Origin of the sequence: Campylobacter sp. CFSAN093260, assembly GCF_012890095.1 — a bacterium.
GTDB lineage: Bacteria > Campylobacterota > Campylobacteria > Campylobacterales > Campylobacteraceae > Campylobacter_D > Campylobacter_D jejuni.
Map to the genome: position 1 here is coordinate 287,633 of NZ_CP040618.1, position 57,039 is coordinate 344,671.

Sequence of the window (57,039 nt, forward strand, 5' to 3'; positions counted from 1 at the left end):
ATAAAACCAAGCGTTTTGTTGTAGTAGATGGAGCGATGAATGATCTTATACGCCCAAGTTTATACGAGGCTTATCATGAAATAATCTTACCTTATACTCAAGCCCAAGAGAGTTTATGTGATGTTGTAGGTGGAATTTGTGAGAGTGGAGACTTTTTTGCTAAAGCAAGGTCTTTACCTAGCACTCAAAGTGGTGATATAATGGTTATTAAAAATACTGGAGCTTATGGTTTTAGCATGAGTAGTAACTACAATACTCGTAATAAAGTTTGCGAATTAGCCCTTGAAGAAGGACAGGTAAGATTGATCCGTCAAAGAGAAAATTTTGAAAATCAAATCGCTTTAGAAGAGAAATTTTTAAAGGCTTAAAATGTTTTTTTTAGATGTTCAAGGGACTTTAATTTCTGATCATGATAAGAGTTTAATCCATGGCGCTAAAGAATTGATCGATTTTTTAAATGCAAAAAATCTTCCTTATGTTATCATTACTAACAATACAAAAAAACTTGATTTTTTAGAAAAATTACAGCAAAAAGGATTGGCTATAAAAGAAAATGCTTATATTGATCCTTTTAGCGTTTTAAAACACCTTTTAAAACCTTGTAAAGTTGCGGCTTTTGGTGCAGATGAGTTTGTAAAAAGTCTTGAAAATCTTGGTTTTGAACTCGATTTTGTAAATCCTAGTGCTGTGCTTGTAGCTAGTTATGATGATTTTAAATTTAAAGATTTTGCTAGTATGATAGAATTTGCTAGAAGAGAAGTTAGGTTTATAGCTATGCACGAAACTAGCATTTATAAAAAAGATGGTAGGCCTTATCCTGGTGTAGGTAGCATTATGGCTATGCTTAAAAATGCTATTGATTTTGAATACGAGGTTGTGGGTAAGCCTAGCATTGCTTTTTATAAAGAAGCTTTAAATTTGATAAGAAAACAAAATTCAAAAATCGATTTTGAAGATATTAAAATCATTAGTGATGATTTTAGAGGAGACTTGCTTAAGGCAAAAGAACTTGGCATGAAAACCTTGCTGGTTTTAAGCGGAAAGATAAGCGACACAAAAGGGCTTGATACGGATTTGCTTGATGGAGTTTATCCTAGTGTTTTTGAGTTTTTAAAGGAGCTAAAATGCCAAATTTAGAAGAATTTAGAAATAAAATCGATGCGGTTGATGATAAAATTTTAGAACTTTTAAATGAAAGAATGACTTATGTTAAAAGTATAGGCGAGCTTAAACAAAGCAGTGGGGGAGCTATTTATCGTCCTGAGCGTGAAAGAGCCATTATCAATCGTTTAAAAAATGCAAATTTAGGACTTTTAGATCAAAATGCCATAGAGGCAATTTATCAAGAAATTTTTGCAGTTTCAAGAAATTTAGAAATGCCTCAAACTATAGCTTATTTAGGGCCTGAGGGAACTTATACTCATCAAGCAGCAAGAAGTCGTTTTGGTGCGATGAGTCGTTATATAGCCTTGGCTAATATCGAAGATGTTTTTAAAGAGTTAAGCAACAAAGAAGCAAAATACGGTGTTGTGCCTATAGAAAATAATACCGAAGGTGCAGTAGGTATTACTTTAGATTGTCTAGGTAAGTATAATGAGCTTAAAATTTTTGGTGAAATTTATATGGATATTCATCATTCTTTTGTGGGAATTAATGAAAATTTAAAAGAAATCAAACGCATTTATTCGCATCCGCAAGGTTATAATCAATGTCGTAAATTTTTAGAAAGTCATGAACTTAGCGCTATAGAATTTATTCCTTCAAAATCTACGGCTAATGCGGCTTATTTAGCTTCGCAAGATAAATATGCGGCAGCAATTTGCTCTAAAATAGCGGCTAAGCTTTATAATGTGCCTGTGCTTTTTGATAAAATAGAAGATAATGCAGCCAATAAAACAAGATTTTTAATTTTAAGCGATATTAAAAATCCTAAAATGCCAAATTGTAAAACTTCTATTTTAGCACACACAGCACATAAACCTGGTGGGCTTAGCTTTTTATTAGAGCAGTTTAAAAAAGAAAATATCAATCTTACTAAGCTTGAATCTCGTCCTGTAAAATCAAAAGAATTTTTACACAGTTTTTACATAGATTTTGAAGGGCATATTGATGATGAAAATGTAAAAAAAGCTTTAAAAGATATACAAGAGATTGTTTGGCTTGGATCTTATTTATCAGGAGAAAAAGATGAAATTTAATGAATTTTTAAATCATTTAAGCAATTATGAACCCGGAAAAGATATAGAAGTTATTGCCAAAGAATATGGCGTTAAAGAAGTGATAAAATTAGCAAGTAATGAAAATCCTTTTGGTACGCCACCAAAAGCCATAGAATGCTTAAGACAAAATGCAAACAAAGCTCATCTTTACCCTGATGATAGTATGATAGAACTTAAAAGCACATTGGCTCAAAAATACAAAGTTCAAAATGAAAATATCATCATCGGTGCAGGTAGTGATCAAGTGATTGAATTTGCTATACATGCTAAGTTAAATTCTAAAAATGCTTTTTTACAAGCTGGAGTTACCTTTGCTATGTATGAAATTTATGCCAAACAATGCGGTGCAAAGTGTTATAAAACTCAAAGCATTACTCATGATTTAAATGAGTTTAAAAAGCTTTATGAAGCACACAAAGATGAAATTAAACTCATTTTCTTATGCTTGCCAAATAATCCTTTAGGCGAGTGTTTGGATGCAAGTGAAGTGACCAAGTTTATTAAAGGTGTGGATGAGGATTGTTTAGTTGTGATTGATGCAGCTTATAATGAATTTGCAAGTTTTAAAGATAGCAAAAAACATTTAGAACCTTGTGAATTGATTAAAGAATTTGACAATGTACTTTATTTGGGAACTTTTTCTAAACTTTATGGATTAGGAGGCTTACGCATTGGTTATGGTATAGCTAATGCTAATATTATTAGTGCATTTTACAAGCTTCGTGCTCCTTTTAATGTGAGCAATCTTGCTTTAAAAGCAGCAGTTGCAGCAATAAATGATGATGAATTTGCTAAAAAAACTTTAGAGAATAATTTTTCTCAAATGGAGCTTTATAAAGAATTTGCTAAAAAACATAATATCAAAATCATTGATAGTTATACAAATTTCATCACTTATTTTTTTAATGAAAAAAATAGTACAGATTTGTCTGAAAAATTGCTTAAAAAGGGTATAATAATAAGAAATTTAAAAAGCTATGGTTTAAATGCTATACGCATTACTATAGGAACATCTTATGAAAATGAAAAATTTTTTACAGAATTTGATAAGATTTTAAGATAGATAAATCAAATAAAAATATGTAAAATTCGCTAAACTAAGGGATGAGAATTAATGGATTTTAAAAATATGCTTCATCAAATTGGGCAACTTTATCAAAATTTAACTCGCAAGCAGCGTATAGTGATTGCTGCATCTATTGTAGTAGTGGTTGGGTTTTTGGTTTTTTTAGCTTTATTTCGTGGAAGTGGTAGTAATGCAAATAATGGATATGCAGTTTTAGTTGAAAATGTAAGCCCAAGTTCTTCTGCTGCAATTGTAGCTAAACTTGAACAAAATAATATTCCCTATAAATTAGAAAGTGAAAATAAAATTTTAGTTCCACAAGATCAGGTTTATCGTCAAAGAATGTTTATTGCAAGCGAAGGTCTTATAAAAGATAGTCGCGTGGGTTTTGAAGCTTTTGATACTCAGGCTTTTGGAGCTACAAATGAAGAGCAAAAGGTAAAATACCAAAGAGCCATAGAAGGTGAACTTGCAAGAACTATTGAGACTTTAGAACCTATTCGTAGTGCTGTTGTACATATAGCATTTCCTAAAGATAGTGTTTTTACTGAAAGGCAAATTCCGCCTACAGCTTCAGTTGTTGTTAATGTTCGCGAAGGCTTAAAGCTTACTAGAAAACAAATTGATGGTATAAAAAATATTGTTTCAGCGGCAGTTCCAAAACTTACTAAAGAAAATGTTAAGATTAGTGATCAAAGTGGCGTGCCTTTAGATGAGCAAGAAGCATATGAAGATGACTTGGTTCGTGCGCAAATTAAATTTAAAAGTGATCAAGAAAAAGCTTTAGAAGATAAGATTATAGAAAATTTAGCTCCTTTTGCAGGTGGTATGGATAAAGTAAAAGTGAGTGTAAATATAGATTTTGATTTTTCCAAGCAAGAATCTCAAAGTGAAATTTATGATCCAAATCCTATAGTGCGTAGTGAGCAAACTTTAAACGAGGAAAGAACAGGTAGAAAAGATCCAGAAATTCAGGGTGTTCCAGGTGCTGTTTCTAATATAGGTCCTGTTGAAGGACTTGACAATAAAGGTCAAATTGACACTTATAAAAAAAATCAAGTTACTACAAACAATGAACTTTCTAAAACTATCACAAATACAAAAAAACAATTTGCAACAGTTTTACGCACTTCAGCAGCTGTCACTATAGATGGAAAATATCAAGATGTGGTTGATGAAAATGGGGATGTGAAAAGCGAATATGTTCCATTGACTAAAGAAGAGCTTGCAAGTGTTGAGAGTATAGTTAAAAATACTATTAATTTTAGCGCTACTAGAGGTGATAGTGTTGTAGTGCAAAATTTACCATTTCATCGTGAGTCGATTAGAGTTGAGAGTAAAGTTAAAACTTTTTACAATCGTTTTGTTGAGCCATTTATTCCACCAGTTAAGTATTTTATTGCAGCGATTTTACTTTTTATTTTTTACAAAAAAGTCATTGCTCCATTTACTCAAAAAATGCTTGAAGATGTCGCAGCGCAAGAAGAAATGCAGCAAGGTCCAAATGCTGTTTTAGATGATGCTGAAGATGCTTTGGAGAAATTTAATGCAGCAAGGAAAAAAGTTGAAGAACAACTTGGTTTTGGGGATAATTTTAATGAAGATTCTATTCAATATGAGGTTTTACTTGAAAAATTGCGTGGTTTAGTAAGTGATAAAGGCGAGGAAATTGCAGCACTTTTACAAAACTTAATTCAAAATGATAGTGAATTTGGCGAAAAGGATATGTGATGATAAAGCTAAGCGAAGAACAAAAAATGGTCTATGATGATTTATCGATGCCTGAGAAGGTAGCGATATTTCTTATACAACTTGGCGAAGATGCAACAACTTCTGTGTTTTCACATATGGAAATTGATGTAATTACAGAAATTTCACGTTATATTGCTATGGCTAAAAATGTTGATAGATCCGTAGCTACTGCGGTTTTAGAAGAATTTTACACTCTGCTTCAATCAAATCAATATATTAAAAGTGGTGGTTTGGAATATGCTAAAGAAATACTTTTTCGTACTTTTGGGCCAGAGATTGCAAATAAAATTCTTGAAAAACTCACTAAAAGTATGGAGAATAATCAAAATTTTGCTTATTTGGCGCAAATTAAACCACAGCAACTTGCAGACTTTATTACCAAAGAGCACCCACAAACCATCGCTCTTATTTTGGCACACATGGATTCTATTCATGCGGCAGAAACTTTAGAGTATTTTAGCGATGAATTAAGGGCTGAGGTGGTTATAAGAATGGCAAATCTTGGCGATATTTCTCCAAGTATTATTAAAAGAGTTTCTGCAGTGCTAGAAAGCAAGCTTGAAAGTCTTACCTCTTATAAGGTTGAAGTGGGCGGCCCAAGAGCAGTAGCAGAAGTGCTTAATCGTTTGGGTCAAAAAGCAAGCAAATCAACCATTACTTATATTGAACAAAGTGATGAACGCTTAGCAGAGACTATTAAAGAGCTTATGTTTACTTTCGATGATATACAAAAACTTAGCACTCAGGCTATAAGAGAAATTTTAAAAGTAGCCGATAAGCGTGATTTAATGATAGGTTTAAAAGGTGCAAGTGAAGAGTTAAAGCAAAAATTCTTAGCCAATATGTCTACGCGTGCAAGCGAAGCTTTTCTTGAAGAAATGGGTTTTTTGGGTGCTGTGCGTGTTAAAGATGTTGAAGATGCACAAAGAAAAGTTGTTGAAGTGGTGCAAAAACTTGCAGAACAAGGTCTTGTTCAAACAGGCGATGCGGATGAAATGATAGAGTAGGTGAGAGATGGTTAATCGTAGCAATGTAATTTCTGGTGGGGCTTCTGATCAGCATGTTGTTGAAGGATATCGTTTTAAAGTTATTTCAGAATTTGATAATCATACAGGTGAAAAAAAACATACTCAAACTCCAGATGAAGAAAATACTAATATATCTTTAAATGACGAAAAACCAGTCGAAGAAAATCAAGTCATTGCCTCTACACAAGCTGTTATGGAAACTCAAATTCCAACATTTCAACCAAGCTTTGTTGAAGATTTACTTAAAAAAACAGATGAAATGTCAAGCAATATTATTAAACTTCAAATGCAAATAGAAAGCCAAGAGAATGAATTTAATAACCGCTTAAATTCAGAACTTGAAAATGCTAAAGAAAAATTTACCAAAGAGGGTTATGAGAAAGCAAAAGAAGAATTTCAAAAGGAATTGAGTGATTTTAAAGATAAGTATTTAAAAAGTATAGCCAAACTTGATAATGCTTGCGAAAATCTTGAAAATTTCATAGAAAAAAATGAGAAAGAATTAGCAGATACTGCTATAGATATCGCTAAAGAAGTAATCTTAAAAGAACTTGAACTAAATTCAAGTAAGATAGCTTATGCTTTGGCTAAAGATTTAATCGGCGAGCTTAAGGGTGCTAGTGCAATTGAGCTTAAGGTTAATGCAGAGGATTATGAGTATTTAAAAGAGCAATTTGATCAGAATGCTCATATTAAAATAAGTCTTGATGATGCAATTAGCAAAGGAAGTGTTGTTATTATAAGTGACGCAGGCAATATAGAATCCAATCTTAACTCTCGTCTAACTAAAATTAAAAAAATGGTGAATAATGAGTAAAAAATTTGCCCATACTCAAGAAGAGTTAGAAAAGCTAAGTTTAAAAGAATTAGAAAATTTAGCAGCATCTATGCGTGAAAAAATCATACAAGTTGTGAGTAAAAATGGTGGGCATTTAAGTTCAAATTTGGGTGCTGTAGAACTTAGTATAGCAATGCATTTGGTTTTTGATGCAAAAAAAGATCCTTTTATTTTTGATGTGTCGCATCAGTCTTATACACACAAGCTTTTAAGCGGAAAAGAAGAAATATTTGATACTTTAAGACAAATCAATGGTTTAAGTGGTTATACAAAACCTAGCGAGGGAGATTATTTTGTAGCAGGGCATTCTAGCACCTCTATTTCTTTGGCAGTAGGTGCTTGTAAGGCCATTGCTTTAAAAGGTGAAAAGCGTATTCCTGTTGCTTTGATTGGAGATGGTGCTTTAAGTGCGGGTATGGCCTATGAGGCTTTAAATGAATTGGGTGATTCTAAATTTCCTTGCGTAATACTTTTAAATGATAATGAAATGAGTATTTCAAAACCAATTGGAGCAATTTCAAAGTATCTTTCTCAGGCTATGGCAACGCAGTTTTATCAAAGTTTTAAAAAGCGTATTGCTAAAATGTTGGATATATTGCCTGATAGTGCTACTTATATGGCCAAGCGTTTTGAAGAGAGTTTTAAACTTATTACTCCTGGGCTTTTGTTTGAAGAATTAGGGCTTGAATATATAGGGCCTATTGATGGACATAATTTAGGTGAAATTATTTCTGCATTAAAACAAGCAAAAGCTATGCAAAAGCCTTGTGTGATACATACTCAAACCATAAAGGGTAAAGGCTATGCTTTAGCCGAAGGAAAACATGCTAAATGGCACGGGGTGGGAGCTTTTGATATAGATAGTGGAGAGAGTGTTAAAAAAAGTGATACTAAAAAATCTGCTACTGAAATTTTTTCTAAGAATTTGCTTGATTTAGCCTCAAAATATGAAAATATTGTTGGGGTTACGGCGGCTATGCCAAGTGGAACAGGTCTTGATAAGCTTATAGAAAAATATCCAAACCGTTTTTGGGATGTGGCTATTGCAGAACAGCATGCAGTAACTTCTATGGCCGCTATGGCAAAAGAAGGATTTAAACCTTTTATTGCAATATATAGCACTTTTTTGCAGCGTGCTTATGATCAAGTGATCCATGATTGTGCGATTATGAATTTAAATGTGGTTTTTGCTATGGATAGGGCAGGGATAGTAGGCGAAGATGGGGAAACGCATCAAGGTGTTTTTGATCTTAGTTTTTTAGCTCCTTTGCCAAATTTCACTCTTTTAGCTCCAAGAGATGAACAAATGATGCAAAATATAATGGAGTATGCTTATTTACATCAAGGACCTATTGCTTTTCGTTATCCTAGAGGGAGTTTTATTTTGGATAAAGAATTTAATCCTTGTGAGATAAAACTTGGTAAGGCGCAATGGCTTGTAAAAAATAGTAGTGAAATTGCTTTTTTAGGTTATGGACAAGGTGTGGCAAAAGCGTGGCAAGTCTTAAGAGCCTTGCAAGAAATGAATAATAATGCTAATTTGATTGATTTAATTTTTGCTAAACCTTTAGATGAAGAGCTTTTGTGTGAGCTTGCTAAAAAAAGTAAAATTTGGTTTATTTTTAGTGAAAATGTTAAAATTGGCGGTATAGAAAGTTTAATTAATAATTTTTTACAAAAATATGATTTGCATGTAAAAGTTGTTAGCTTTGAATATGAAGACAAATTTATTGAACATGGAAAAACAAGTGAGGTGGAAAAAAATCTAGAAAAAGATGTCAATAGTTTGTTGACGAAAGTTTTAAAATTTTATCATTAAATAATAAAAAATATTATTTAATATAAACTTCTTTTAATAAAAATTTTATTATTATTTTTACTTAAAAAAGTAAGGAATAAATAAAATGGAATTACTACAAATGCTTAAAAAACATGAGTTAAAAGCTACTCCGCAAAGACTATGTGTTTTAAAAATTTTAAAAAGACATGAGCATCCTAATATTGATGAATTATATACAGAAATTAAAAAAGAATACCCTTCAATCTCTTTAGCGACGGTTTATAAAAATCTTAATACTTTACAAGAACAAGGTTTAGTTGTTGAAATCAATGTTTTAAATCAAAAAACTTGTTACGATATCTATGAAGAAGAACATATTCATGTTGTTTGCGCCAAATGTGGTGGTATAGAGGATTTAAGTTTTAAAGATGCTAAGCTTTATGAATATCAAGAGCATTTAGAAAAAAAGATAGGCAATCTCGTCAATCATCTGTCTGTTTGTGCTTATGTTGATAGTTGCAAAAAGTGTCATTAAGCAAAATAAGGTTAAAATAACCCATATATTTTAAGGGTTATTTTAATGGTTTATGAAATTCAAAAAAACTTTTTACTATCTGATTGCACTCTTTTAGGGAATTTAAAAAAAGATAATATACCTTTTCGAAATTCTAAATTTGAAACTTTTTATACTCAAATAACTTCAAATCATAGTGTTAAATTTCAAAGTTTTTGCAATGAATTTTATAAAATTACAAAATTTAATAATTCAATTTTAGAACAGAATCAAGAAGAGAAAATTTCTAAAAAAAAATTTGAAAAAGCTCGAAAAAAGATTATAGGAAAGAGTATTAAAAAAGAACGCTTCGAATTTAAATTTTGCTCTTTAAAAAGTTATATTGATATGTATGAAGAGCCTAAAATTTGTATTTTAAAAATATTTTTTCCAACTTTGGATAGTTCCAATGAATTTAAAATTCCTAAAGATTTTAAAATTCAAAAAGAATTACATCATGATTTAAATTCTAAACATATCGTTTTATATGGTTTTGAATATCAAAATTTTGATATAGAGAAATATTTTAAAATTATAGAAAAAAATCAGAATTTTAGCTTGGATTTTCCAAATTATATTAATGCTTATGATGGATTTAGAATTTTTTTATTTTATTTATTTAAAAAATTAAAATTTTATTGGACTTTATCTTTAGAGAGAAAAGATAAGCAAAGTTTATGCGAATTTTTATTTTATTCAAGAAGCTTGTATATAGTTTTATCAAGTATGAATACTATTTTAGATAAAAATTTGAGTAATATTTTGGCTTTAAAGTTTAAAGATATAACGAAAAAAACTCAAGATATTTTAGCAAGTGAAAATTCAAATCAAGATTTATTGCTATTTTTAAGCGATGAAAAAATCCAAGATTTGTTTAATGATTTTGATTTTTTCATAAAGGAAAATTCTTTTTATGAAGGTGATTGCAAAGATAGGTTTTTTAAACAACTTGTTGCGTTAGAACTTAGAAAAAAAATTATTTTATTTAGAAAAAATATACTAAAAAATTTTGATTTAGAGCTTTTTGAAAATAGTTTTTTTGAATTGGCAATATTTTTAGAATATTTTTAGAATATTTTTATCGTTTTTTAGAGATAAAAAATTTAAACAAACTTTATGAAAAATATTGCAAAGATAGGGATAAAAATATTTTTTCGAAAATAATCAATAATAAAAATAAATTTTGCAAATTGCTTAAAAAATCAAGTAAAAATTTGAAAATTTACAAAGGATAAAAATGCAAAAACAAGAAAAAATTATAGAAATGTTTAATCAAATTGCACCTACTTATGATAAGGCGAATAGAATTTTAAGCTTTGGAGCTGATGTAGCGTGGCGCAAAAAAGCTTGTCAAAGAGTGATGAGTTTGTATTTAAAAAAAGATTTAAAAATCGCTGATATTGCCTGTGGCACAGGGGATATGATAGAGATTTGGCAAGAGAGTGCTTTAAAAATGGAAAAAAATATTCTAAATATTAAAGGTATTGATCCAAGTAGTGGCATGCTAAATGTTGCAAAAGAAAAATTTCCAAATGTCGAATTTATAGAAGCAGGGGCGCAAAATTTACCTTTAGAAAGTCAAAGTTTAGATATTTTAAGCATTAGTTATGGCATTCGCAATGTTGTAGAAAGACAAAAAGCCTTAAGTGAATTTGCTAGAGTACTTCAAAAAGATGGTATTTTGGTAGTTTTGGAATTTACAAAAAGAGAAAAGGGTGGATTTATAGCAGCTTGTAGAGATTTTTATCTTAAAAATATTTTACCAAGTATAGGTGGGATAATCAGTAAAAATAAAAGTGCTTATGAGTATTTGCCAAACTCTATTGAAGGATTTTTAAGTAAGGAAGAGTTCATCTTAGAACTTAAAAATGCTGGTTTTGAAATACTTGATTATAAAAGTTTTAGCTTTGGCGTGAGTTCAATGTTTATAGCAAAAAAACTATGACACCAACAGAATTAAATCTTAAAGCAAAGGCTTTATTAGAAACACATTTTGATGATATAGTTTTAAGTGGAGAAATTTCAAAAATTACTTTGCATGGTTCAGGACATTGGTATTTTGATTTAAAAGATGAAAGATCAAGCATTGCTTGTGCTATGTTTAAAGGAGCTAATTTAAAAGTCGGATTTAAACCAGCTGTGGGGAATTTTTTAGAGCTTTGTGGAAGTGTAAGTTTATATCCTGAAAGTGGTCGTTATCAATTTATCGCTACTAGTATGAAAAAAGCAGGTTTTGGGGATTTGGAAGCACAGTTTTTGGCTTTAAAAGAGCGTTTGCAAAAAGAAGGACTTTTTGATCCACGCTTTAAAAAATCTTTGCCAAAATTTCCTAAAAAAGTAGGCATTATCACTTCAAAAACTTCTGCTGCTTTGCAAGATATGTTAAAACTTATTCACCAAAAAGAATATTTTTTGGCAAAAATTTATATTTTTGATGCTTTAACTCAAGGAAATAATGCTCCTTTTTCTCTTATACAAGCTTTAAAAAAAGCCGATGATATGGATTTAGATGTTCTTATTATAGCACGTGGTGGAGGAAGCAGAGAAGATCTTTTTTGTTTTAATGATGAAAATTTAGCAAGAGAGATTTTTAAAGCAAAAACTCCTATTATTTCAGCCATAGGACATGAGATTGATTATGTTATTAGTGATTTTGTTGCAGATTTTAGAGCTCCAACGCCTTCAGCTGCTATAGATACTTTGTTTTATTCTAAGTTGGATATAGAGCAAAGTTTGGATTTAATGGAAGAAAAATTAATGCAACTTTGGAATTATAAAATACAAAATTATGAAAATTTGCTTTTAAATTTAAGCAAATTTTTCAAATTTAATTCTTTGCCAAAAATAATAGATGAAAAAATAAAACAAAGCCATAATATAGAAAAGCAATTAAATCATCTATTGGCAAATCAAATGCGTTATAATGAATTAAAATTAGATAAATTGCAAAATGCTTATTTGCAACATGAGAATTTTTTTAATAAAAGCAAAAAGTTTATTTGTATCAGAAAAAATGGTAAAATAGCAAATTTAGAAGATCTTAAGAGTGATGATATCGTTATTTTAAGTTCTCAAACTTCTCAAAAAGAAGCAAAAATTTTATAAGGATAGATTATGAGAAAAATCAATTTCAGTGCAGGGCCATCGACTTTACCTTTAGAAATTTTAGAGCAAGCTCAAAAAGAACTCTGTGATTATCAGGGTAGGGGTTATTCTATAATGGAAATTTCTCACCGCACAAAAGTATTTGAAGAAGTGCATTTTGGAGCACAAGAGAAAGCTAAAAAACTTTACGGGTTAAATGATGATTATGAAGTATTATTTTTACAAGGTGGAGCAAGTTTACAATTTGCTATGATTCCTATGAATTTGGCTTTAAATGGGGTTTGTGAATATGCAAATACAGGAGTTTGGACAAAAAAAGCAATTAAAGAAGCACAAATTTTAGGTGTCAATGTTAAAACCGTAGCAAGTAGCGAGGAAAGTAATTTTAATCATATTCCTAGAGTGGAATTTAGAGATAATGCTGATTATGCTTATATTTGTTCTAACAATACTATTTACGGCACTCAATATCAAAATTATCCTAAAACTAAAACTCCTTTGATTGTGGATGCATCGAGTGATTTTTTTTCTAGAAAAGTAGATTTTTCAAATATTGCTCTTTTTTATGGCGGAGTGCAAAAAAATGCTGGAATTTCGGGTTTAAGTTGTATTTTTATCCGTAAAGATATGTTAGAAAGATCTAAAAATAAACAAATTCCTAGTATGTTAAATTATTTGACTCATGCTGAGAATCAGTCCTTGTTTAATACGCCTCCAACCTTTGCCATTTATATGTTTAATCTTGAAATGGATTGGCTTTTAAATCAAGGCGGACTTGATAAAGTACATGAGAAAAATTCTCAAAAAGCTGCTATGCTTTATGAGTGTATTGATTTAAGTAATGGATTTTATAAAGGACATGCAGATAAAAAGGACAGATCTTTAATGAATGTGAGTTTTAATATTGCTAAAAATAAAGATTTAGAGCCTCTTTTTGTAAAGGAAGCCGAAGAAGCTGGAATGATAGGACTTAAAGGACATAGAATTTTAGGAGGAATTCGTGCAAGTATTTATAATGCGCTTAATTTGGATCAGATAAAAACCTTGTGTGAATTTATGAAAGAATTTCAAGGAAAATATGCATGATAAAGCGTTTTGATGAGTGCGATAGAATGTCGCAAATTATTGTTTTTGATAAATATTTTAAGACTGCAGGACAAGTGGCTTTTGAACCTAGCGGAGATATTAAAAAACAAACCAAAGAAGCACTTGCAGAACTTGATGCTTTGTTTGAAAAAATAGGCGCAAGCAAAGGAGATTTGATTCAAATTCAAATCTGGTTAGCTAATATGCAAGATTTTGATGCAATGAATGAAATTTATGATGCTTGGATTAAAAATTATCCTAAACCTGTTAGAGCTTGTGTAGGAAGTGCTTTAGCAGAGGGTTATTTGGTAGAAATTCAAGCTTTTGGAAAGCTAAGAGAGAATTAAAAATTCTCTCCTCCAAATTTTAAAAGCGCAGATCCCCAAGTAAAACCACCGCCAAAAGCATCTAGTAAGATCAGATTTCCTTTTTTAAGTCGACCTTCTTCATAGGCATCATTCATTGCCATAGGTATAGAAGCAGCTGAAGTATTGCCATATTTTTGTACAGTGATCACACATTTTTCATCGCTTAGATTGAGTTTTTCTTGGACGGCTTTAATGATGCGTAGATTAGCTTGATGAGGAATAAAAAGATCAATTTCTTGTGCTAAAATGTTATTTTTAGCTAAAATTTCTACAACATCATTACTAAGCGTGTTTACTGCTATTTTAAAAACTTCATTGCCTTTCATTTGCATAGAAAGTGTTTGACATAGGCTTGATTTTTGCGATCTTTGAGTCATTAAAAGATCTCCATAATTACCATTGCTTGCAGTATGTACATCAAGGATATGATTTTCATTATCCAAACTTACAACTCCAGCACCTGCACCGTCTCCAAAGAGTATGCAAATACTTCTGTCATTGTAATCCATAATTGAACTTGTTTTTTCAGCTCCTATGATTAAAACATTTTTTTTCAAACCACTTTCTACTAAGGCTTTAGCTTGTTCAAGCAAATAGATAAAACCAGAACAAGCTGCTGAAATATCAAAAGCGCTAATATTTACAAGTCCTAAATTTGAAGCAATTTTACAAGCCGTTGAAGGCATAGTAAAATAATCAGGACTTAAAGTAGCTACAAGAATCGCATCAATATCTTCAGGTTTTAAATTTGCTCTTTCTATGGCTTTTAATGCAGCTTTTGTGCCCAAATCGCTAGTATTTTCATTTTCACTAGCAATGCGCCTTTCTTTAATACCTGTGCGTCTAGTGATCCATTCATCGGTGGTATCTACCATTTTTTCAAGATCAGCATTGCTTAAAATTTTTTCTGGAATATAAGAAGCTATACTTTTAAGACTGGCTTTAAGCATTGTATTTCCCAAGTTCATTTTCTATAAGTTTATTGATATGAGATTGGCTAAAATTTATAGCTTGAAAAATTGCATTTTTAATAGCTCTAGAATCGCTTTTTCCATGACTTATGATCACGCAGCCATTAACTCCAAGAAGGGGTGCTCCGCCATATTCTTGCCAATCTGTGTGTTTTTTTAATTTTTTAAAAGATGGCTTCATAAGTAAAGCACCTATTTTAGAAATAAAAGATTGCTTTACTTCGTTTTTTAGAAGTTGAAAAATAGCTGTTGCCACACCTTCACAAGCCTTTAAGATAACATTTCCATCAAAACCATCGCAGACTAAAACATCTATTTCACCATTGAAAATATCTCTACCTTCAGCATTGCCTATAAAATTTGGAATTTTTTTCATAAGCTGATGACTTTCTTTGGTAAGTTCATTACCTTTGCATTCTTCTTCACCATTAGAAAGTAAAGCAAGGCGTGGTTTTTGAATTTGCATGATTTCTCTAGCATAAACTTCACCCATTATGGCAAATTGAAATAAATTTTCAGCTTTGCAATCTGTATTAGCTCCAACATCCAAAAGTAAAGTTTTGTTAACGATATTTGGCATTAAAGTGGTAATAGCAGGTCTTGAAATACCTTTAAGTCTTCCAAGCCTTAAGGTAGCCAAAGACATACTTGCTCCACTATGACCCGCTGAAACTACAGCATCTACTTTTTTTTCTTTTAATAAATTAATAGCTTTGTATATGGTTGTTTCTTTATTTTTTAAAGCATCTGTGGCATTTTCATTCATCGAAAAAATTTCACTAGCTTCTTCGTATTGTATATATTGTTCTAATTTTTTTGGTATTAAAGGTTTTAGAATTTTAGAATTTCCCACTAAGATAGCGTTAAAAGGTTTTGCTTCTAGTGCCTTTAAAACGCCTTCTATAATGGGTTTTTCTCCAAAATCACCACCCATTGCATCAATGGCAATGTTAATCATTGATTTTAATATTCCTTAGTTGTTGGATTCGCACGGTGAGGCATTTTGTAGCTTCCATCTTTGTCTTTTATAGGCATAGGAAGACTAACTTTATAGTGAGTTCTGCGTTTAGCTGCACGAGTTTTGCTCACTCTTCTCTTTGGTACTGCCATTTTTTCTCCTTTATAAAATTTAATTAATTATTGCAATTTATGCAATAAAAATAATCACTCAAATAAACTTCAAGCTCGCTAATAGCAACTTCTATTAAATCAATATGTCCATCGAAAAATTCTATAGTATTGCTCAATTCGTTTGCTTCATCTTTAAAAATACCATCACTTGCAAAAAGTTCTAAATTTTCTTTAATTTCAAGTTCTAACTCAGTTCCACAACTATCACAAGGTCTATAGATAAAACCTTGCATAATAGCATTTATTTTAACAAGCTTAGGATTTATTTTTACTAAATTTCCCTCAAAAATCATATTTTCAAGATTAAGTTTAAAAGGATATTCCTTTGTATTAATCTTAGAAAAAGGGATTTTCATTTAGCAAATTTCATTTGGTTTAAAGAAAAATTCAATTTCTATTTTTGCATTTTCCAAGCTGTCACTTCCATGAACAGCATTAGCATCAATACTCTCAGCAAAATCGGCTCTAATTGTTCCTGCTTTAGCTTCTTTAGGATTTGTCGCTCCCATTAAATCTCTATTTTTTAATACAGCACCTTCTCCTTCTAGTACAGAAACAACAACAGGACCGCTAATCATAAATTCAACCAAGTCTTTAAAAAAAGGTCTTTCTTTATGAACAGCATAAAAATTTTCAGCTTGTTCTTTACTAAGTTGAACTTTTTTCATTGCAGCGATTCTTAATCCATTGCTTTCAAAACGATCTAAAATTTTTCCTATAACACCTTTTTTAACAGCATCAGGTTTAATTATAGATAAAGTTTTTTCCATCTTTGTAATAACTCCTTATTTTAATAAAGCTTAAAATTATACTTGAATTTGTTTAAAGAAAGTTAAATTAAAAGAAAAAGCTAGGAATCTCTAGCTTTTTAATTTTTTAAAATTATGCAAAAACTGGAGTGTCCCCACTTCTCATATCAGCGCCAATATTATCACGACTTGGTTGTCCTGATTCTACAGCACTCCAAACTATACATCCATCTGTTGGGCAAGCACTGGCACAAGCTGGTTGATCATTATGTCCTACGCATTCAACGCATTTGTTTGCATAAACATAATATCTATCTTCACCTTCTGGATTGTTAGCATCATCAACGATAGCACTCACTGGACACTCATCAATACAAGAACCACAAGCAATACATATATCTGTAATTTTTACAGCCATTTTTTCTCCTTTTTAATATTAAGATTTAAAAGATTTTAGCATAAAATTCTTAAATAATGTAAATTTTGATAATCAAAAATTTACATTATTTGATAATAATTATAACTTTCTTAAATTTTTAATATTATTTTAGATATTTAAAAAAAAATAAAGATTTAAACGATATAATTTCGTTATCAATAAAATTTATTATTTAGGAGAAAATATGATAGTTACTAAAAAAGCTTTAGATTTTACTGCTCCAGCAGTATTGGGAAACAATGAAATTGTTCAAGATTTTAATCTTTATAAAAACATAGGTCCAAAAGGAGCGGTAGTATTCTTTTATCCAAAAGATTTTACTTTTGTTTGTCCTTCAGAAATTATAGCTTTTGACAAAAGATATCAAGAATTTAAAAATCGTGGCATTGAAGTAATTGGAATTTCAGGAGATAATGAATTTTCACATTTTGCTTGGAAAAATACTCCAGTAAATCAAGGTGGTATTGGTCAGGTTAAATTTCCGCTTGTTGCTGACTTAACTAAGCAGATTGCTAGAAATTTTGATGTACTTTATGCAGAAGCAGTTGCCCTTCGTGGTTCGTTCTTGCTTGATGCTGATGGAACAGTTCGCCATGCTGTGGTTAATGATTTACCACTAGGTAGAAATATAGATGAAATGTTAAGAATGGTTGATACTATGCTTTTTACAAATGAGCATGGTGAAGTTTGTCCTGCAGGATGGAATAAGGGCGATGAAGGTATGAAAGCTAACCCTAAAGGCGTGGCTGAATATCTTGGCAAAAACGAAGCTAAACTTTAATTTCTTAGTATAAAGCCTCTTTACGAGGCTTTTTCTTCATTTTTATTCTTTAATTGAAATTCATAAATTTTCTACTATAATTTTACACACATATTAAAATTTTTATTTAGGCTAAAATATGGCAGGCGAAGATCAAGAAAAAACAGAAGAACCCACGTCCAAAAAGATAGAAGATGCGCGTAAAGAAGGTAATGTTCCAAAGTCTCAAGATGCGGCAGCTATTGTAACTTTGATAATTGGAGTAACTATAACTTTATTTATGATGAGTTTTATGGGCGAGAGAATTGTAAATTTATATAGATACTATCAAAGTTTTATTGGTGTTGAATTTGATTTGCGTATTATTCAAGCCATTATGATTAAAAGCATTTTTGAGGTTTTAATTATTCTTGCACCTATTGTTTTAAGTATTATGATTGCTGGGGTTTTGGGAAATATTATGCAATTTGGTTTTATTTTTACAACTAAACCTATTATGCCAAATTTAGGAAAAATCAATCCTCTAAAAGGTTTAAAAAACCTTTTTTCATTGAAAAAAATTGTTGAAAGTATAAAAATTATTTTAAAAGTGGGTATTGTTTTTACTATAGCTTTTATAGTTTTACTTAAATTTATGCAAGAGCTTCCAAGAGTTGAGCTTTATACTATGGTTACACAGCTTGCTTGGCTAAGAGACAGAGCTATTGTTTTAGCAGCTATTGTTATAGTTGCTTTTTTAATTATTGCTGTTTTAGATGTTTTTTTGGTGCGTTTTCAGTATTTTAAAGGTTTGCGTATGAGCAAACAAGAAATAAAAGATGAGTATAAACAAATGGAAGGAGATCCTCAGGTTAAAGGTAGAATTCGTAGACTTCAAATGGAAGCTGCGCGTCGTCGTATGGTTCAAGATGTTGCAGGTGCGGATGTGGTGATCACAAACCCAACGCATTATGCCGTAGCTATTCGTTATGATACAAGTAAAGAACAAGCCCCTAGGGTTGTTGCCAAAGGAGTGGATTTTCTCGCTCTTCGCATAAAACAAGTAGCCTATGAAAATAATGTTGTAGTTTATGAAAATCCTCCTTTAGCAAGAGAGCTTTATAAAGCTTGTGATGTTAATGATCTTATTCCTAGGGAAATGTTTAAAGCTGTAGCTGAGGTGCTAGGATTTGTTTATAATACAAATAATAAGAGTCGTTTAGCTGGTCAAGTAAAAAAAGGAAACTAAAACTTTTAAGGTGCTTTAGTTCCTATTTTGTTAATAAGCTCAAGAACCGATTTTTGAGTACTTGTATCTGCTGTATCGACTTTAAAATATATTTCTACTCTATTATTTTCTAGAGCTTGTGGATTTCCATTGATAGGATTATTAAGCCCGTAGCTTTTAATGCTAATATTTTTCAAATTTGCTCCACCTTCTATAAAATATTTTAATACATTTTCCGCTCTTTGGTAGGCGAGTTCATAACTTCTTATAATAGAGTCGCTATTGTCTGTATAGCCTCTAATTTCTATTTTTGCTTGAGGTGGCAAATATGTTGTTAGCTCAGCCATACGTTTTAAATAATCTTGTATATCAGCTGAAACGATTTGAGCACTACCTCTTTCAAATTCAACTTTAGATGGAAGGTTAAGAGCAACCTGATTATCGCTTTGATCTAGAGCTGCTTGAAGACGTTTGATAGTTTCTTGCTGTGTCATAGTCATTTGTTTTAACGATTTGAGTTCATCGCTTTCTTCTTTTGCTGCGCCTTTATATTTTTCTTGGGTTTTACTCTCTTCTTTGACTGTTTGAGTAGAGGTGTAATCAAAGATTTTAACAAATTCAGTTTTTAAAGCCTCTACTTTAGCAGGATTTGTTTTAGAAATTGCCCAAAGAGCAATAAAAAGTGCCAAAAGCAAACTTAGAAAGTCTGCATAAGGCACAGCCCATTTTTCACCTGCTGGACATTCTGGGCATTTATGTTTTTTAGCCATTTTTAACCTTTGTCAAATTGTGAAATTCTTGGATCATCGTGACTTAAGAAGTTAAAAAGTTTAGCTTCTAAATCTCTAGGATTAGCACCTTCTGCAATTCCTTTTATAGCTTCAGTAATAACAATTTGCTCTTTTACAAGATCCATTCCATTAGCTTTTAATTTTTTCCCCCAAGGAGCAAAAAGTGCATAAGCGCCAAAAATTCCCGTAACTGTAGCTGTGAAAGCACCTGAAATACCCGCTGCCATTGCTTGAGGATTGTCTAGCAATTTAAGAGCTAGAATAAGACCAAAAACCGCTCCAACAAGTCCCATGGTAGGGCAAGTTTCTCCAAATACTATCCAATATTCTGCGCATTCTTTATAATGCTCTTCAAGTTGTTCGGTTTGTATTTCCATGCTTTCGTGAATTTCTTCAAAGCTTTTACCATCTACAAGCATCATCATAGCATTTTTTAAAAATTCATTTTCAATCTCATTGGTTCTTGATTCTAATGCTAAAAGACCATCTCTTCTTGCAATAATAGCAAATTCTATTAACTGAGCTATCCTTTCAGGTAGATTTACTCCAGAACCTTTAAAGACAACTTTGAGTTCTTTATAAGCTGCTTTTACAATTTTTTTATGTGTAGAAGTCATTGCACAAAATGCAGCCGTTGGCATAACTATAAGAAAGGAAGAAAGATGAATAACATGTAAAGGATTTCCTCCTTCTAATATATCTCCTACTGAAATACTAGTAACTGCAAGCACCATTCCTAATATGGTTGAAAGATCCATTAATTATCTCCTTGATTATTTTAAATCGCCCCAATTTTTGGCGATACTTGAACTTGTTTTTAATTTTACTTTTAATTTTACTATATTTTCCATAATATCTCTAGTTTTTTTTACAAAATTTTCACACAAATCGTCTTTTACTTCAAAAATTAATTCATCATGAATTTGTAAAATAAGCTTTTTATCTTCATTTAATTCTTTATTGATTTCTAGCATTGCAAGCTTGATTACATCTGCTGCTGAGCCTTGCAAGATTGAATTAATGCTTTCTCTTTCATACATGGCAATTTGCATAGGTTTTGCGTTTTCAAAATCAAAATAACGCTTGCGACCGCTTAAAGTAACAATAAAACCATTTTGTTTAGCTTCGTTTTTAACTTTTTCAAAATATTTCTTAATGCTAGTAAAATTTTCAAAATATTTTTCTATGTAAGATTTGGCTAAATTAGCTTCTATTTTTAAATTTTGACTTAAGGTTTTATAACCCATACCATAAATAAGTCCAAAATTTATACTTTTTGCAACACTTCTGGTTTCATAATTGCTTTCACCAAAAATCATTATTGCTGTTCTTGCGTGTATATCTTCATCATTGGCAAAAGCATTTAAAAGTTTTTCATCTTCGCTAAAATGTGCAAGTATTCTAAGTTCGATTTGAGAATAATCAAGAGAGATAAAACTAAATCCATCTTTAGCTACAAAGCAAGATTTATAATCTTTTGCATATTGTCCGTGTGCAGGGATGTTTTGCAAATTTGGATCCTTAGATGAAAGACGTCCTGTAGCGGTTCCAGTTTGTAAAAAACTTGAATAAATGCGTGAATTTTTATCTTTTAACGCTAGTTTTAACAAAGGTTCGCAATAAGTGGAATAAAGTTTGGCAAGTTCTCTATAATCTAAAATTTTAGCAATTACAGGATGTTTATCTAAAAGTATATTTAAAACTTTTTCATCGGTAGAATATCCTGTTTTTCCTTTTTTTCCGCTTGGGAGTTTGAGTTTTTCAAAAAGTATATCACCCATTTGTTTAGGTGAATTTAGATTAAATCTATCCTCGCAAAGAGTATAAATTTCTTCACTTAAATTTTTGATTTCATTTTCAAATTTTTTCATAAGGATTTCAAGTGCATTTGTATCAAGCTTTATGCCATTTTCTTCCATCATCATAATGATTTTAATGAAATCAAATTCGCAGTTTTTAGCAAGTTCTAATAAAGGAGTTTCAAGATTTTTTAAAAAATAAAGATAAAATCTTAAAGTGATATAAGCATCTTCTGCAGCGTATTTACAAGCTTTTTCAAGTTCTACACTTGCAAAATTTTCTCCTTTTTTAACAAGGCTTTCAAAATGCAAGGTTTCGTAATTAAAAAGTCTTAAGGCTAAATCATCCATATTTACTCTTAAAGAAGGATTTTTAAGCCATGCCAAAATCATTGTATCTGCGTATTTTTGAGGTAAATTTAAGTCAAAATTGTTTTGAATGATTTTAAAATCATATTTGAGATTGTGCCCTATAACAAAATGATTAAAGATTGCTTCTATAGCTTTTTTGGCACTTTGCAATGAGATTTGCTCACCTACTCCAAGATAATTATGAGTTAAAGGCACGTAAAAGGCTTCATTTTCATTCATGCAAAAACTAAAACCAACAATTTTTGCTTCTTTAGTATCAAGTCCTGTGGTTTCGGTATCAAAAGCAATAATACTTTCTTTATCAAGGGTATTTAAAATTTCAAAAAGTTTGTTTTCATCTTGTACTAAAGTGGCTTTAAAACCTAAATTTTTATCTTTATTATCAGGATTTTGACGCAGTTTTTTAAGCAAAGTATTAAGTTCGTAATGTTCTAAAATTTCAAGTATTTTTAAAAGAGGTTCTTCATCAGGATAAGTGGCTTTTTCTATGAGATTTTGTACTTCTAAATTGTCATACAAAGAAGCTAATTTTTTGCTTAAAAATGCATTTTCCTTACCCTCTAAAAGCAAGTTACGACTTCTTTCGTTACGTACTAGGGTTAAATTTTCATAAATTCCCTCTATGCTACCAAACTCATCAAGCAAGGTTTTAGCTCCTTTTGCACCTATACCTTTAACGCCTGGAATATTATCAGAACTATCCCCACAAAGAGCTAAAAAATCTCTGATTTGATTAGGTTTTACTCCGTATTTTTCTAAACACGCTGCTTCATCATAGTCGTTTTTAGAAATAGGACTGTAAATGCTTGTTTTACCATCTTTTATGAGTTGATAAAGATCTTTATCTTGAGTGATAATACGTACAAAAATATCTCTATTTTCACAAGTTTTTACAAAAGAAGCAATGATATCATCAGCTTCATAACCTTCTTGAGAAACGCTTATGAAACCCATTTTTTCTATCATCTTTATGCAAATTGGAATTTGTTCTAGAAGTTCAGGTGGCGGTGGAGTGCGATTTTGTTTATAGTTTGGATCAATTTCGCTACGAAAAGTTTTTCCTTTGGAATCTAATGCAAAAACAATATAATCACTTTTATATTCATTTTTTAAGCTATAAATAAAATTTGCAAAACCGCTAATCATTCCACTAGCTTGTCCTTGTGAATTTTTAAAACCTTTTAATGCGTAGTAAAGTCTGAAAAAAAATCCAAAAGTATCAATAATAGTTAAAGTTTTCATAATAATTTCTTCTTTTGATAAAATATATTTTGGTTATATTATTTCAAAATTTTGCTTAAAATGTCTCGAAATTTAAAGATATTTAAGCGAAAATACTTCAATTTTTAGTCATAATATCGAGTAGAGTAAAAATTTTATATGAATAATGTAAGGAAAATGTAATGACAAATCAGCAAATTGATGGAATTGCAGATAAGAATTTTAACACACCTGAAGGTAGAAAAGTTTTTAAAAAGGCAGTTTTTTCTTGCTGGTTGGGAACTGCTATGGAATATGCAGATTTTGCACTTTATGGTTTAGCAGCTGCAACAATTTTTTCAGAAGTATTTTTTCCTGAGCAAACTCCAGTAATTGCACTTTTGCTTAGTTTTGTAACTTATGGCATAGGTTTTATTGCAAGACCTATTGGGGCTTTGTTTTTTGGTCATTTAGGTGATAAACACGGAAGAAAAAATGTTATGATGGCTACAATAGCTTTAATGGGAATTTCAACTACTCTGATAGGTTTTATCCCAAGTTATGCAGTGATTGGTGTTTGGGCGCCTATTTGTTTGGTTGCATTACGTTTTATGCAGGGTTTTGGCGCAGGAGCTGAACTTTCAGGTGGAACAGTTATGCTAGGAGAATATGCTCCTAGCAAGAGAAGAGGGCTTGTTTCTTCTGTGATTGCTTTAGGATCAAATAGTGGAACTTTGCTTGCGTCTTTTGTATGGCTTTTGATGGTACAAATGGATGAAGCAAGTTTTAAAGAATGGGGCTGGAGAGTTCCTTTTATGGGAAGTATTTTAATCGCTCTTTTTGCTGTATATATTCGTTTTCATGTCAAAGAAACCCCTGTTTTTGAAAAGCAAAAAAATGAAATGATGAAATTGCGTCTTAATAACGAAAAGCATATGAAAAAAGATGAAAGAAGTTTTTGGCAAAGAAGTCGTGCTTTTTGGACTATGGTGGGCTTAAGAATAGGCGAAAATGGACCTTCTTATCTTGCGCAAGGTTTTATTGTAGGTTATGTGACTAAAATTTTACTTTTAGACAAATCAGTAGCTACTACAGCAGTGATGATAGCTTCATTGGTAGGGTTTTTAGTTATTCCTTTGGCAGGTTATTTAAGTGATAAATTTGGAAGATGTATTACTTATAGAATGTTTTGTTTGCTTTTAATGATTTATGCTTTTCCTGCTTTTATGCTTTTAGATAGTAAAAATGAAATTATTGTGATTTTAACTATTATTGTAGGTATGTCTTTAGCATCTTTAGGGATTTTTGGTGTGCAAGCGGCTTGGGGTGTGGAGCTTTTTGGGGTAAAAAACCGTTATACAAAAATGGCTTTTGCTAAGGAGCTAGGTTCTATTCTTTCAGGAGGAACAGCGCCTATGGTGGCTTCTGCTTTGCTTGCATATTATGGCACTTGGTGGCCTATCGCGACATATTTTGTATTAACTGCAGGTATAGGTTTTGTGACTACATTTTTTGCGCCAGAAACTAGAGGTAGAGATTTAAATAAAATAGAAGATGCGATATGAGACTTATCTTAGACACGGACATAGGCAATGCTATTGCAGGAGCAAATACTGATGATGGTTTAGCACTTGCTTTGATTTTGTCATCTAAAGAAATCAAACTTGAAATGCTAAGCACAGTTTGCGGTAATGTTCCAAGCCTTGTTGCCTATAGTGTGGCTAAGGATTTATTTAAACGTTTAAATTTAAATATCCCGGTTTATTTGGGAGCGAATGAAGCCCTAAAAGAACCAAGTAAAGCTTGGCGTCAAAGACTTGATGAAAGTGTTAAAAATTTTAAACTTGAATATCTTTGGGAAAATATAAAAAGTCCTGAAATTTTAGAAAATATAAATCCTGATGCGATTTTTAAAATGGGTGAGTTGGTGAGTAAAAATCCTAAAGAAATTTCTATTTGTGCGATAGGACCTTTGACAAATATCGCTATGACTATGAAAATTTTTAAAGATTTTGATATAAATCTTAAAGAGCTTTTTATTATGGGCGGCAGTTTTGATATGCCTTATTACACTAAAGATACAAATTTTGGTTTTGATCCTGAGGCGGCTAGTATAGTGCTAAATTCAAGAGCTAAAATTACACTCATACCTTATAATGCAACCATGCAGACTTTATTAACACACGAGGATTTAAAAGAGTTGCAAGGTAAGAATATTTTATGTGATTTTATCGTTGAAACTTTAGGTGTTTGGATTGATTATGCCTCTAAAACACGTGGTACAAAGGGAACTTGGATGCATGATGCTTTAACGATAGCTTACGCATTAGATTCTAGTATTGCAGATTTTGATGAGTGTTATGCTGATGTTATTTGCGATAGTTCTTTGGCAAGAGGTATGAGTTGGCGTTGTTTTAAAGAACCAAAAATGAGTATGGGGGTGGATTTAAGCACTAAAAATTGTGTTAAAATTCTAAAAAATGTAGACAATGCAAAGCTTTTAAAACTTATAAAAGAGAGGTTTTTAAAAGGAGTTTGCTATGAAAATTATGAAAGCATAACGACTTAATTTTCCAAGTAAGATAAAAAATATAGTTTTTAAAAAAGAATATTTCGCAAAACCAAGTCCCAAGGCAAAAAGATCTCCTACTAAAGGTAAAAAAGTAAAAAAAGCAAATATACTTCCAAATTTAGCAAAATTAGCATTGAAATTTTCTAATTTTTTTAAGGATTTGCTAAAGTATTTTTCTAAAATTTTTTCTTTTCCAAAATACGCTAAAGCATAAGTACTTAAACTTCCTAAGGTATTACCCAAAGTGGCTACGATAAGTACCAAATTCGGATTAAAATCAAGTTTTATAAAGCCTAAAACAAAGGCTTCACTTGCTAAAGGTAATAGTGTGCTTGAAAGAAAACACACCATGAAAAGCCCCAAATAGCTAATATCATTATATAAAAAATCAAACATAAAATTATGATTTTTGTGTATTTTTAAGCTCTAAGTCTAGATAATATCCTGTGTAAGAACGGGTTTTTTTGTGTTCTTTAGCGACTTTTTCCACGCTTCCTGTGCTTATAACTTTTCCACCTTTAATTCCGCCTTCAGGCCCCATATCGATGATATAATCAGCATTTTTAATCACATCTAAATTATGTTCTATCACAAAAACAGAATTTTTAAGATCAACTAAATGTTGTAAAACTAAGATGAGTTTATTGACATCTTCAAAATGCAGTCCTGTTGTAGGTTCATCAAGTATATAAAGCGTTTTTCCTGTATCGCTACGGCTTAGTTCTTTAGCAAGTTTGATTCTTTGTGCTTCACCTCCACTTAAGGTGGTGGCATTTTGTCCTAGAGTTAGATAATCTAAACCCACTTTTACTAGAGTATCTAATTTTTGTTTGATTTTAGGAACGGCTGTAAAAAATTCACTCGCTTCTAAAACACTCATATTTAAAATTTCACTGATATTTTTGCCTTTATATTTGATTTCTAGCGTGGCATCATTGTAGCGTTTGCCCTCGCAAGTATCACAAACTACCATAACATCAGGTAAAAAATGCATTTCTATTTTGATTTCTCCATCTCCGCTACATTTCTCACATCTTCCACCCTTGACATTAAAAGAAAAGCGTCCAGCTTTATAACCACGCATTTTGGCTTCTTTAGTGGCGGCAAAAAGATTTCTGATTTCATCCATAGCACCTGTATAGGTGGCAGGATTTGAACGTGGTGTGCGCCCAATTGGGCTTTGATCAAGATAAATGACTTTATCAAGTTTTTCAAGTCCTTCTATTTGTACTCCGCCAAGTTTTTTAACTTTTTTCGCACGGTTTAATTCCTCTTGTGCAAAAGGAAGTAGGGTTTGAAGTATCAAAGAGCTTTTTCCAGAACCTGAAACTCCTGTTATAGCGACTAAATTTTGCAAAGGAAATTTTACGCTTAAATCTTGGATATTGTTAATATTTACATTTTTAAGCTCAAGCCATTCTTTCTGTGTTCTGTTTTGAAGTTGTGAAATTTGTTTTTTACCATTCATATAAAGTGCAGTTTCGCTTTTGCTTTTTAAAAGTTCTTTATAAGTTCCACTAAATACAACCTCACCCCCAAATTTTCCTGCTTTTGGACCAATATCTACAATAAAATCTGCTTCTTCTATGGTCATTTTATCATGCTCTACGACAATTAGGGTATTGCCCTTTTGTTGTAAATTTCTTAAAGTTTTAATCAGTTTTGCAGTATCTCTTTCATGAAGTCCTATGCTAGGCTCATCTAAGACATACATCACTCCGCTTAAACCACTGCCAATTTGTGAAGCTATGCGGATTCTTTGTGCTTCACCCCCACTAATCGTTCTTGCATCGCGCCCTAAAGAAAGATAACCTAGCCCCACATCATACAAGAAAAACAATCTTTCGTTGATTTCTTTTAGGATAGGTTTAGAAATAAGTTTTTGTTGCTCGCTTAAATAAGAAAAATTTTTCTCATCTGCAAAAAAGGCCGTACTATCTTCTATGCTCATATCTAAAATTTCACCCAAGCTTTTTTTGGCTACTTTCACGGCTAAACTTTCGGGTTTTAAACGATGCCCACCGCAGTCTTTACAAATTTTTTCACTCATATATTCGGCTAAATCTTTTTCATCTTTTAGCATTTCATAAGCCATTTTAACCACGCCTTCAAAAGTGCGTTTTAGGCGATTTCTTTTCCAAAGAAATTCTATAGTTTTGGCATTACCATACAATACAAGACGTTTTTGTACTTCGTTTAATTGCATAAAAGGTATTTTGATAGGAATTTCATTTTGTTCGCAAAAGGCGATTAGGAATTTATAATAATAACTTTTATTAAAACCATACATGATTTTAACAGCACCGTTTTCGAGACTTAAATTTTCATCGATGATTTTTTTCATATCTAAAGTATAACGAATTCCAAGTCCATCGCAAGCTTCACATGCTCCTTTTGGAGAATTAAAAGAAAAGCTTAAAGGTTCAAGTGGAACAAAGGAAATTTTACAATCAAAACAAGCTGAATGCTCGCTAAAATGATAGTGTTTATTAAGGTTTATTTCCTCATGATTTAAAACTTCTATTTCTATTTCTCCAAAGCTTTCCTGTAAACCTTTTTCTATATCGCTTGCAAGACGAGAAAGTAAATCTTCTTGAATTTCAAGTCTATCTATGACAAGTTTAATGGTGTGTTTTTTGGTTTTGGCTAGTTCAATTTCTTCATCAAGTCTTACCAAAACTCCATCAATTTGAGCTCTTACATAGCCTTTGTTGCGTAAATTTTCAAGCAAATCTGCATAAGTTCCTTTTTTTTCTCGTATGAGTGGGGCGTAGATGATGATTTTTGCACCTTTTGGAAATTTTAAAATTTCACTGACTATATCACTTACACTCATAGATGAAATTTTTTGTCCGCATTGATGACAATGTTGAATGCCAACTCTTGCGTATAAAAGTCTTAGATAATCATAAATTTCAGTGATGGTTCCTACAGTAGAGCGTGGATTTTTAGAAGTAGTTTTTTGATCTATGGCAATGGCTGGAGTTAAACCTTCGATTTTATCGACATCAGGTTTGCCTACCTTATCTAAAAATTGTCTGGCGTAAGCACTTAAACTTTCTATATAACGGCGTTGTCCTTCAGCATAAAGAGTTCCAAAAGCAAGGGTTGATTTTCCACTTCCGCTCAGTCCTGTAAAAACAATGAGTTTGTTTTTGGGAATTTCAAGGTGGATATTTTTTAGGTTATTTTCTCTTGCGCCAATGATTTTTATGGTATCGTTCATAGTCTTTCCTAAACATTAAATAAATTTAAGATTTTAGCATAATAATATTAAAAGAACTTGGATAAATCCAAGTTAAAAATTTATAAAATTTAGCTTATTAAGCAAAGAGTGGGTGGTTCCAAGTATTGATAAGGCATATACGCAAAGTAAAATTTTTCTATGAGCTGAAATATGCATTTTTTCTATGATTTTAATTCCTATAAAAACTCCAACCATAGAAGCTATACCTACTAGTATTCCTTTATGAATAACTTCAGAGTCTATAACTCCAGAATTTGAAAAAGATATAATACCAGAGACTGAAGCAAAAATAACAAAAAACAAGGATAAGGAAACAACTTTTTTACTATCATAGCCTAAAAAATAAGCTAAAATCGGAGCAATTAAAAGTCCGCCACCAATTCCCAAAGAAATAGCAAAAATACCAGTAAAAGCTCCAGCAATAAATAAAATGACATTCTTTACCCAAACGCTTCTTTGATTTTGCACAATGTTTTCTTTAATTCCAAAAGCATATTTGATAAAAAATATACAACTTACCGCCAAAAATACGCTAGTAAGAGCTACATCACTTAAAGCTTTTAAAAGCATTCCGCTAAAGCTTGCCCCTATGAGCCCTCCAAAACCTATCATAATACCATCTTTAAGATTTAGATTTTTTTTCTTATAATTAATATAAGAGCCAAAAACTGCTGCAAAAATCATTTGCAATACTGAAATTCCGATAGCATGGTGAGCACTTGCTCCAAGTGCGAACATAGAAGGAACGATAATCATACCTCCACCAATGCCAAAAAGTCCAGAAGCAATACCTGAAATGATTCCTATGATTAGATAAGGTAAATCTGTGATTTCCATAGCTTTTCCTAAAAAATATTAAATATTTCAAATACGGAATAATTTTATCTTATTAAGCTAAGTATTATCTTAGTTTTTTTATAACAATAGAATATTTTTTGGTAACTTTAAGCATCGTAAAAATGTTTCAAAATATTATAAAATATAAAGATTTTATAATATTTATTTTAAATTTAAAGCAAAATTTATATTTATTGATTAAAATTAATTTAGACTTTAAAAATTTTCATAAAAGTCTTAATTTTTGAAATATTTTATAAGAAAGGTAAAAGATGAGTGAAAATGGTTTTTTTAGTAATTCTTTGATTTTAAAACTTACACATACTCTTCGCTCTTGGCGTTTCTAAACTTCTTTTTATCTAAATTTTTTCTTTAATATTATTTTAATTTATTTTTTAAAAAAAGGTTTATTATGTTTGTTAAAAATGTAAATTTTTATTACAGACAAATCCTTGAAAAATTTGAAAATTCTTATTTTGCAGAGGATTTGACTAAGGTAATTATAGGGATTGATTGTGATTATTTAGATGCTAATGAATTATCCTTTAGCGAGTTTAAGGCAAAATATTATGAAGCTTTAAGCAAGAATAAAATTTGCGACTTTGCTGGATTTTTTGGAGTTTTTAGTGCAAATTTTGTATCTTTGTTTGAAAAAATTCCACTTTCTTCTAAGAAAAATTATGATTTTCCTTTATTTTTATTTGCCAATGCTAAGGCTTATTTGATTTATGAGAAAAATAGCAAGATGTTTTTTAAATTTGGTGCTTCAAAATATTTTGAATATTTAAAAGATGATATTGAACCAATGAAAAAGAAACAAAAAAATGATTTTGAAATTTTAAATTCTTTAGAAGATGAAAAAAATGATTTTTTAAAAATGTGCGAAAAAGCCAAAGAATATCTTTTAAGTGGAGATATTTTTCAAGTGGTCTTAAGTAAGCAACTTTGTATCAAACATCAAGTAAATGCTTTTGATTATTATGAGAGTTTAAGTGCTTTAAATCCAAGCGCTTATATGTTTTATTTTCCAAGTAAATATGGTGTTGTTTTGGGTTCTTCTCCAGAGTTTTTATTGAAAATTAAAAAAAGAGAGATTTATTTAGCCCCTATTGCTGGAACTAGAAATTTGGAAAATAACTGTGATCTTTTAGCTTTAGAAAAAGATCTTTTAAGTGATGAAAAAGAACTTAGTGAACATAAGATGCTTGTAGATTTAGCAAGAAATGATGCTTCTAAATTTGGCACTCAAACAAGAGTGGAAAATCTTTTTTCTATTATTAAAAATAAATTTGTAATGCACATAGTGAGTGAAGTGTATGCCAATATGAAAGAAGATGCGAGTATTTTTGATGTGATTGAAGCAGTTTTTCCAGCGGGAACTTTAAGCGGAGCTCCTAAAATAAGAGCTTTAGAGATCACTAGCGAGCTTGAAGATTGCGATCGTGGAATTTATGGTGGTGCGGTAGGATTTTTAAATTTTAACGAAGACATAACTTTAGCGATTTTAATCCGTTGCGCTTTTTTTACTCAAGATAAGGCTTATTTGGCAAGTGGGGCGGGTATTGTTTTGCAAAGTGAGAGTCAAAAAGAATATGCAGAAATTTGTGCTAAACGCAAGGCGCTTTTGGTAGCTTTTGAAAATTTAAAAAAGGAAAATCAATGATACTTTTAATTGATAATTATGATTCTTTTGTTTTTAATGTTAAAAGCATGTTAGAGCAACTCAGCAATGATGAAATTTTAGTAAGAAGAAATGATGCAATTTCTCTGAGTGAAATTAAAAATTTAAATCCTACTCATATTATTTTAAGTCCTGGTCCAAAGCATCCAAGTCAAAGTGGGATTTGTCTTGAAATTTTTAAAGCAAGGCTTAATATCCCTGTTTTGGGCATTTGCTTAGGACATCAAGCTTTAGCTTTAGCTTTTGATTCTTTAGTGGTTAAGATGCAAGAGCCTATGCATGCAAAAAATTCTTTGATAAAACAGTGCAGGGAAAATGAATTATTTTCTAATTTGCCTTCAAATTTTAGTGTAATGCGTTATCATTCTTTAGAGGTTAAACAGCTTAGTGATGAGCTTGAAATTTTAGCCCTTGATGAAAAGGGTGTGATTATGGCTTTGGGACATAAAAATTTACCTTATTATGGTGTGCAATTTCATCCTGAAAGCTATTTTAGTGAATATGGCTTACAACTTTTTTCTAATTTTTTAAAACAAGATATAAAAAAACCACAAAAACAAGAAAATCCTTTAAGTTTTTATTTGCAAAAAATGAGTGAAAATCATTTTTTACAAAGCGATGATTTTGAGCAAATTTGTAAGATTATTATGTCTAAAGATTATGAAATTTTACAAGTAGCGGCTTTGTTGATTTTAATCACTGAAAAGTCCTTAAATGAAAAATCTTTAAGTGCTTTTGTAAGACAAATTTTAAGATATTCTCAAACTTTTAGTGATGAGAGTGAGATGATTGATATTTGTGGAACAGGTGGAGATGGTTTTAAAAGTATCAATGTTTCTACGACTAGTGCTTTTATTTTAGCAGCTTTAGGAGTAAAAGTAGCCAAACACGGAAATCGTGCCATTTCAAGTTCTAGCGGAAGTACAGATGTGTTAGAAGCTTTAAATATAACTACTCCAAACACTTTAGAATCAGTTTTAAAACAACTAAATAATCAAGGGCTTAGTTTTTTACATGCTCCATTTTTTCATCCTTTAGTAGGAGAACTTAAAGAGATCAGATCAAGACTTGGAGTAAGAACGGTTTTTAATGTTTTAGGTCCTTTATTGCACCCTAATTTAAAGTTAAAATATCAACTTATGGGAAATTATCACGCACCTGTGCATAGGCTTTTGATAGAGGTTTTAAAAAATTTAGGACGCAAAAAAGCTTTAGTGGTAAGAGGAAATGATGGTATGGATGAGCTTAGTATTTGCGATGAAAGTAAAATTTATGAGCTTTGTGAAGGAGAAATTTTAGAGTATTCTATCTGTCCTGAACAATTTGGTTTTAAAAGAGCTTTTCATAGTGAAATCATAGGATCTAGTGCATATGACAACGCTAAAGATTTAAAAGATATTTTAAGCGGTAGAATGCAAGGGGCAAAATTTGATTTGGTAGTTTTAAATGCTATGTTTGCACTTTATACAGCCAATAAAGCAAGTTCGCCTTTAGTGGCTAAAGATATGATTTTAGAAGCCATTTATTCAGGTAAGGTTATAGAATATTTTAAGGAGTATCAAGCTTATGCTAAAGCTTAAAATTTGTGGTATTAAAGATGAAAAAAATGCCAAAGATTTAGCTTTTTTAAATATTGATTTTTTTGGACTTATTTTTGCTAAAAGTCCAAGAAGAGTGAGTTTAGAACAAGCGAGAAATTTAAGTGCAATTTTTCATGAAAAAGATAAAAAAGTTGTCGGTGTTTTTGTAGATGAAAATTTGGAACAAATTTTAAGATGTATTAAAGAAGCTAAGCTTGATGGGATACAAATTTATCGCACTATTACCAAAGAAGAATTTGAAATTTTAAAGGTGCAAAATGTTTTTGTTTGGCAGGTGATTAGTGTGGAAAATAGTTTAGATTTAAAAAGTGAAATTTTTGCTAATTTAGTACTTTTTGATGCTAAGGGAATTTTAAAGGGCGGTAATGGAATAAGTTTTGATTGGACTTTATTAGGTTCTTATACTAAAGATTTTGCATTAGCTGGAGGCATAGGTTTGGATAATATTCATAAGGCTGTACAAACGGGAGCTAAAATTTTAGATCTTAATTCAAAACTTGAAGATGAAAAAGGCTTAAAAGATATCAACAAAATAAAACAAATTTTAAAGGAGTTGAAAAAATGAAAAAAGCGTATTATGGGGATTTTGGTGGGCAGTTTTTGCCTGAAAGTGCAATGTTTGCTTTAAATGAGCTAGAAGGTGCTTTTTTGAAATTTTCTAAAGATAAACTCTTTAAAAAAGAATTAAACGAGCTTTTAAAAACTTATGTAGGGCGTCCTACTCCACTTTATTTTGCTAGAAATTTAAGCAAAAAATATCAGCATGAAATTTATTTAAAACGCGAGGATTTAAATCATACCGGAGCACATAAAATCAATAATGCCATCGCTCAAGCCCTTTTAGCAAAAAAAATGGGAAAGAAAAAAATCATAGCAGAAACAGGAGCAGGTCAACACGGGCTTGCAACAGCCACTGCAGCAGCACTTTTAGGACTTGAATGTGAAATTTATATGGGGGCAACCGATGTGCAAAGACAGGCTTTAAATGTTTATAAAATGGAGCTTTTGGGTGCTAAAATTCATGCAGTACAAAGTGGGCTTAAAACTCTAAAAGAAGCTACTACTGCGGCTATTCAAGCTTGGGTTGGAGATATTAAAAATATTTTTTATGTGGTTGGAAGTGCGGTAGGTCCTTATCCTTATCCTAAAATGGTAATGCATTTTCAAAGTATTATAGGAAAAGAATGCAAAATGCAACTTCAAAAACTCAATAAAAAAGTAGATTATATTATCGCAGCTGTTGGGGGTGGAAGCAATGCAGCTGGGATTTTTTATGATTTTATCAAAGATGAAAATGTTAAACTTATAGGTATTGAAGCAGGGGGGCTTGGCATTGATACGCCTTATCATGCAGCGACTTTAAATAAGGGAAAAACAGGCATTATTCACGGTATGAAAACCAAGGTTTTACAAGATGATTTAGGCAATATCTTGCCTGTACATAGTGTTTCTGCAGGGCTTGATTATCCAGGAATTGGTCCTTTGCATGCTTTTTTATTTGAAAGCAAAAGAGCGCAATATCATGCTATAAGTGATGAAGAATGTATGCAGGCTTTAAAATTACTTTGTAAAGAAGAAGGTATTATTGCAGCGATTGAAAGTTCGCATGCTTTGGCATTTTTAGAAAAACTTTGTCCAACTTTAAAAAAGAAAAGCGTGATAGTAGTAAATCTTTCAGGCAGGGGAGATAAAGATATGCAAATGATTAGAGATTATAAAAAAGGGGTGATTTATGGTTGATTTTAGAAAATTTTATAAAGAAAATGCAAATGTGGCTTATACGGTTTTAGGTTATCCAAATCTTCAAACAAGTGAAGCTTTTTTGCAAAGATTGGATCAAAGCCCTATTGATATTTTAGAACTTGGTGTTGCTTATAGTGATCCTATTGCCGATGGTGAGATTATTGCAGATGCGGCAAAAATAGCTCTTGATCAAGGCATGGATATTCATAGTGTTTTTGAGCTTTTAGCTAGGATAAAAACTAAAAAAGCTTTGGTTTTTATGGTTTATTATAATTTAATTTTTTCTTATGGCTTGGAAAAATTTGTGAAAAAAGCAAAATCTTTAGGGATTTGTGCTTTGATTGTGCCTGAATTGAGTTTTGAAGAAAGTGATGATTTAATTAAAGAGTGTGAAAGATATAATATAGCTTTAATTACACTTGTAAGTGTTACAACCCCTAAAGAAAGGGTTAAAAAGTTAGTAAAACATGCTAAAGGTTTTATTTATTTATTAGCAAGCATAGGTATTACAGGTACGAAAAGTGTCGAAGAAGCAATCTTACAAGATAAAGTAAAAGAAATCAGATCTTTTACAAATTTGCCTATTTTTGTAGGCTTTGGCATTCAAAATAATCAAGATGTAAAAAGAATGAGAAAAGTTGCTGACGGAGTGATTGTGGGAACTAGCATAGTAAAGTGTTTTAAACAAGGAAATTTGGATATAATAATGAAAGATATTGAAGAAATTTTCAAAAAATAAAATTTTAAAACATATTTTTATTTTATATTTACTATAATTTTAAATTAAGTTTTTTATAAAGGTGGTAGTTATGTTAAAGATTCTTGAGTATTCCATCACTCATTTTTGCGAGCATATCTTAAGACTTCGCATTGAAGCAGCTCAAGATATAAGCGGTGAACTTTATGGAGCGAGTATTCCTATCATGGGCAAAAGCGAAGGAGAATGTAATTTTTATTTATTTTTTCCAAAAGAATTTTTAAAAAAAATTGCAGAAATTTTAATTAATGATGAAAAATTTAAAGAAGATGACTGGTGCGATTTAACTAAAGAATGCGCCAATCAGATTATAGGTTATGCTAAAAATTTGTTAAATGATGCCAAGGGTGATGACGAGTATAAACTCGGAATTCCGGAATATTTAGGAAAAGTTGATTTTTCTGAAATAGTTCTAGATGAAGCTTTAACTTATAAATTTGAAAATTGTTATTTTAGAATAGGATATTGCAAATAATGAGCGATGATATAGAGTTTAACATTCATCATGGGCTTTTGCAATCTTATGAAGATATCTTAGATATTACAGTAGATTTTGTAAGCGAGCTTGGAACTACAAATATGAGTGTAGCGGAGCTTTTAAAACTTGAAGTAGGCTCGGTTATTGATCTTGAAAAGCCTGCTGGAGAAAGCGTTGAGCTTTATATCAATAAAAGAATTTTTGGCAAAGGTGAGGTTATGGTTTATGAAAAAAATCTCGCTATAAGAATTAATGAAATTTTGGATTCTAAGACTGTGCTTCAATACTTTAAAAAAGAAATTTAAATGAGATTGCTAGTATTATTTTTTTTAATTTTACCTTTATATAGTGTTGAGTTGGTTAGTTATAATATCTACGATAGAAATGACCGAGTAGATTTAATGCTTTCTTTTGATAATGCTTATAATGGCAAGATTTCTCAAAAAAAAGAAAAAAATTTAACTCTTTTAACTTTTAGTGATTTAACGTATTCTAAAGATGAATTAAAAGAACTTAACTCTCAACTTGTAGATAAAATTAGTATTAGTTCTAAAAATAATAATACCTATATTATGCTACAAAACAAACAAAATATTAATTTAGAACTTAGCTCTATCAATGATAAATTTGGAGTAAGGATACGAGCTATAGAGCAAGGGAAAGCAAATATCGAATCTGTACCTACAACAACTGCGAATAATTCTCAAGAATTAATGCCTAAACCAAAAAGTACAAGTTTAGAAGGGTATGATTATACAAATTATATCTTAGTAATGCTGATTTTAGTTATTTTGTTAATAGTGCTTTGGTGGTTTAAAAAGACTATGGTTTATAAAAATAACAATGTTTCTAGAGATTTTACTATGATTTTCCAAAGATTTTTAGATAAAAATAATCAACTTGTTGTTTTTGATCACGCTAATAAACGTTATACAATGATAATAGGTAATTCCAATGTGCTTTTAGAAAGTGTTGAAATTCCAGAGGAACAAACAATAAAACATACAGAAAAAACAGAGAAAAATTTTGATTCTTTTTTTGAAGAGAATAAAAAAAGAATTCAAAATCTTATAGAGCAGCGTCAAAAAGGTAAAAAATCTTAAATTTTTTGATTGATTGCTAATGCTATGGTAGCTGGTTTTGCAATTTTTTTGAGCTCATCTTTGGGTAAATTAAGAATTTTGTTTTCTTGATATATATAAAGAGTATTGTTTGCAAAAGCAAAATCAATCTTATCTTCATTTGTGCTTAAAGTTTTAGCTAAGCACAAAATAAAATTAAGCCATGAAATGGTATGAATATTGGGTAAAAGTTGTTTATAGGGTTCAAGATTATAAGGATTAACTTTTTTTCCATTAAGCTTAATAATACTAGCAATTAAAGCTTTTTCTTTATGCGAAAATCCATAATTTAATCCACCTAGTACAAAATGAGCAGAGTGTTCATTAGCAAAATAGAAATTTAAATATTCTCCAATATGGCATAATTTGGCAGCATTTAGTAAAGTATGCTTATAGTTATCGTTAAGTTTATGAAGATTTTTAAGGGTTGTAAAAATTTGCAGAGCAAAATGTGGAGTTTTATTTTTTTGTTTTGATTGTAAAAATTTATCTTGCAAACATTTTAAACTAGGATTGAAATTTGGTGGAAATGTGATTTTAGGACGAAGTAAATCTTGCAAATAAACTCCTTCTCTGATTCCAACCCCACTCGTGATAACTTGTTTGGCTTTTATTTTTTCCGCAATCTTTAAAAAAATAAATATACCCTCTTTAATGGTATCAAAACGATCCTTTTTTATGCCAAAATTGATTAAAGAGTCTAAGTTTGAATTAAAAATTTTTAAAATATGCCCTTTTTCTTCATCTAGCATATAGCGAAAATCATGTAAATTTTTCAGTGGATAGGAATTTTTTTGCATGATGGAATTAGATATTGCTCTTAAGCTTCCACCTATTGCAATAAGGTTTTGATTGCAAAATTCTTTAGGAATTTGTTCTAAAATTGGTTTTATAAATTCTTCTAAAGAATCCATTTTTCCAGTATCATAGAACAATTCTTTTAGCCTAACAGTGCCAATATCAAGAGATATGCAAGAAATAATTCTATTATTTTTTATTAAACACAATTCACTAGAACCACCACCTATGTCTAAAGTGGTTCCATCCTTAAAAGGACTTAATAAATTTAGAGCTGCAAGACCACCTAAGTAACTTTCGCTTTTTCCATCTATACAGCGTATATTTAAAGACAGATTATCTTTGATTCTTTTAATGAAATTTTTTGAATTTGGGGCATCTCTTAAGGCTGATGTGCCTACTATAAATATTTTTTTGCACTTATGCTTTAAAGCGCATTGTTTGAAAAAAGCTAAGGCATCTTCGGCTCTTTGCATGGCTTCTTCTTGGAGAATTTTGCCATTATTATAAGCATTTTCTCCAAGTCTTACTTTGCGTTTGTATTCGCAAGTTGTATAAAAACCATATCTAGAAGTTTTTTCAAAAATCACCATTCTAATGGAGTTTGAGCCAAGATCAACAACGGCTGTTTTTTTTGCCATTAAAATTCTCTATCTCTATGTTTGAGTTTTAATTCTTCTATAGTTTCTACATTATCAGGATCAGGAATGATACATTCATATGGGCAAGCAACAATACAGGCAGGCTCTGAAAAATCATTAACGCACTCTGAACAAAGATCAGGGTCTATTACATAAATTGGACTATTTTCATAAATAGCTTCATCAGGACATTCTTCTCTGCAAGCATCACAACATACGCAGTCTTTTGTAATTAAAAGAGACATCATAACCTTTCAAAAATTTAAAAAATAATTTTAGTTTATACAATAACCAAACTTAAATAAAATATAAAAATAGAAATAAAGATAAATTTTTTGCACCGAAGGTGCAAAATTGTTAAGATTTTTTAGGGAAGCAGAAACGGTATCCTCTACGACGAACTGTTTCTATGGTAGATATATTTAATGGTTTATCCATTTTTTGACGAATTTGATTGATAGCTACTTCGATAACATTTGGAGTTACTAGCTCAGGTTCTTCCCAGATGGCATCTAAAAGTTGTTCTTTGGATACAATTTGATCCGAATGTCTTGCTAAGTGCGTTAAAACTTCAAAAGGTTTTCCTTTAAGTTCTATATCTTGATCTTTATAAGTAATTTTTTCCTCATCTGGATCAATAACTAAGTCTTCAATTTTAATAACATTGGTTCCGCCAAGTCTTAGTCTTGCTTCAATTCTTGCGAGTAGAATATCAAAATCTAAAGGTTTTGCAACAAAATCATCAGCTCCAGCTTTCAAAGCTTTGATTTCTGTTTCTTTGTCTGTTTTTGAAGACATAATCATAACTGAAGTTCTTGGAGATTTATGCTTAATAGTGTTAACAAGTTCCGCTCCATCTCCATCAGGTAAAGTCCAGTTTGCTAAAACTAAATCATAATGTCTAATGCCGATAAAGTATTCTCCATCTTTAAAATTTTCAGAAGAATCAGTTTGATAACCAAATTCATTAAGATTGTCTATAATTGTTTTATTTAGGCTAATCTCATCTTCTATAACTAAAATTCTCATTTGTTCTATCCTTATTAAGAAAAATTTAAAGAATTATATCATAGCTTAAGTAAATGTTTAGATATCTTTAAAAAAAAATTAATATTTTTTTTTCAATTTAACCCCAACTGTAGCATTTTTTATTATATGGGGTTTGAAAATTTTTATGTTAAGATTGGTTAAATTAGGAAAATCTTTTTTTAAATTTAAGCTTACAAAGTCTAAAGACTCTTCAAGGGTGTAAAATTCTTCTTTTTTATACCATGTTTTAATTTTGGTAATTACTTCTGCATAATTTAAAAATTCATTTGCTTTAGCTTTAAGCTTGATAATAATTTTTTGTTTTTTCCTTCTTTCGAAATCTAATATACCAATGATACACTTAAAGTGAAATTTTATTTTTATATGACTTTGCATTCTTCTTTAAAAATCAATCTTTTAATATTAGGTAGATGTTTATATACTATAATAAAAGCGATAATGAAAACGGGTGCATGTGTATGAATTTCTAAGTCATAATTAAATATAAAAGAACTTACAACAAAAGCAAGTAATGCTGCTAAAGAAGCTAACGAAGATATTTTAAAAATTTTTCCTATAACTACCCATACAATAAATGCTGTAAGCACTTCCAATGGAAGCAAAACTATCATAGCACCTGCTCCTGTTGCTATGCCTTTCCCTCCTTCAAATAACAAGTAAATTGAAAAACAGTGTCCCAAAATAGCCAAAACTGCCACGCTCCAAAGCAAAGCTTGATCATAATGAAGAAATTTCAAGGTTAATAAAGGAATAGCTGCTTTTGCAAAATCTAAAATTATTGTAGCAATGGCAAGTTTTTTTGCTAGTTTGGGATTTTTTTCTTTTACTACTCTTAAAACATTGGTTGCTCCTATACTTTTTGAACCTTCTTTTTTGATATCAGTTTTAGCAAAAAATTTAGCTAGGATTAGCCCAAAAGGGATTGAACCTAAAAGATATATAAAAGCGTAAATTATTAAATTTTCCATAATATCCTTTTCAAATCATCTTAAAATTTTAAGATTTATAACTAAAAATTATATCTTATGAAAATAAATAAACAAAAATAATTTTTATAGGATAAAAATAGTATTAATTAATTGTAAATATTTTTTAATAATATTTATCTTTATTTAAGCTCTAAATAATTATTATTTTATTTTAATTTATCTTTAATAGGAGTTTATAAATGAAAGTAAAAGCATTGCTAATCGCATCCTTAGTTGCTTTTTCAAGCTTAAATGCTGCAAGTCTTATAGATGAAGCTAAAAATTCAGGTCTTGTTGCCTTGCCAAAAGATCAAAAAGGTGTTGATGAAATTTTAAAACAAAATGGAGTAAAGGCTAGTGAATTTACTCTTGAAAAAGCAGAGCTTGGCAAAAAGCTTTATTTTGAACCACGCCTTTCAAAAAGTGGTATCATTTCTTGTAATACCTGTCACAATGTAGGACTTGGTGGAACAGATGGGGTTAGTACTGCAATAGGTCATAAATGGACAGCAAATCCCCATCATTTAAATTCACCAACAGTTTATAATGCGGTTTTAAATAATACTCAATTTTGGGATGGTCGTGCAGGAACATTAGCCGATCAAGCTAAAGGTCCAATCCAAGCTGATCCTGAAATGGCAACTCCTGCTAAACTCGCAGTAGAAAAAATTTCATCATTGCCTGAATATGTGAGTGAGTTTAAAAAAATCTATGGTAAAAGTGGTGTAAATTTTGACAATATTGCTGATGCAATTGCAAATTTTGAAAGAACCTTGATCACTCCATCTCGTTTTGATAAATTTTTAGAAGGCGATGAAAAAGCTTTAACAAAAGAAGAGCAAAAAGGCTTAAAGCTTTTTATAGACAAGGGTTGTGTAGCTTGTCATAATGGTGTGAATTTAGGTGGCAATATGCAAGCGTTTGAAGTTGCTGGTAAATATAAATTTGCAAATTTAGGTGATTTTAAAGGTGATGCAAATGGCATGGTAAAAACTCCAACTTTAAGAAATGTTGCTGAAACTGCTCCATATTTTCATAATGGCGCTATTTGGAATCTAAAAGATGCTATTAAGGAAATGGGTAGTGTGCAACTTGGCATTAAAATTTCTGATAAAGAAGCAAAAAGTATTGAAACTTTCTTAAAATCCTTAACAGGAACAAAACCAGCAATTGTTTATCCACAACTTCCTATTTCTACTGAAAAAACTCCTAAACCTGAACTATAAGGTTCCAAACAAGCTCTATTTTTAGAGCTTGTTTAAATTTCTTTATCTTAGCTTTGTTATAATTGTCTTTAATTTTGCTAGAAAGGTTTGCAATGAGACTTTTTGGAACTGATGGAGTTCGTGGAAAAGCGGGTGAATTTTTAGATAGTTTTTTGGCTATGCGTTTAGCAATGGCTGCGGGTATTTATTTTAAAGATAAAAGTATTACTAATAATATCTTAGTAGGAAAAGATACAAGAAGAAGTGGCTATATGATAGAAAATGCTATTGTTTCAGGGCTTACTTCTATAGGATATAATGTTATACAAATTGGTCCTATGCCAACTCCTGCGATTGCATTCTTAACTGAAGATATGCGTTGTGACGCAGGGATTATGATTTCAGCTTCTCACAATCCTTATTATGATAACGGTATTAAATTTTTTGATGCTCATGGAAATAAACTCAGTGAAGATATAGAGAAAAAAATAGAAGAAATTTATTTTGATGATAAGCTTATACAAGCCTCTAAGGTAGATATGGAAAAAATTGGTCAAGCAAAAAGAATTGATGATGTTATAGGAAGATATATTGTTTCTATTAAAAATTCTTTTCCAAAAGATCTTACTTTAAAGTCTTTGCGTGTTGTTTTAGATGTGGCTCATGGGGCAGCTTATAAGGTAGCACCTACTGTTTTTAAGGAATTAGGCGCTGAAGTTATAGTAATGAGTGATAAACCTAATGGACTTAATATCAATGAAAATTGTGGAGCTTTGTATCCTGTAAACTTAGCTGCTGAGGTAAAGCGTTTGCGTGCAGATGTGGGCTTTGCTTTTGATGGTGATGCAGATCGTTTGGTGGTTGTAGATGAAAAAGGCGAAGTGGCTAATGGGGATAGTTTATTGGGCGTATTGGCACTTTATCTTAAAGAACAAGGTAAATTACAATCAAGTGTTGTGGCTACTATAATGAGTAATGGTGCTTTAAAAGAGTTTTTAAATAAACATGGTATAGAACTTGATACTTGTAATGTTGGCGATAAATATGTGCTTGAAAAACTAAAAGCCAATGGTGGAAATTTTGGTGGAGAACAAAGTGGGCATATTATTTTTAGCGATTATGCAAAAACTGGAGATGGTTTGATAGCTGCCTTGCAATTTAGTGCTTTAATGCTTTCTAAGAAAAAATCTGCAAGTTCTATTTTGGGTCAAGTTAAACCTTATCCTCAGCTTTTAATCAATCTTAAAATTGCAGAAAAAAAAGATTTAGATAAAATTAAAGGTTTAAAAGAATTAAAAAAAGATTTAGAAAATAAAAATATTAATACCTTATTTCGCTATTCTGGAACAGAAAATTTGATAAGACTTTTACTAGAAGCCAGAGATATTAAGCTCTTAGAAAAAGAAATGAAAAATGTTGTGGAGTTTTTTAAGAAAGCTTTAAATGGCTAAAACTTTTAAATTTATTTTTTATTTTTGGGGTGCCTTTGTTTTGGTTTTTGCCCTTGATCAATGGGTAAAATCCTTAACTTTAGCAGGATTTAGATGGCAGAGTGAATACCTAGATTTAACTTATGCTCTAAATACAGGCGTAGCTTTTTCAATGTTGAGTTTTTTAGAACATAATTTAAAATATTTACATCTTGCTTTAATTGGCGTGCTTTTTATTTATCTTTTTTGGCAAAGAACACTTTTAAAAACTCATAGCATAGCTTTTGGAATGATGCTTAGTGCCGGCGTTTCAAATTTATTGGATCGTTTTATACATGGAGGTGTAGTGGATATGTTTTTTTGGCATAAATGGTTTAATTTTGCTATTTTTAATGTTGCAGATGTCATGATAAATATAAGTGTGGCTTTGATTTTAATACAAGAAATATTTAAAAAAAGGAAAAAAGATGACAGAATGGATTAATGATTATTATTTTTGGATTAAATGGGTGCATTATTTGGCATTTGTTTCTTGGATGGCGGGTCTTTTTTATTTACCTCGTCTTTTTGTGTATCATGCTGAACATAAAGACAATAAAGGTTTTGTCGAGGTTGTAAAAATTCAAGAAAGAAAGCTTTATTATTATATACAAACTCCTGCAATGATTGTGACTTTAATCACAGGAAGTTTAATGTTGCATGCTCATAAGGAAGTTTTAATGGTAGGTGCGGGTTTTATGCATGTTAAACTTACCTGTATTACACTTTTGATTATTTTTCATATACATAATTATTATTGTTTAAAAGCTTTAGCAAATGATACTTCTACTAAAAGTGGAAAATATTTTAGAATTTATAATGAATTTCCAACTATAATGTTTATTATCATCGCTTTAATGATGGTTGTTCGTCCCTTTTAGTTTGTCTCCGCTTTAAATTCCATACTAGCGGAGTTAAGCGGATCAATATTTTCTTTCATGATATCGATATAATCTTTATTTTTAAGACGCTTATCATCTCTAAATACTGCGCGCACAAGATCCATTCCTGTGTAAAAATCTTTCATTAAAACCACAAAAAGATATTGACCAAATTCAGTTGCGATTAAAGCATTTTGATCTTTTATGATGGCACCACTTGTTTTAAGTCCTAAAAGTTCTATGAAAAGTTCTTTTTCGAGATTGCAATTTAGAGTTTTATTAAATTTATCAATTTCTATTTTCCCTGAAAAAATTTCAGTTAAAAAGACATATTTGATAATTTCTTTTTTATCAAAACAAGCTTTGGCTATATTAGCATTTTGTTTTTCTTGTATAAATTTAGCATAATCATTTAGATTAAATGCATTGATTAAAAGCTCCTCATCTAAAAAGCTAAAAGCTCCGCTGCCTACTCCTAGGTATTCATGATGAGAACTGACATATTCGTCATTAAGCTTGTTTTTTTCTAAAGAAAAACTCCAACCATTGTTTTGGGTATAGTCTTTAAAAAATTCTCGTATGATTTGATAATAAGTAAATTCATTATCTTTAATGCTCACTCCTAGACTTTTAGCGATATTATCTTTGGTAAGATTTGATTTCATTAAAGGATAGGTTGTGATTTGTTGCGGGGCTAAATTTTTAGCAATTTCTAAGTCATTTAAAAGTTGTTTTTCGTTTTGTCCTGGAAGATTGAAAATAAGATCTATACTAAAAATAGGTAAAATTCCTAAAGCTTTTGAAATTTTTTCTTGAAGTTCTTTAGATGAACCAAATTTATTATATCTTGCCACTTTTTTCAAAGTTTCATCATCAAAACTTTGAATCCCGCAACTTAAACGATCAATTATACCTTTAAACATAGAAAGCTTATTTGGATCAATATGATTTGGATCGCTTTCGCATGAAATTTCTTTTATATTAAATAACTTTTTACAAAGTTCTAAGGTTTTTAATAATTCCTCTTCATCAATCAGTGTTGTACCACCACCCACATACATGGAGGTAAAATCAAAACCTTTATTTTTCATGATTTTAATTTCTTCTCTAAGATTTTGAAAATATACTTTGGCTAAATTTTCATCATAATAATATTTATGAAAGCTACAATAAGGACAAAAAGTATGGCAAAAAGGTACATGGGCATAAAGCATATAGCTTTTGTCTTGTTTTGGAATTTTTTCTTCGGGTTGTTTTAAAAGTTCGACATTGAAACCTTTTTGGAGGGATTTTTCCATCATAGTATGAGAGTATTTTAAAGCTAAATTTTGAAATAAATTCATAAGTGGCCTATATATTAAAATATTTAAGACATAACTTTATCAATTTTTAGCTAAAATAGGAGTAAATTTTTTATTTCTTAAATAAAAAATGGGATTAAATTTTTAAATTATTTAAAAAGGATATAAAATGGATAAAGCCAAAATTGTTCAAAATTTAAATGCTTTGTTTAAACAAAGAGCAGAGTTTTACTCTTATTTTGATGAAAATATTGCCAAAATCAATGATACTGAAGTATTTGATTTTAAGAATGCTAAAAATTTAAATCCAGAAGAGGTATATAAGCAATTTTATCATTTTGATTATGCTATAAGAAAATTATTGCCTGCTATTTACAAGGTTTATGAAATTACAGATACAGATTTAGATAAAGATTTTTAATTTATTTAGAGAATAGAACGAACTATTCTCTAAAAGATATATCTAAATTTTTTGATTCTTCTTTTATATTTTTACTCGTGTCTTCATTTTGCTCAAATCCTCCACCAAATGCTTTGATTACATCTACTATGGAATTGGCATAAGAATATTTAGTATTATTAAAAGCAACGGCAGCATTAAGCCAATTTTGACGTGCCTCTAAATAATCTTGCAAAGACATTTCTCCTATATCATAGCGTTCTTTAGCAATTTCATAAATTCTTTTGTAAGATTGTTCGCTTGCTTGTGCATTATCGTATTGTAAGCGTATAGTTTTTCTAGCTACTAAAGCATAGCGAATTTCTCCAAAAGCAGTAATCAAAGTATTTTGATAATTTACAAAAGCTTCATCTTTATTAAGCTTGGCTAAATTTACATTTTGGTAAATTTCACCCCAATGAAAAATAGGCAGAGTAAAGTTTCCACCTATATTCCAAGTCTTAGAACCTCCTTTAACCAAGGTATCTAAATCCCCGCTTTCAAATCCCAATAATCCTGTTAAAGAAAGGCTAGGTAAGAAAGCCGTGCGAGCTACTCCAACAAGATAATTTTGCTGAGTTAATTTTTCTAAAGAAGAGCCAATATCTGGACGTTGAAGCAAGATGGTACTTGAAATTCCAGTTGGAATGTCAAATTCTTTAAGATTAAAAACTTGATAGCTTTGATTTTTGTAAAGTATGTCATTTAAATCATTTGAAGTTAAAATTTTTAAAGCTTTAAGGTAATTTTCTTTATTTAACTTTGCTTCATTATATTGCAAAGCCATACTTTCTAAGTTGGCTCTTGCTTGAGCAAGTTCATATTCACCTACAGCACCAACTTGAAATTTTTCATCATTAATCCTATAAATTTCTTTTGCCGATTCATAGGTTTCTTTAAGAGCATTTTCATTTTCATAAGCATTTACAAGATTAAAATAAGTTTGAACTGTATTTGAAATAACAGAAAGTCTTGCAGCTTCATAATCATACTCACTTGCTTTAAAGCCTGATTTTGAGGCGCGATATGTATCGCGATATTTTCCCCAAAGATCGATTTCATAGCTTAAATTAAGTCCCATTTTAAAATCATTACCGTAACTTACTTCCCCAGTTCGATTGCCTGGAGCATTTATAGCTGTTTTTGCACGACTTCCGCTTGCACTACCATCAAATTTTGGCAACAAACTGCTAAAATCTATACCTAATTGAGCAACAGCTTGTTCCATGTGTATGAAGGCAAGTTTTAAATCATTATTATTTTTAAGTGCTAAATCAACCACTTTATTTAAATTTTCATCATCAAAGTCTTTCCACCAATTTTTTGTGATAGAGCTATTGTTTTCTTTTTCCCAAGATAAGGCTCCAAGCTTATTATCAATGCTATAGTTTGCTTCGGGAGTATTTAAATTTGGACTTAAAGAGCAAGCTGAAATCAAAAGAGTAAAACTTGCTATAGTGCTAATTGAAATTATTTTATTCATGAACCTTACCTCTTTTTTTATCTAGCCATTCATTAAAATTTTCTAAAAGATAGAAAAATAAAGGCACGAAGAATATCGCTAAAGTTGATGCTGCGATCATTCCACCAACAAGCCCTGTTCCTAAAGAGTGTCTTGAAGCACTTCCTGCTCCTGTTGCGAAAATCATTGGTAAGACCCCAAAAGTAAATGCCAAAGAAGTCATTATGATAGGACGAAAACGAAGTTTTGCTGCTGCAACAGCTGCTTCAAAAACTCCTTTACCTTTTTTAAAGCGCTCTTCCATTGCAAATTCTACGATTAAGATAGCATTTTTAGCTGAAAGTCCAATCAAGAGCAAAAGTCCTGTTTGAAAATATATATCATTGCTAAATCCTCTTAAATATACCAATAAAAATGATCCAAATACCGCAAAAGGTACAGCTGTTACGACTGCTAAAGGTATAAGCCATCTTTCATATTGAGCAGCTAGAATTAAAAAGACAAATATCATACCTAAAGCAAAAGCATAACTTGCTGTTCCTTTACTAGAAACTTCTTGATAAGCTGATCCACTCCAAGCTATGGAATAATCATCCCCTAAAGTTTCTTTTGCTACTTGAGCAATCGCTTCTATAGCTTGACCTGAAGTATAACCTGGTGCGGGTTGACCTTGAACTTGTGCTGCTGGGAAAAGGTTGAATCGTTTTACATCATCAGGCCCTGAACTTCTTTGTAAAGTTAAGAAAGAATCAAGTGGTATCATTTTTCCATCATTTGATCTTACAAAAATATTTTTTAATGTATCTTGTGTATTTCTAAAATCACCTTTTGCGCGGATATTTACTTGGAAATTTTTACCTAGCATAGAAAAATCATTAACATAATAAGTGCCTATAGTTGCATTCATCGTGTTAAAAACATCTTGCATGTTAAGATTGTAGTGTTTTAATTTATCTCTATCAATTATAAGCTTGTATTGAGGGAAAGTTGTATCAAGTGTTGTTCTTACTCTTGATAGTTCTTTTCTTTGGTTGGCCGCAGTAACAAGTTTATTTACATCTTTTTGTATTTCATCATAGCTTTTTCCGCTTTTGTTTTGAACATACATTTCAAAACCGCCTGTGATACTTAATCCAGGTATAGGAGGTAAGCCTATAAATATACTTGAAGCATTGCGATCAAAAGCAAATTTTTTATTAAGCTCCATGGCGATTTCATCAGCACTCACATTTCTATCTTTCCAATCTTTCAAGCCTATAAACATTGCAGCGGCATTTTCTTTGAGTGAACTTGTAAAAAGATCAAATCCTATCATAGCCATTGCATCTTTAACTCCATTAGTTTTTAAAACTTCTTGACTTATGTGATCAACTTCTGAGATTGTTCTATGGAGTGCTGAAGCTGAAGGAAGGTTGATAATACTAATCATCAAACCTTGATCTTCTTCAGGAACTAAAGAGCTTGGTACTGCTTTATTAAGATAAAAAATCGCTCCAAGCATAATACAAAAAATTAAAACAAAACGAATGGTTCTTTTTAGAATATATGCTACTCCTGCACTAAATACAGAGGTACTCCAATCAAAAAAATCATTAAATTTCTTTACAAATTTAAATGGATCTCCTTCATTACGTCGCAAAAAGAGTGCGCATAAAGAAGGTGTTAAGGTAAGAGCAACAAAACCTGATATGGTTACAGATATAGCTAAGGTAAGAGCAAATTGTCTTTGAATTTCTCCAACAAAACCTGATATAAAAGAAACTGGTACAAAAACAGCACAAAGCACAAGAACAATTGAAATAACCGGAGAGCTAACTTCTTGCATCGCTTGGATAGCAGCATCTTTTACGCTTATTTGTTCATTTTCGTGTAAAATCCTATCGATATTTTCCACAACTATAATCGCATCATCTACAACAATCCCTATAGCTAAAATCAAGGCAAAAAGTGTAAGCAGGTTAATACTAAAGCCTAAAACATAAAGTCCAGCAAAAGTTCCTAACAATGAAACAGGTACAGCTATCATAGGAATAAGCGTTGCACGGAAATTCTTTAAGAACATATACATAACAATAATAACTAAAACTAAAGCTTCAATAAAAGTTTTAATTACTTCTTTGATTGATTCTATCACGAATTTTGTTGTATCATAAGGAATATTATATGTTAAACCTTTTGGGAAATTTTTTGAAAGTTCTTGCATTTTAGCCTGGACAAGTTCTGCTGTATGCAATGCGTTTGCCCCTGATTGAAGATTGATTATAATCGGAACTGCATCATTGCCATTTAATCGTCCTTGTGAGCTGTATTGTTGTGACCCTATTTCTACATCAGCTATATCTTTAAGTCTTAAAAATGATCCATCATCATTTGTTCTTAAAATAATATTTTCAAATTCACTAGGATTTTGTAGTCTTCCTTGCATAGTGATTGAATAAACATAAGGGGATTTTTGGGTTACAGGTTCTTCGCCAATTTTACCAGTTGCGTATTGGGCATTTTGATCATTAACCGCAGAAATTACATCAGTAGCTGTGATTCCAAATTTATTTAATAAATCAGGCTTGAGCCAAATTCTTAAAGAATAATTACGATTTCCTATAGCGTTTGCATCTCCAACTCCTGGAACCCTTTTTAACTCATCTAAAACATTTAAAGTGATATAGTTATATACATCTACTGCACTCATTGAGCCATCACTTGAATACATAGAAATTGCAGCAAGTGTTGTTGAGGAAGTTTTTCTAACTGTTACTCCAAGTTTTTTGACTGCATCTGGCATTTTTGCAGTTGCGGCTGAAATTCTATTATTAACATCTATGGTGGCTTGATCAGGATCTGTACCGATATCAAAATAAACAGTCAAACTCATAGTTCCTGAAGAACTTGAAGTTGAATCCATGTAAATCATATTATCTGCGCCATTGATTGCATCTTCGATAGGACTTGCAACTGTTGAAGCAATGGTTTGTGCATCAGCTCCTGTGTAAGTTGCACTTACTTTAACTGTAGGAGGGGTTAAAGAAGGATATTGTTCTATAGGTAAATTTGTAAGACCTATAGCTCCAGCTAAAGAAATGATAATTGCAACAACTGAAGCAAAAACAGGTCTTTCGATAAAAAATTTAGAAAACATTATTGTGCTCCAATTTCTTTAACTTCGCTACCAACTTGAATTTTTTTAAAGTTATCTAAAATGATTTTATCGCCATTTTGCAATCCTTTGTCAATAATGGCATATTCATTGTTTTGGTAGCTTATATGTACAGAAGATTTTTCTACTTTTCCATTTTTAACAAGAAGAACATAAACATCATTTTGATTTTGTTTAACAGCTATTTGAGGCACTTTAAAGCCATTTTTTTGTATAAAACCTTCTGAAGTAATTGTTGCAAAAGCACCTGGTAAAAGTGTTGAGTTGTTGTTGTCAAATATAGCTTTGGCTTTTACTGTTCCACTATTAGCATCTATAACAGAATCAATAAAATAAAGTTTGCCTTGAACGGTTTCTCCATTAAGATTTAAATTTGCATGAATGCTGTCTAAATCCCATTTTCCACTTTGAGTATTGCGGACTAAATTTAGTTTATCTGTATCTGAAATAAAGAAATCTGCGTAAATAGGATTTAAATTTGTAACTCTAACTAGTTCAGTTGTTGAAGCACTTACATAATCTCCTATATTAACTAAAGCATCTCCTATAGTACCATCAAAAGGAGCTTTTATTTCGGTATGATCTAGATCAATTCTTGCATTTGCAAGCTGTGCTCTAGCACTTGCTAGACTAGCTTTTGAATTGTTAAATGTAGCAAGAGAAGAGTCGTATTCCTTTTGAGAGATTGCACTTTTACTAAAAAGAGCTTTAGAACGATTAAAATCCTTGCTTGCATTTTCGAAAGTTGCCTTAGCCATCAAAGCTTGTCCGTAAGCCGAATCAACACTAGCTTTAAATTTATCTTGTTCTATAATAAATAATGTTTGTCCTTTTTTTACTTTATCTCCAGCTTTAAAAAGTTTATTTTCTATTACGCCACTAACTTGAGGTTTTATAATGACATCATAATCACTGACAAGTTTAGCAGGGTAAGTAAAACTAAGTGGTAAATCTTCAGATTTAGCACTCATGGTTGTTACAGGTTGAGGCGGCATTTGTATTTTTGGTGCTTCTTCTTTGCTGCAAGCAGTGAGTAAAAGCACAACACCTAAAGCTAAAATAGTATTTTTTTGAAATAATTTCATGGTTTTGCCTTGAAAAATTAAATTAAAAATTGTAATATTTATTACAAAAATTTTTGGCTAATTATATCTTAATTTTGGTTAATAAAATTATTTTTAAGCTTTGGATCCATTGATCCCATTTAGAAAAACGTTTACAACAAATTCAACATGTTCTTTTTGTTCTTTTTTATTTTTTAAACGAGCATTAATTAAAACATTAAGATGATGATAAGGTTCTTTTAACATAGTGCAAAAAAGAACAGCAAGTTTTTCTGCATTTTTTTTCATATAAGAATTATTTTGTTGCTTGAAAAAATCCATAAGTATGTTATAGGAAAAATTTTGTTGATTGTTTTCTATCCAATTGGCAAGATGTCTATCTTTGTCATAAACTTGAGAATAGATAATTTTACCAAAAGCTACAGCTTCTGGTTGATTGAAAATTTCTATAAAAGCTAAACCAAAAGAAGTTAAAATTTCTTTTAAAGTGCCATTTTCAATTTCTTGTGTTTTGGAATAAATAAGATGAAAGTGTTTTTTACATATGTCATCTAAAATTTCAAAGAATAGCCCTTCTTTACTTTTAAAACCATCATAAATATTAGAATAAGATCCTCCAGATAATTTAATAATATCACTCAAACTTGTTTCTTGGTATCCTTTTGTTAAAAAAAGCTCTAAGGCCACTGCTTTGATTTTTTCTTGTCTGGCTAAAACTTTTTGTGATGGTGTTCTATTTGAGTTCATTTTTATCCTTTATAAGAGTGCTTTTAGGGTATACAAATATACTTTTTCTAAAAACCGAAATTTTTTCATTATCCTTTGCGTAAGCTTTTATATGTAAAGGAAAGATTACGTCTTTTTTATCATTATTTGCTAAATTTTTTGTAGCCCTGATAACAACTATTTTTTTGACTTGTTCTCCTGCTTTTAATTTAAAAGGTTTGTTTGGTCTTATGATTTCAATTCCATCATTTATTCCTTCTAAATTTGCTGTAAAATAATATTCATGAGGTTTAGAATCTGTATTTTGAAACAAAAAGGTATAAGCATTTGAAATGACTAATTCACCTTTAACATTTGAAATATTATATAATTCACTACTACGATTGATATTTAAAAGCATGCTTTCTTTTTTGCTTCCCATGATGATTAAAGCCAGTAAAGCAATTAGAAGAACTATAAAATATGCTATCGTTCTAAATCTTAAATAATGAACCTTAGAACGCGTTTCAATAGCTTTTGCACTTGTCCAATTGATCAAACTTGGACGATTAAATTTGCTTTGAACCTTAGAGCAAGCATCGGCACATTCAAGACAATTAATACATTCAAGTTGCATTCCTTTGCGTATGTCAATATGAGTTGGACAGATGCTAACACAGGCTTCGCAACCTATGCATTCTCCCTCAGGCGGTTTTTTATGAAGTTTGGTGTGTCCATCATAGATCAAGCCCCCGCGTTTTTCATCGTAGATCACTTGCATTGTATCATGATCGAACATTACAGATTGTATTCTTGCATAAGGACAGACATAAACACAAAATTTTTCTTGTAAATAGGTAATATCCAAAGTAAAAAGTAAGCTAGCACAAAATAAAATTCCAAGTAAAAGTAGATGCTCGCCAGGATTTTGAATATAATTGAAAAAATCTTCAGGAGGAATAAAGTACCAAAGTAAATTACTAACAGCAACTAAAGATATAAAATAAAAAATTATTACTCCAAGAAATTTTTTAAAATATTGTCCCTCATATTCTTTTTGTTTGTTATTGATATTTTTGCGAATTTTAAGAAATTTAGTTTGTATGATATCTCTATATATAACTCTAAAAATCGTTTGTGGACAACTCCAAGCACACCAAATTCTTCCACCTAAAGTTGTAATAAAAAAAATAAATAAAAAAAGAAATATAAGAACAAAAGGCATGAGATAAAATTCTTGTGTTGAAAAAGAAATAAAAAATAGGTTTAATTTAGAATGATCAAAACTTAAAAGAAAAAAATGATTCTCATTAATTCTTATGAAAGGTAGGGCAAATATGATAATACTTGCAATTAAATATACAAAATATCGTTCTTTTGTATAGTTTGTAATGTGTCCTTGCATTTTTAGACCTTAAATTATAATTTTTTAGTACTTTGTAATTAAGGATTATAACCGATAAAAACTAAAACAATTTTTAAATGCTTTCTAAGTTAGAATTAATAAGAAGTGTTTTATAATTATATTTCACAACAAAAATTTACACAGAAAGGTGGTGAGGACTGTGCCAGGAATCAAGGTGCATCCTAACGAGTCTTTTGATGAAGCGTATCGTAAATTCAAAAAACAAGTAGATAGAAATCTAGTTGTGACTGAAGTAAGAGCAAGAAGATTTTTTGAGCCTATGACTGAAATTCGCAAAAAACAAAAAATTTCAGCACGCAAAAAAATGCTTAAAAGACTTTATATGCTTAGACGCTACGAGTCAAGACTCTAACCCAAAAGCCCGAAAGGGCTTTTTTATATCTACAAACTTCATTTGGTATTAAATTAAAAAGTATTTATTATTTTTTGTTAAAATTTCTAATTTAAATTTTCTGTTTTTAGGATAAACTTATGAAAAAAATCAAAAAAATCATTCAAATTGGTATGATAGGTGGTTTAGCAGCTGTTGCTGGAGGTGCTTTAGCAGGTTGTAGAAGTAATAATGACAATTCAGATACTTTAAATCAAGCAGCTAATGCTCAAGGAGCTTTTGTAATTATCGAAGAAACAGCTCCAGGGCAGTATAAAATCAAAGATCAATATCCAAGTGATGAAACAAGGGTAGTTTTAAAAGATCTTAATGGCACAGAAAGAATTTTATCCAAAGAAGAAATGGATGCTTTGATTAAAGAAGAAGCAGCTAAAATTGATAATGGAACTTCAAATTTAACTAAAGACAATGGACAAATCAGTAGTGGGGGATTGAGTTTAGGGGAAACTTTACTCGCAAGTGCTGCAGGTGCTATTTTAGGAAGTTGGATAGGTTCAAAACTTTTCAATAATCAAAATTTTGCCAACCAACAACGCGGTGCTTTTTCAAATCAAAGTGCTTATCAAAGGAGTGTTAATAGTTTTAATAAAGCAGGCACAACAAGCTCTGCTTCAAGTGCTAAAAAATCAGGCTTTTTTGGCGGAGGCTCTAAAGCCACAAGTTCTAGTTCTTCTTTTGGTTCTTAAGGATAAATAATGCAATTACTACAAGTAGATAAACTTCAAAAAGATTATTTAGAAAATATAGGTTTTTCTTGGCATACAGATGAAGATGGAAGTGATTATATTAGCAATAAGTTAGTTTGTGTTAAGGAAAGTGAAGCTAATGCTTATTATGAAGCGGTAAATGAGCTTTATGATATGTTTATTGCTGCAGCGCAAGAAGTGATTGATAATGATCGTTTTGATGAGCTTGGAATTCCTTTTAATCTTATTGATGCAATTAAGATGAGTTGGGAAAATGAGGTTCATTGGCATTTATATGGGCGTTTTGATTTAGCGGGTGGACTTGATGGCAAGCCTATAAAACTTATAGAATTTAATGCTGATACCCCTACTGCTCTTTTTGAAAGTGCGATTTTACAATGGGCACTTTTAAAACAAAATGGAATGGATGAAAGCGCACAATTTAATAGCATTTATGAAAGTTTGATGGATAATTTTAAAAGACTTATTACCCTTGATGAAAGTGTTGAAGGGTTTGAAGAGCATTATCAAGGATGGAAAATTCTTTTTTCAAGTGTTGCAGGAAGTAAAGAAGAAGAAATCACTACAAAATTGCTTGCACATATAGCCAATGAAGCAGGTTTTCAAACTAATTTTTCCTTTGTGGATGAGGTGGAATTTAGCGAAGAGGGTATTTTTAAAGAGGGCGAAAATTATGAGTATTGGTTTAAGCTTATTCCTTGGGAAGATATAGCCATAGAAGAGGGTGAACTTGCCATGCTTTTAACTCAAATCATGCGTAATCAAAGAGCAATTATTTTAAATCCTGCTTATACGCTTTTATTTCAATCTAAGGGAATTTTAAAAATTCTATGGGAACTTTATCCAAATCATCCATTACTTTTAGAAACAAAAGATACTCCTTTGGAAGGTAAAAACTATGTTAAAAAACCTGTTTTTGGTAGAGAAGGTGCAAATATCAGTATAATTAAAGATGGAAAAACTTTGCATGAGAATGTAGGTCCTTATGGGAATAATAAGGCTATTTATCAAGAATATGTAGAGTTTAATTCATGTGAAAACGAATACTATCAAGCAGGTGTTTTCTTTGCTTATGAAGGGTGTGGCTTAGGATTTAGAAAAGGAGGACTTGTGCTTGATAATTATTCTAAATTTGTAGGACATATTATAAAGGATTGAAAAATGAAAATTGTTTGTTTAGATGCGGCAACTTTAGGGGATTATGATTTAAGTGTTTTTGAAAAATTTGGTTCTTTGCAAATTTATACCACAACAAATAAAGAGCAAACCATAGAGCGTTTAAAAGATGCTAATGTCGCCATGACAAACAAGGTTGTAATTGATAAAGATGTGATTGATGCTTGTAAAAATTTAAAACTCATTTTGGAAACTGCTACAGGGGTTAATAATATCGATATTGAGTATGCTAAAGAAAAAGGTATTATTGTAAAAAATGCTGCTGGGTATTCTACTATGAGTGTGGTGCAACATACTTTTGCGTTTATGTTTGCTTTTTTAAATCAAGTGCTTTATTATGACAAATGGAGCAAAGAGGGTAAATGGTGTGAAAGTCCTATTTTTACAGATTATAGTAGAATTTTAAACACCTTAAGTGGTAAAAAACATGGTATTATAGGTTTAGGAACCATAGGTAAAGAAGTGGCAAAAATTTCAAAGGCTTTTGGAGCCGAAATTTATTATTATTCTACGAGTGGAGCTAATAAAAACGCAGATTTTGTACATTTGGAATTAAAAGATTTATTAAAAACTTGCGATATTATAAGTATCCACGCACCTTTAAATGAAAAAACCAAAAATTTACTCGCCTTTGAAGAATTAAAGCTTTTAAAAGATAATGCGATTTTGATTAATGTAGGAAGAGGTGGGATTGTCAATGAAAATGATTTAGCTAAAATCATAGATGAAAAAAATATTCGTGTAGGGCTTGATGTTTTAGAAATTGAACCTATGATGAAAAATCATCCACTTTTAAGCATTAAAAATAAAGAAAATCTTATTATCACTCCTCATGTTGCGTGGGCGAGCAAGGAGGCTTTAAATGCTTTAATGGATATAGTTTATAATAATTTAAAAGAATGGATAGAAAATGGCAAGTGAACATAGTTTTGATATTTCAGCAGCTTTAGA

59 protein-coding genes and 1 pseudogene (2 of these 60 only partly in view) are annotated in these 57,039 nt (G+C 30.7%); 37 read left to right on the forward strand and 23 right to left on the reverse strand.

Annotated features, from left to right (window positions below; all coding sequences use genetic code 11):
* The 14 genes and pseudogenes from lysA to FBF22_RS01555 all read left to right on the forward strand — a co-directional run.
* Positions 1 to 368 carry the 3' portion of a diaminopimelate decarboxylase gene (gene lysA, locus FBF22_RS01490; protein WP_002867747.1) on the forward strand. 841 nt of this gene lie to the left of the window's left edge, so 368 of the gene's 1,209 nt are visible here — the last part of the coding sequence; the start codon falls outside the window, past its left edge; its stop codon occupies positions 366 to 368.
* Between the two features lies 1 nt (position 369).
* Entirely contained in the window at positions 370 to 1,137 is a 768-nt protein-coding gene (locus tag FBF22_RS01495) for an HAD-IIA family hydrolase (RefSeq protein ID WP_002785344.1), read from the forward strand.
* Positions 1,125 to 2,198 carry a prephenate dehydratase gene (gene pheA, locus FBF22_RS01500; protein WP_165433278.1) on the forward strand — a complete coding sequence of 358 codons (1,074 nt, stop codon included), beginning with the start codon at positions 1,125 to 1,127 and terminating at the stop codon, positions 2,196 to 2,198. The genes FBF22_RS01495 and pheA overlap by 13 nt, the downstream gene beginning before the upstream one ends.
* Complete coding sequence (gene hisC / locus FBF22_RS01505; RefSeq protein ID WP_002867750.1) at positions 2,188 to 3,282, forward strand: histidinol-phosphate transaminase; 1,095 nt, start codon at positions 2,188 to 2,190, stop codon at positions 3,280 to 3,282. The genes pheA and hisC overlap by 11 nt, the downstream gene beginning before the upstream one ends.
* Positions 3,283 to 3,333: 51 nt before the next feature.
* Entirely contained in the window at positions 3,334 to 5,016 is a 1,683-nt protein-coding gene (fliF, locus tag FBF22_RS01510; protein WP_002857356.1) for a flagellar basal-body MS-ring/collar protein FliF, read from the forward strand.
* Positions 5,016 to 6,044: a flagellar motor switch protein FliG gene (gene fliG / locus FBF22_RS01515; RefSeq protein ID WP_002854670.1), complete on the forward strand. Its 1,029-nt coding sequence runs from the start codon at positions 5,016 to 5,018 to the stop codon at positions 6,042 to 6,044. Before fliF ends, fliG begins: the two co-directional genes overlap by 1 nt.
* A gap of 7 nt (positions 6,045 to 6,051) precedes the next feature.
* On the forward strand, positions 6,052 to 6,882 hold the full coding sequence (gene fliH, locus FBF22_RS01520; protein ID WP_002858748.1) for a flagellar assembly protein FliH: 831 nt from the start codon (positions 6,052 to 6,054) through the stop codon (positions 6,880 to 6,882).
* On the forward strand, positions 6,875 to 8,722 hold the full coding sequence (gene dxs, locus FBF22_RS01525) for a 1-deoxy-D-xylulose-5-phosphate synthase (RefSeq protein ID WP_002859427.1): 1,848 nt from the start codon (positions 6,875 to 6,877) through the stop codon (positions 8,720 to 8,722). The genes fliH and dxs overlap by 8 nt, the downstream gene beginning before the upstream one ends.
* Before the next feature lie 85 nt (positions 8,723 to 8,807).
* On the forward strand, positions 8,808 to 9,218 hold the full coding sequence (gene perR, locus FBF22_RS01530) for a peroxide-responsive transcriptional repressor PerR (protein ID WP_002854244.1): 411 nt from the start codon (positions 8,808 to 8,810) through the stop codon (positions 9,216 to 9,218).
* A gap of 45 nt (positions 9,219 to 9,263) precedes the next feature.
* Positions 9,264 to 10,471: pseudogene (locus FBF22_RS01535) on the forward strand (hypothetical protein).
* Positions 10,472 to 10,473: 2 nt separating this feature from the next.
* A complete protein-coding gene (gene ubiE, locus FBF22_RS01540; RefSeq protein ID WP_002859428.1) occupies positions 10,474 to 11,181 on the forward strand; it encodes a bifunctional demethylmenaquinone methyltransferase/2-methoxy-6-polyprenyl-1,4-benzoquinol methylase UbiE in 708 nt (235 codons plus the stop codon).
* Positions 11,178 to 12,341, forward strand: a complete 1,164-nt coding sequence (xseA, locus tag FBF22_RS01545; protein ID WP_002859429.1) for an exodeoxyribonuclease VII large subunit — start codon at positions 11,178 to 11,180, stop codon at positions 12,339 to 12,341. The genes ubiE and xseA overlap by 4 nt, the downstream gene beginning before the upstream one ends.
* A 9-nt stretch (positions 12,342 to 12,350) precedes the next feature.
* Positions 12,351 to 13,427 carry a phosphoserine transaminase gene (gene serC / locus FBF22_RS01550; RefSeq protein WP_002868752.1) on the forward strand — a complete coding sequence of 359 codons (1,077 nt, stop codon included), beginning with the start codon at positions 12,351 to 12,353 and terminating at the stop codon, positions 13,425 to 13,427.
* Positions 13,424 to 13,774, forward strand: coding sequence for a RidA family protein (locus tag FBF22_RS01555; protein WP_002868753.1), 351 nt, complete (start codon positions 13,424 to 13,426; stop codon positions 13,772 to 13,774). The genes serC and FBF22_RS01555 overlap by 4 nt, the downstream gene beginning before the upstream one ends.
* Here FBF22_RS01555 and FBF22_RS01560 read toward each other — a convergent pair.
* The 6 genes from FBF22_RS01560 to FBF22_RS01585 form a co-directional block, all read right to left on the reverse strand.
* Entirely contained in the window at positions 13,771 to 14,745 is a 975-nt protein-coding gene (locus tag FBF22_RS01560) for a beta-ketoacyl-ACP synthase III (protein WP_002858639.1), read from the reverse strand. The genes FBF22_RS01555 and FBF22_RS01560 overlap by 4 nt on opposite strands.
* Positions 14,738 to 15,724: a phosphate acyltransferase PlsX gene (gene plsX / locus FBF22_RS01565; RefSeq protein ID WP_165433279.1), complete on the reverse strand. Its 987-nt coding sequence runs from the start codon at positions 15,722 to 15,724 to the stop codon at positions 14,738 to 14,740. The genes FBF22_RS01560 and plsX overlap by 8 nt, the downstream gene beginning before the upstream one ends.
* A 5-nt stretch (positions 15,725 to 15,729) precedes the next feature.
* Positions 15,730 to 15,876 carry a 50S ribosomal protein L32 gene (rpmF, locus tag FBF22_RS01570; protein WP_002858674.1) on the reverse strand — a complete coding sequence of 49 codons (147 nt, stop codon included), beginning with the start codon at positions 15,874 to 15,876 and terminating at the stop codon, positions 15,730 to 15,732.
* A gap of 23 nt (positions 15,877 to 15,899) precedes the next feature.
* Complete coding sequence (locus tag FBF22_RS01575) at positions 15,900 to 16,253, reverse strand: hypothetical protein (RefSeq protein ID WP_002859434.1); 354 nt, start codon at positions 16,251 to 16,253, stop codon at positions 15,900 to 15,902.
* A complete protein-coding gene (gene ndk / locus FBF22_RS01580) occupies positions 16,254 to 16,667 on the reverse strand; it encodes a nucleoside-diphosphate kinase (protein ID WP_002859435.1) in 414 nt (137 codons plus the stop codon). It lies immediately after the preceding gene.
* 112 nt (positions 16,668 to 16,779) lie between these two features.
* On the reverse strand, positions 16,780 to 17,064 hold the full coding sequence (locus FBF22_RS01585) for a 4Fe-4S dicluster domain-containing protein (protein WP_002854354.1): 285 nt from the start codon (positions 17,062 to 17,064) through the stop codon (positions 16,780 to 16,782).
* Positions 17,065 to 17,269: 205 nt separating this feature from the next.
* Between FBF22_RS01585 and FBF22_RS01590 the strand changes: the two genes are divergently transcribed.
* Both FBF22_RS01590 and flhB read left to right on the forward strand, forming a co-directional pair.
* The gene (locus FBF22_RS01590; RefSeq protein WP_002854219.1) at positions 17,270 to 17,866 is read left to right on the forward strand and encodes a peroxiredoxin; all 597 of its coding nucleotides are present in this window, start codon (positions 17,270 to 17,272) and stop codon (positions 17,864 to 17,866) included.
* 118 nt (positions 17,867 to 17,984) lie between these two features.
* Positions 17,985 to 19,073, forward strand: coding sequence for a flagellar biosynthesis protein FlhB (gene flhB, locus FBF22_RS01595; RefSeq protein WP_002868910.1), 1,089 nt, complete (start codon positions 17,985 to 17,987; stop codon positions 19,071 to 19,073).
* Positions 19,074 to 19,078: 5 nt separating this feature from the next.
* Here the strand turns inward: flhB and motB are convergent, their stop codons facing one another.
* Genes motB through polA form a run of 3 tightly spaced genes read right to left on the reverse strand, consistent with a single transcriptional unit; the run spans position 19,079 to position 23,256 of the window.
* Positions 19,079 to 19,822, reverse strand: a complete 744-nt coding sequence (gene motB, locus FBF22_RS01600; RefSeq protein WP_002854333.1) for a flagellar motor protein MotB — start codon at positions 19,820 to 19,822, stop codon at positions 19,079 to 19,081.
* Positions 19,823 to 19,824: 2 nt separating this feature from the next.
* Positions 19,825 to 20,601 (reverse strand): flagellar motor stator protein MotA, encoded by a 777-nt coding sequence (motA, locus tag FBF22_RS01605; protein WP_002859438.1) that lies wholly within the window; start codon positions 20,599 to 20,601, stop codon positions 19,825 to 19,827.
* A gap of 15 nt (positions 20,602 to 20,616) precedes the next feature.
* Complete coding sequence (polA, locus tag FBF22_RS01610; protein WP_002859439.1) at positions 20,617 to 23,256, reverse strand: DNA polymerase I; 2,640 nt, start codon at positions 23,254 to 23,256, stop codon at positions 20,617 to 20,619.
* A 161-nt stretch (positions 23,257 to 23,417) separates the two neighbouring features.
* Between polA and FBF22_RS01615 the strand changes: the two genes are divergently transcribed.
* Together FBF22_RS01615 and FBF22_RS01620 are read left to right on the forward strand one after the other, a co-directional pair.
* Positions 23,418 to 24,779, forward strand: coding sequence for an MFS transporter (locus FBF22_RS01615; RefSeq protein ID WP_002875281.1), 1,362 nt, complete (start codon positions 23,418 to 23,420; stop codon positions 24,777 to 24,779).
* Positions 24,776 to 25,783, forward strand: coding sequence for a nucleoside hydrolase (locus FBF22_RS01620; protein ID WP_002868914.1), 1,008 nt, complete (start codon positions 24,776 to 24,778; stop codon positions 25,781 to 25,783). The genes FBF22_RS01615 and FBF22_RS01620 overlap by 4 nt, the downstream gene beginning before the upstream one ends.
* Here FBF22_RS01620 and FBF22_RS01625 read toward each other — a convergent pair.
* The 3 genes from FBF22_RS01625 to FBF22_RS01635 all read right to left on the reverse strand — a co-directional run bounded on the left by FBF22_RS01625 (position 25,739) and on the right by FBF22_RS01635 (position 29,870).
* The gene (locus FBF22_RS01625; RefSeq protein ID WP_002859441.1) at positions 25,739 to 26,182 is read right to left on the reverse strand and encodes a YqaA family protein; all 444 of its coding nucleotides are present in this window, start codon (positions 26,180 to 26,182) and stop codon (positions 25,739 to 25,741) included. The two genes, FBF22_RS01620 and FBF22_RS01625, sit on opposite strands and share 45 nt — an antisense overlap.
* A gap of 4 nt (positions 26,183 to 26,186) precedes the next feature.
* Positions 26,187 to 29,012, reverse strand: a complete 2,826-nt coding sequence (uvrA, locus tag FBF22_RS01630) for an excinuclease ABC subunit UvrA (RefSeq protein ID WP_002859442.1) — start codon at positions 29,010 to 29,012, stop codon at positions 26,187 to 26,189.
* Positions 29,013 to 29,084: 72 nt separating this feature from the next.
* Positions 29,085 to 29,870 (reverse strand): TSUP family transporter, encoded by a 786-nt coding sequence (locus FBF22_RS01635; protein ID WP_002858695.1) that lies wholly within the window; start codon positions 29,868 to 29,870, stop codon positions 29,085 to 29,087.
* A 122-nt stretch (positions 29,871 to 29,992) separates the two neighbouring features.
* Between FBF22_RS01635 and FBF22_RS01640 the strand changes: the two genes are divergently transcribed.
* From FBF22_RS01640 to FBF22_RS01680, 9 genes are all read left to right on the forward strand, one after another.
* Positions 29,993 to 30,118: a hypothetical protein gene (locus FBF22_RS01640; protein ID WP_002854718.1), complete on the forward strand. Its 126-nt coding sequence runs from the start codon at positions 29,993 to 29,995 to the stop codon at positions 30,116 to 30,118.
* Between the two features lie 164 nt (positions 30,119 to 30,282).
* On the forward strand, positions 30,283 to 31,533 hold the full coding sequence (locus tag FBF22_RS01645) for an anthranilate synthase component I family protein (RefSeq protein ID WP_002858746.1): 1,251 nt from the start codon (positions 30,283 to 30,285) through the stop codon (positions 31,531 to 31,533).
* On the forward strand, positions 31,530 to 33,131 hold the full coding sequence (gene trpD / locus FBF22_RS01650; protein WP_002868916.1) for an anthranilate phosphoribosyltransferase: 1,602 nt from the start codon (positions 31,530 to 31,532) through the stop codon (positions 33,129 to 33,131). Before FBF22_RS01645 ends, trpD begins: the two co-directional genes overlap by 4 nt.
* Positions 33,118 to 33,717 carry an N-(5'-phosphoribosyl)anthranilate isomerase gene (locus FBF22_RS01655; RefSeq protein ID WP_002868917.1) on the forward strand — a complete coding sequence of 200 codons (600 nt, stop codon included), beginning with the start codon at positions 33,118 to 33,120 and terminating at the stop codon, positions 33,715 to 33,717. Before trpD ends, FBF22_RS01655 begins: the two co-directional genes overlap by 14 nt.
* Positions 33,714 to 34,892, forward strand: coding sequence for a tryptophan synthase subunit beta (trpB, locus tag FBF22_RS01660; protein WP_002854204.1), 1,179 nt, complete (start codon positions 33,714 to 33,716; stop codon positions 34,890 to 34,892). Before FBF22_RS01655 ends, trpB begins: the two co-directional genes overlap by 4 nt.
* Positions 34,885 to 35,634, forward strand: coding sequence for a tryptophan synthase subunit alpha (gene trpA, locus FBF22_RS01665; RefSeq protein ID WP_002868918.1), 750 nt, complete (start codon positions 34,885 to 34,887; stop codon positions 35,632 to 35,634). Before trpB ends, trpA begins: the two co-directional genes overlap by 8 nt.
* A 70-nt stretch (positions 35,635 to 35,704) precedes the next feature.
* Positions 35,705 to 36,127 (forward strand): chemotaxis protein CheX, encoded by a 423-nt coding sequence (locus FBF22_RS01670; protein WP_002854524.1) that lies wholly within the window; start codon positions 35,705 to 35,707, stop codon positions 36,125 to 36,127.
* Positions 36,127 to 36,435, forward strand: a complete 309-nt coding sequence (fliN, locus tag FBF22_RS01675; protein WP_002824739.1) for a flagellar motor switch protein FliN — start codon at positions 36,127 to 36,129, stop codon at positions 36,433 to 36,435. Before FBF22_RS01670 ends, fliN begins: the two co-directional genes overlap by 1 nt.
* Positions 36,436 to 37,233: a hypothetical protein gene (locus FBF22_RS01680; RefSeq protein WP_165433280.1), complete on the forward strand. Its 798-nt coding sequence runs from the start codon at positions 36,436 to 36,438 to the stop codon at positions 37,231 to 37,233.
* On the opposite strand, the gene FBF22_RS01685 is transcribed toward FBF22_RS01680, so the two are convergent.
* The 5 genes from FBF22_RS01685 to plsY form a co-directional block, all read right to left on the reverse strand.
* On the reverse strand, positions 37,230 to 38,690 hold the full coding sequence (locus FBF22_RS01685; protein ID WP_002866641.1) for a Ppx/GppA phosphatase family protein: 1,461 nt from the start codon (positions 38,688 to 38,690) through the stop codon (positions 37,230 to 37,232). The genes FBF22_RS01680 and FBF22_RS01685 overlap by 4 nt on opposite strands.
* Positions 38,690 to 38,935 (reverse strand): YfhL family 4Fe-4S dicluster ferredoxin, encoded by a 246-nt coding sequence (locus FBF22_RS01690; protein ID WP_002854647.1) that lies wholly within the window; start codon positions 38,933 to 38,935, stop codon positions 38,690 to 38,692. The genes FBF22_RS01685 and FBF22_RS01690 overlap by 1 nt, the downstream gene beginning before the upstream one ends.
* A 112-nt stretch (positions 38,936 to 39,047) precedes the next feature.
* Positions 39,048 to 39,719, reverse strand: a complete 672-nt coding sequence (gene hsrA / locus FBF22_RS01695; RefSeq protein WP_002854696.1) for a homeostatic response regulator transcription factor HsrA — start codon at positions 39,717 to 39,719, stop codon at positions 39,048 to 39,050.
* A 78-nt stretch (positions 39,720 to 39,797) separates the two neighbouring features.
* Positions 39,798 to 40,115: a dihydroneopterin aldolase gene (locus FBF22_RS01700; RefSeq protein ID WP_002854273.1), complete on the reverse strand. Its 318-nt coding sequence runs from the start codon at positions 40,113 to 40,115 to the stop codon at positions 39,798 to 39,800.
* Positions 40,100 to 40,708, reverse strand: coding sequence for a glycerol-3-phosphate 1-O-acyltransferase PlsY (plsY, locus tag FBF22_RS01705; protein WP_002854681.1), 609 nt, complete (start codon positions 40,706 to 40,708; stop codon positions 40,100 to 40,102). Before plsY ends, FBF22_RS01700 begins: the two co-directional genes overlap by 16 nt.
* Before the next feature lie 200 nt (positions 40,709 to 40,908).
* Between plsY and FBF22_RS01710 the strand changes: the two genes are divergently transcribed.
* The 4 genes from FBF22_RS01710 (at position 40,909) to hemJ (ending at position 44,263) form a co-directional block, all read left to right on the forward strand.
* Positions 40,909 to 41,934, forward strand: coding sequence for a cytochrome-c peroxidase (locus tag FBF22_RS01710; protein WP_002854298.1), 1,026 nt, complete (start codon positions 40,909 to 40,911; stop codon positions 41,932 to 41,934).
* A 92-nt stretch (positions 41,935 to 42,026) separates the two neighbouring features.
* Positions 42,027 to 43,364 (forward strand): phosphoglucosamine mutase, encoded by a 1,338-nt coding sequence (glmM, locus tag FBF22_RS01715; RefSeq protein ID WP_002884759.1) that lies wholly within the window; start codon positions 42,027 to 42,029, stop codon positions 43,362 to 43,364.
* Entirely contained in the window at positions 43,357 to 43,827 is a 471-nt protein-coding gene (lspA, locus tag FBF22_RS01720) for a signal peptidase II (RefSeq protein ID WP_165433281.1), read from the forward strand. The genes glmM and lspA overlap by 8 nt, the downstream gene beginning before the upstream one ends.
* Complete coding sequence (gene hemJ, locus FBF22_RS01725) at positions 43,811 to 44,263, forward strand: protoporphyrinogen oxidase HemJ (RefSeq protein WP_165433282.1); 453 nt, start codon at positions 43,811 to 43,813, stop codon at positions 44,261 to 44,263. The genes lspA and hemJ overlap by 17 nt, the downstream gene beginning before the upstream one ends.
* Here the strand turns inward: hemJ and FBF22_RS01730 are convergent.
* Positions 44,260 to 45,606, reverse strand: a complete 1,347-nt coding sequence (locus FBF22_RS01730; protein ID WP_002884761.1) for a coproporphyrinogen III oxidase family protein — start codon at positions 45,604 to 45,606, stop codon at positions 44,260 to 44,262. The genes hemJ and FBF22_RS01730 overlap by 4 nt on opposite strands.
* Positions 45,607 to 45,733: 127 nt before the next feature.
* Here FBF22_RS01730 and cmeU point away from each other — a divergent pair, with 127 nt between their 5' ends.
* On the forward strand, positions 45,734 to 45,985 hold the full coding sequence (cmeU, locus tag FBF22_RS01735) for a CmeU family protein (protein WP_002859455.1): 252 nt from the start codon (positions 45,734 to 45,736) through the stop codon (positions 45,983 to 45,985).
* Positions 45,986 to 46,007: 22 nt separating this feature from the next.
* Here the strand turns inward: cmeU and cmeC are convergent, their stop codons facing one another.
* From cmeC to ccoG, 5 genes are all read right to left on the reverse strand, one after another.
* Positions 46,008 to 47,486: a multidrug efflux transporter outer membrane subunit CmeC gene (cmeC, locus tag FBF22_RS01740; RefSeq protein WP_002884763.1), complete on the reverse strand. Its 1,479-nt coding sequence runs from the start codon at positions 47,484 to 47,486 to the stop codon at positions 46,008 to 46,010.
* Positions 47,479 to 50,601 (reverse strand): multidrug efflux RND transporter permease subunit CmeB, encoded by a 3,123-nt coding sequence (gene cmeB, locus FBF22_RS01745; protein ID WP_002859457.1) that lies wholly within the window; start codon positions 50,599 to 50,601, stop codon positions 47,479 to 47,481. Before cmeB ends, cmeC begins: the two co-directional genes overlap by 8 nt.
* Entirely contained in the window at positions 50,601 to 51,704 is a 1,104-nt protein-coding gene (gene cmeA, locus FBF22_RS01750) for a multidrug efflux RND transporter periplasmic adaptor subunit CmeA (protein WP_002859458.1), read from the reverse strand. The genes cmeB and cmeA overlap by 1 nt, the downstream gene beginning before the upstream one ends.
* A gap of 93 nt (positions 51,705 to 51,797) precedes the next feature.
* Positions 51,798 to 52,430, reverse strand: coding sequence for a multidrug efflux system transcriptional regulator CmeR (gene cmeR / locus FBF22_RS01755; protein ID WP_002859459.1), 633 nt, complete (start codon positions 52,428 to 52,430; stop codon positions 51,798 to 51,800).
* A complete protein-coding gene (gene ccoG / locus FBF22_RS01760; protein WP_002868682.1) occupies positions 52,417 to 53,793 on the reverse strand; it encodes a cytochrome c oxidase accessory protein CcoG in 1,377 nt (458 codons plus the stop codon). The genes cmeR and ccoG overlap by 14 nt, the downstream gene beginning before the upstream one ends.
* A gap of 160 nt (positions 53,794 to 53,953) precedes the next feature.
* Between ccoG and rpsU the strand changes: the two genes are divergently transcribed.
* From rpsU to FBF22_RS01785, 5 genes are all read left to right on the forward strand, one after another.
* On the forward strand, positions 53,954 to 54,166 hold the full coding sequence (gene rpsU / locus FBF22_RS01765; RefSeq protein WP_002780697.1) for a 30S ribosomal protein S21: 213 nt from the start codon (positions 53,954 to 53,956) through the stop codon (positions 54,164 to 54,166).
* A gap of 119 nt (positions 54,167 to 54,285) precedes the next feature.
* A complete protein-coding gene (locus FBF22_RS01770) occupies positions 54,286 to 54,891 on the forward strand; it encodes a UPF0323 family lipoprotein (RefSeq protein ID WP_002869745.1) in 606 nt (201 codons plus the stop codon).
* A gap of 9 nt (positions 54,892 to 54,900) precedes the next feature.
* Complete coding sequence (locus tag FBF22_RS01775) at positions 54,901 to 56,070, forward strand: glutathionylspermidine synthase family protein (protein WP_002868684.1); 1,170 nt, start codon at positions 54,901 to 54,903, stop codon at positions 56,068 to 56,070.
* Between the two features lie 3 nt (positions 56,071 to 56,073).
* Positions 56,074 to 57,009, forward strand: a complete 936-nt coding sequence (locus tag FBF22_RS01780; protein ID WP_002854730.1) for a D-2-hydroxyacid dehydrogenase — start codon at positions 56,074 to 56,076, stop codon at positions 57,007 to 57,009.
* Positions 56,999 to 57,039 carry the beginning of a YajQ family cyclic di-GMP-binding protein gene (locus FBF22_RS01785; protein ID WP_002854188.1) on the forward strand. It continues 451 nt past the right edge of the window, so the window shows 41 of its 492 coding nt (coding positions 1–41); the start codon lies at positions 56,999 to 57,001; its stop codon lies off the right edge, out of view. Before FBF22_RS01780 ends, FBF22_RS01785 begins: the two co-directional genes overlap by 11 nt.

Bases quoted from the DNA above. Each gene is read 5' to 3' on its own strand.
- FBF22_RS01495 (WP_002785344.1), top strand. From the start codon at position 370: ATGTTTTTTTTAGATGTTCAAGGGACTTTAATTTCTGATCATGATAAG.
- pheA (WP_165433278.1), top strand. From the start codon at position 1,125: ATGCCAAATTTAGAAGAATTTAGAAATAAAATCGATGCGGTTGATGAT.
- hisC (WP_002867750.1), top strand. From the start codon at position 2,188: ATGAAATTTAATGAATTTTTAAATCATTTAAGCAATTATGAACCCGGA.
- fliF (WP_002857356.1), top strand. From the start codon at position 3,334: ATGGATTTTAAAAATATGCTTCATCAAATTGGGCAACTTTATCAAAAT.
- fliG (WP_002854670.1), top strand. From the start codon at position 5,016: ATGATAAAGCTAAGCGAAGAACAAAAAATGGTCTATGATGATTTATCG.
- fliH (WP_002858748.1), top strand. From the start codon at position 6,052: ATGGTTAATCGTAGCAATGTAATTTCTGGTGGGGCTTCTGATCAGCAT.
- dxs (WP_002859427.1), top strand. From the start codon at position 6,875: ATGAGTAAAAAATTTGCCCATACTCAAGAAGAGTTAGAAAAGCTAAGT.
- perR (WP_002854244.1), top strand. From the start codon at position 8,808: ATGGAATTACTACAAATGCTTAAAAAACATGAGTTAAAAGCTACTCCG.
- ubiE (WP_002859428.1), top strand. From the start codon at position 10,474: ATGCAAAAACAAGAAAAAATTATAGAAATGTTTAATCAAATTGCACCT.
- xseA (WP_002859429.1), top strand. From the start codon at position 11,178: ATGACACCAACAGAATTAAATCTTAAAGCAAAGGCTTTATTAGAAACA.
- serC (WP_002868752.1), top strand. From the start codon at position 12,351: ATGAGAAAAATCAATTTCAGTGCAGGGCCATCGACTTTACCTTTAGAA.
- FBF22_RS01555 (WP_002868753.1), top strand. From the start codon at position 13,424: ATGATAAAGCGTTTTGATGAGTGCGATAGAATGTCGCAAATTATTGTT.
- FBF22_RS01560 (WP_002858639.1), bottom strand. From the start codon at position 14,745: ATGCTTAAAGCCAGTCTTAAAAGTATAGCTTCTTATATTCCAGAAAAA.
- plsX (WP_165433279.1), bottom strand. From the start codon at position 15,724: ATGATTAACATTGCCATTGATGCAATGGGTGGTGATTTTGGAGAAAAA.
- rpmF (WP_002858674.1), bottom strand. From the start codon at position 15,876: ATGGCAGTACCAAAGAGAAGAGTGAGCAAAACTCGTGCAGCTAAACGC.
- FBF22_RS01575 (WP_002859434.1), bottom strand. From the start codon at position 16,253: ATGAAAATCCCTTTTTCTAAGATTAATACAAAGGAATATCCTTTTAAA.
- ndk (WP_002859435.1), bottom strand. From the start codon at position 16,667: ATGGAAAAAACTTTATCTATAATTAAACCTGATGCTGTTAAAAAAGGT.
- FBF22_RS01585 (WP_002854354.1), bottom strand. From the start codon at position 17,064: ATGGCTGTAAAAATTACAGATATATGTATTGCTTGTGGTTCTTGTATT.
- FBF22_RS01590 (WP_002854219.1), top strand. From the start codon at position 17,270: ATGATAGTTACTAAAAAAGCTTTAGATTTTACTGCTCCAGCAGTATTG.
- flhB (WP_002868910.1), top strand. From the start codon at position 17,985: ATGGCAGGCGAAGATCAAGAAAAAACAGAAGAACCCACGTCCAAAAAG.
- motB (WP_002854333.1), bottom strand. From the start codon at position 19,822: ATGGCTAAAAAACATAAATGCCCAGAATGTCCAGCAGGTGAAAAATGG.
- motA (WP_002859438.1), bottom strand. From the start codon at position 20,601: ATGGATCTTTCAACCATATTAGGAATGGTGCTTGCAGTTACTAGTATT.
- polA (WP_002859439.1), bottom strand. From the start codon at position 23,256: ATGAAAACTTTAACTATTATTGATACTTTTGGATTTTTTTTCAGACTT.
- FBF22_RS01615 (WP_002875281.1), top strand. From the start codon at position 23,418: ATGACAAATCAGCAAATTGATGGAATTGCAGATAAGAATTTTAACACA.
- FBF22_RS01620 (WP_002868914.1), top strand. From the start codon at position 24,776: ATGAGACTTATCTTAGACACGGACATAGGCAATGCTATTGCAGGAGCA.
- FBF22_RS01625 (WP_002859441.1), bottom strand. From the start codon at position 26,182: ATGTTTGATTTTTTATATAATGATATTAGCTATTTGGGGCTTTTCATG.
- uvrA (WP_002859442.1), bottom strand. From the start codon at position 29,012: ATGAACGATACCATAAAAATCATTGGCGCAAGAGAAAATAACCTAAAA.
- FBF22_RS01635 (WP_002858695.1), bottom strand. From the start codon at position 29,870: ATGGAAATCACAGATTTACCTTATCTAATCATAGGAATCATTTCAGGT.
- FBF22_RS01640 (WP_002854718.1), top strand. From the start codon at position 29,993: ATGTTTCAAAATATTATAAAATATAAAGATTTTATAATATTTATTTTA.
- FBF22_RS01645 (WP_002858746.1), top strand. From the start codon at position 30,283: ATGTTTGTTAAAAATGTAAATTTTTATTACAGACAAATCCTTGAAAAA.
- trpD (WP_002868916.1), top strand. From the start codon at position 31,530: ATGATACTTTTAATTGATAATTATGATTCTTTTGTTTTTAATGTTAAA.
- FBF22_RS01655 (WP_002868917.1), top strand. From the start codon at position 33,118: ATGCTAAAGCTTAAAATTTGTGGTATTAAAGATGAAAAAAATGCCAAA.
- trpB (WP_002854204.1), top strand. From the start codon at position 33,714: ATGAAAAAAGCGTATTATGGGGATTTTGGTGGGCAGTTTTTGCCTGAA.
- trpA (WP_002868918.1), top strand. From the start codon at position 34,885: ATGGTTGATTTTAGAAAATTTTATAAAGAAAATGCAAATGTGGCTTAT.
- FBF22_RS01670 (WP_002854524.1), top strand. From the start codon at position 35,705: ATGTTAAAGATTCTTGAGTATTCCATCACTCATTTTTGCGAGCATATC.
- fliN (WP_002824739.1), top strand. From the start codon at position 36,127: ATGAGCGATGATATAGAGTTTAACATTCATCATGGGCTTTTGCAATCT.
- FBF22_RS01680 (WP_165433280.1), top strand. From the start codon at position 36,436: ATGAGATTGCTAGTATTATTTTTTTTAATTTTACCTTTATATAGTGTT.
- FBF22_RS01685 (WP_002866641.1), bottom strand. From the start codon at position 38,690: ATGGCAAAAAAAACAGCCGTTGTTGATCTTGGCTCAAACTCCATTAGA.
- FBF22_RS01690 (WP_002854647.1), bottom strand. From the start codon at position 38,935: ATGTCTCTTTTAATTACAAAAGACTGCGTATGTTGTGATGCTTGCAGA.
- hsrA (WP_002854696.1), bottom strand. From the start codon at position 39,719: ATGAGAATTTTAGTTATAGAAGATGAGATTAGCCTAAATAAAACAATT.
- FBF22_RS01700 (WP_002854273.1), bottom strand. From the start codon at position 40,115: ATGCAAAGTCATATAAAAATAAAATTTCACTTTAAGTGTATCATTGGT.
- plsY (WP_002854681.1), bottom strand. From the start codon at position 40,708: ATGGAAAATTTAATAATTTACGCTTTTATATATCTTTTAGGTTCAATC.
- FBF22_RS01710 (WP_002854298.1), top strand. From the start codon at position 40,909: ATGAAAGTAAAAGCATTGCTAATCGCATCCTTAGTTGCTTTTTCAAGC.
- glmM (WP_002884759.1), top strand. From the start codon at position 42,027: ATGAGACTTTTTGGAACTGATGGAGTTCGTGGAAAAGCGGGTGAATTT.
- lspA (WP_165433281.1), top strand. From the start codon at position 43,357: ATGGCTAAAACTTTTAAATTTATTTTTTATTTTTGGGGTGCCTTTGTT.
- hemJ (WP_165433282.1), top strand. From the start codon at position 43,811: ATGACAGAATGGATTAATGATTATTATTTTTGGATTAAATGGGTGCAT.
- FBF22_RS01730 (WP_002884761.1), bottom strand. From the start codon at position 45,606: ATGAATTTATTTCAAAATTTAGCTTTAAAATACTCTCATACTATGATG.
- cmeU (WP_002859455.1), top strand. From the start codon at position 45,734: ATGGATAAAGCCAAAATTGTTCAAAATTTAAATGCTTTGTTTAAACAA.
- cmeC (WP_002884763.1), bottom strand. From the start codon at position 47,486: ATGAATAAAATAATTTCAATTAGCACTATAGCAAGTTTTACTCTTTTG.
- cmeB (WP_002859457.1), bottom strand. From the start codon at position 50,601: ATGTTTTCTAAATTTTTTATCGAAAGACCTGTTTTTGCTTCAGTTGTT.
- cmeA (WP_002859458.1), bottom strand. From the start codon at position 51,704: ATGAAATTATTTCAAAAAAATACTATTTTAGCTTTAGGTGTTGTGCTT.
- cmeR (WP_002859459.1), bottom strand. From the start codon at position 52,430: ATGAACTCAAATAGAACACCATCACAAAAAGTTTTAGCCAGACAAGAA.
- ccoG (WP_002868682.1), bottom strand. From the start codon at position 53,793: ATGCAAGGACACATTACAAACTATACAAAAGAACGATATTTTGTATAT.
- FBF22_RS01770 (WP_002869745.1), top strand. From the start codon at position 54,286: ATGAAAAAAATCAAAAAAATCATTCAAATTGGTATGATAGGTGGTTTA.
- FBF22_RS01775 (WP_002868684.1), top strand. From the start codon at position 54,901: ATGCAATTACTACAAGTAGATAAACTTCAAAAAGATTATTTAGAAAAT.
- FBF22_RS01780 (WP_002854730.1), top strand. From the start codon at position 56,074: ATGAAAATTGTTTGTTTAGATGCGGCAACTTTAGGGGATTATGATTTA.